At 52.2% G+C, this 57,671-nt stretch carries 44 protein-coding genes and 4 tRNA genes (2 of these 48 only partly in view); 24 read left to right on the forward strand and 24 right to left on the reverse strand.

What is annotated here, in order from left to right; translation table 11 throughout:
- Both ACFFJP_RS18170 and ACFFJP_RS18175 read left to right on the forward strand, forming a co-directional pair.
- Positions 1-942 carry the 3' portion of a DEAD/DEAH box helicase gene (locus tag ACFFJP_RS18170; protein ID WP_377247622.1) on the forward strand. Its footprint begins 477 nt before the window's first position, so only the last 942 of its 1,419 coding nucleotides appear in the window; its start codon lies beyond the left edge, outside the window; it ends in the stop codon at positions 940-942.
- Between the two features lie 6 nt (positions 943-948).
- Entirely contained in the window at positions 949-1,674 is a 726-nt protein-coding gene (locus tag ACFFJP_RS18175) for a pseudouridine synthase (RefSeq protein ID WP_377247625.1), read from the forward strand.
- Here the strand turns inward: ACFFJP_RS18175 and ACFFJP_RS18180 are convergent.
- A complete protein-coding gene (locus ACFFJP_RS18180; RefSeq protein ID WP_377247628.1) occupies positions 1,637-2,872 on the reverse strand; it encodes an MFS transporter in 1,236 nt (411 codons plus the stop codon). The two genes, ACFFJP_RS18175 and ACFFJP_RS18180, sit on opposite strands and share 38 nt — an antisense overlap.
- A gap of 122 nt (positions 2,873-2,994) precedes the next feature.
- Here ACFFJP_RS18180 and ACFFJP_RS18185 point away from each other — a divergent pair, with 122 nt between their 5' ends.
- Entirely contained in the window at positions 2,995-4,875 is a 1,881-nt protein-coding gene (locus ACFFJP_RS18185) for a DUF885 domain-containing protein (RefSeq protein ID WP_377247631.1), read from the forward strand.
- A gap of 65 nt (positions 4,876-4,940) precedes the next feature.
- Entirely contained in the window at positions 4,941-5,339 is a 399-nt protein-coding gene (locus ACFFJP_RS18190) for a hypothetical protein (RefSeq protein ID WP_377247634.1), read from the forward strand.
- Between the two features lie 37 nt (positions 5,340-5,376).
- Here the strand turns inward: ACFFJP_RS18190 and paeA are convergent, their stop codons facing one another.
- The 9 genes from paeA to ACFFJP_RS18235 form a co-directional block, all read right to left on the reverse strand.
- Positions 5,377-6,675 (reverse strand): polyamine export protein PaeA, encoded by a 1,299-nt coding sequence (gene paeA / locus ACFFJP_RS18195; protein WP_377247637.1) that lies wholly within the window; start codon positions 6,673-6,675, stop codon positions 5,377-5,379.
- A 213-nt stretch (positions 6,676-6,888) separates the two neighbouring features.
- Positions 6,889-8,859 (reverse strand): alpha/beta hydrolase family protein, encoded by a 1,971-nt coding sequence (locus ACFFJP_RS18200; protein WP_377247640.1) that lies wholly within the window; start codon positions 8,857-8,859, stop codon positions 6,889-6,891.
- A 102-nt stretch (positions 8,860-8,961) separates the two neighbouring features.
- Positions 8,962-9,693 (reverse strand): dienelactone hydrolase family protein, encoded by a 732-nt coding sequence (locus ACFFJP_RS18205; protein WP_377247643.1) that lies wholly within the window; start codon positions 9,691-9,693, stop codon positions 8,962-8,964.
- An 86-nt stretch (positions 9,694-9,779) separates the two neighbouring features.
- The gene (locus tag ACFFJP_RS18210) at positions 9,780-11,198 is read right to left on the reverse strand and encodes a sensor histidine kinase (protein ID WP_377247646.1); all 1,419 of its coding nucleotides are present in this window, start codon (positions 11,196-11,198) and stop codon (positions 9,780-9,782) included.
- On the reverse strand, positions 11,089-12,423 hold the full coding sequence (locus ACFFJP_RS18215) for a sigma-54-dependent transcriptional regulator (RefSeq protein ID WP_377247649.1): 1,335 nt from the start codon (positions 12,421-12,423) through the stop codon (positions 11,089-11,091). The genes ACFFJP_RS18210 and ACFFJP_RS18215 overlap by 110 nt, the downstream gene beginning before the upstream one ends.
- 3 nt (positions 12,424-12,426) lie before the next feature.
- Positions 12,427-13,620 carry an FtsX-like permease family protein gene (locus ACFFJP_RS18220; RefSeq protein WP_377247652.1) on the reverse strand — a complete coding sequence of 398 codons (1,194 nt, stop codon included), beginning with the start codon at positions 13,618-13,620 and terminating at the stop codon, positions 12,427-12,429.
- 4 nt (positions 13,621-13,624) lie between these two features.
- Positions 13,625-14,929, reverse strand: coding sequence for an ABC transporter permease (locus ACFFJP_RS18225; RefSeq protein ID WP_377247654.1), 1,305 nt, complete (start codon positions 14,927-14,929; stop codon positions 13,625-13,627).
- A gap of 10 nt (positions 14,930-14,939) precedes the next feature.
- Positions 14,940-15,647, reverse strand: a complete 708-nt coding sequence (locus ACFFJP_RS18230) for an ABC transporter ATP-binding protein (RefSeq protein ID WP_377247656.1) — start codon at positions 15,645-15,647, stop codon at positions 14,940-14,942.
- 19 nt (positions 15,648-15,666) lie between these two features.
- Positions 15,667-16,935, reverse strand: a complete 1,269-nt coding sequence (locus tag ACFFJP_RS18235; protein WP_377247658.1) for an efflux RND transporter periplasmic adaptor subunit — start codon at positions 16,933-16,935, stop codon at positions 15,667-15,669.
- Positions 16,936-17,158: 223 nt separating this feature from the next.
- Here ACFFJP_RS18235 and ACFFJP_RS18240 point away from each other — a divergent pair, with 223 nt between their 5' ends.
- The 3 genes from ACFFJP_RS18240 to ACFFJP_RS18250 all read left to right on the forward strand — a co-directional run bounded on the left by ACFFJP_RS18240 (position 17,159) and on the right by ACFFJP_RS18250 (position 21,304).
- The gene (locus ACFFJP_RS18240) at positions 17,159-17,488 is read left to right on the forward strand and encodes a YciI-like protein (RefSeq protein ID WP_377247661.1); all 330 of its coding nucleotides are present in this window, start codon (positions 17,159-17,161) and stop codon (positions 17,486-17,488) included.
- A gap of 120 nt (positions 17,489-17,608) precedes the next feature.
- Entirely contained in the window at positions 17,609-20,467 is a 2,859-nt protein-coding gene (locus tag ACFFJP_RS18245; protein ID WP_377247664.1) for a M16 family metallopeptidase, read from the forward strand.
- Positions 20,468-20,575: 108 nt separating this feature from the next.
- Positions 20,576-21,304 (forward strand): transporter substrate-binding domain-containing protein, encoded by a 729-nt coding sequence (locus tag ACFFJP_RS18250; protein WP_377247667.1) that lies wholly within the window; start codon positions 20,576-20,578, stop codon positions 21,302-21,304.
- Between the two features lie 103 nt (positions 21,305-21,407).
- On the opposite strand, the gene ACFFJP_RS18255 is transcribed toward ACFFJP_RS18250, so the two are convergent.
- On the reverse strand, positions 21,408-23,123 hold the full coding sequence (locus ACFFJP_RS18255; protein WP_377247670.1) for a M28 family metallopeptidase: 1,716 nt from the start codon (positions 23,121-23,123) through the stop codon (positions 21,408-21,410).
- 138 nt (positions 23,124-23,261) lie between these two features.
- Positions 23,262-23,852 carry a hypothetical protein gene (locus ACFFJP_RS18260; protein WP_377247673.1) on the reverse strand — a complete coding sequence of 197 codons (591 nt, stop codon included), beginning with the start codon at positions 23,850-23,852 and terminating at the stop codon, positions 23,262-23,264.
- A 99-nt stretch (positions 23,853-23,951) separates the two neighbouring features.
- Between ACFFJP_RS18260 and ACFFJP_RS18265 the strand changes: the two genes are divergently transcribed.
- The 4 genes from ACFFJP_RS18265 (at position 23,952) to ACFFJP_RS18280 (ending at position 27,897) form a co-directional block, all read left to right on the forward strand.
- On the forward strand, positions 23,952-24,227 hold the full coding sequence (locus ACFFJP_RS18265) for a hypothetical protein (RefSeq protein ID WP_377247676.1): 276 nt from the start codon (positions 23,952-23,954) through the stop codon (positions 24,225-24,227).
- 115 nt (positions 24,228-24,342) lie between these two features.
- Positions 24,343-26,244, forward strand: a complete 1,902-nt coding sequence (locus tag ACFFJP_RS18270; protein WP_377247679.1) for an alpha-amylase family protein — start codon at positions 24,343-24,345, stop codon at positions 26,242-26,244.
- Between the two features lie 281 nt (positions 26,245-26,525).
- Positions 26,526-27,161, forward strand: coding sequence for a hypothetical protein (locus tag ACFFJP_RS18275; protein ID WP_377247682.1), 636 nt, complete (start codon positions 26,526-26,528; stop codon positions 27,159-27,161).
- A complete protein-coding gene (locus ACFFJP_RS18280) occupies positions 27,154-27,897 on the forward strand; it encodes a DUF3307 domain-containing protein (RefSeq protein WP_377247685.1) in 744 nt (247 codons plus the stop codon). Before ACFFJP_RS18275 ends, ACFFJP_RS18280 begins: the two co-directional genes overlap by 8 nt.
- Before the next feature lie 11 nt (positions 27,898-27,908).
- On the opposite strand, the gene ACFFJP_RS18285 is transcribed toward ACFFJP_RS18280, so the two are convergent.
- Positions 27,909-29,006, reverse strand: a complete 1,098-nt coding sequence (locus ACFFJP_RS18285) for a type 1 glutamine amidotransferase domain-containing protein (protein ID WP_377247688.1) — start codon at positions 29,004-29,006, stop codon at positions 27,909-27,911.
- A gap of 83 nt (positions 29,007-29,089) precedes the next feature.
- Between ACFFJP_RS18285 and ACFFJP_RS18290 the strand changes: the two genes are divergently transcribed.
- A complete protein-coding gene (locus ACFFJP_RS18290) occupies positions 29,090-29,527 on the forward strand; it encodes a DUF3052 family protein (protein ID WP_377247691.1) in 438 nt (145 codons plus the stop codon).
- A 294-nt stretch (positions 29,528-29,821) separates the two neighbouring features.
- Positions 29,822-32,086, forward strand: a complete 2,265-nt coding sequence (locus ACFFJP_RS18295) for an Orn/Lys/Arg family decarboxylase (RefSeq protein ID WP_377247694.1) — start codon at positions 29,822-29,824, stop codon at positions 32,084-32,086.
- A 56-nt stretch (positions 32,087-32,142) separates the two neighbouring features.
- Here ACFFJP_RS18295 and ACFFJP_RS18300 read toward each other — a convergent pair whose 3' ends face one another.
- Complete coding sequence (locus tag ACFFJP_RS18300) at positions 32,143-33,489, reverse strand: diguanylate cyclase domain-containing protein (protein WP_377247697.1); 1,347 nt, start codon at positions 33,487-33,489, stop codon at positions 32,143-32,145.
- A 250-nt stretch (positions 33,490-33,739) separates the two neighbouring features.
- On the opposite strand from ACFFJP_RS18300, the gene ppnP reads away from it, so the two are divergent.
- The 6 genes from ppnP (at position 33,740) to serA (ending at position 40,980) form a co-directional block, all read left to right on the forward strand.
- Entirely contained in the window at positions 33,740-34,024 is a 285-nt protein-coding gene (gene ppnP / locus ACFFJP_RS18305; protein ID WP_377247700.1) for a pyrimidine/purine nucleoside phosphorylase, read from the forward strand.
- A gap of 152 nt (positions 34,025-34,176) precedes the next feature.
- Positions 34,177-35,991 (forward strand): ABCB family ABC transporter ATP-binding protein/permease, encoded by a 1,815-nt coding sequence (locus ACFFJP_RS18310; protein ID WP_377247703.1) that lies wholly within the window; start codon positions 34,177-34,179, stop codon positions 35,989-35,991.
- 127 nt (positions 35,992-36,118) lie between these two features.
- Positions 36,119-37,477 (forward strand): hypothetical protein, encoded by a 1,359-nt coding sequence (locus tag ACFFJP_RS18315; protein ID WP_377247706.1) that lies wholly within the window; start codon positions 36,119-36,121, stop codon positions 37,475-37,477.
- Positions 37,478-37,673: 196 nt separating this feature from the next.
- Complete coding sequence (locus tag ACFFJP_RS18320) at positions 37,674-38,753, forward strand: calcium/sodium antiporter (protein WP_377247709.1); 1,080 nt, start codon at positions 37,674-37,676, stop codon at positions 38,751-38,753.
- Between the two features lie 269 nt (positions 38,754-39,022).
- Complete coding sequence (gene rpiA / locus ACFFJP_RS18325) at positions 39,023-39,679, forward strand: ribose-5-phosphate isomerase RpiA (protein WP_377248467.1); 657 nt, start codon at positions 39,023-39,025, stop codon at positions 39,677-39,679.
- A gap of 74 nt (positions 39,680-39,753) precedes the next feature.
- Positions 39,754-40,980 carry a phosphoglycerate dehydrogenase gene (gene serA, locus ACFFJP_RS18330; RefSeq protein ID WP_377247712.1) on the forward strand — a complete coding sequence of 409 codons (1,227 nt, stop codon included), beginning with the start codon at positions 39,754-39,756 and terminating at the stop codon, positions 40,978-40,980.
- A gap of 184 nt (positions 40,981-41,164) precedes the next feature.
- Here the strand turns inward: serA and ACFFJP_RS18335 are convergent, their stop codons facing one another.
- The 3 genes from ACFFJP_RS18335 to gltX all read right to left on the reverse strand — a co-directional run bounded on the left by ACFFJP_RS18335 (position 41,165) and on the right by gltX (position 44,134).
- Entirely contained in the window at positions 41,165-41,704 is a 540-nt protein-coding gene (locus ACFFJP_RS18335) for a hypothetical protein (RefSeq protein ID WP_377247715.1), read from the reverse strand.
- Positions 41,704-42,615, reverse strand: coding sequence for a DUF481 domain-containing protein (locus ACFFJP_RS18340; RefSeq protein WP_377247718.1), 912 nt, complete (start codon positions 42,613-42,615; stop codon positions 41,704-41,706). The genes ACFFJP_RS18335 and ACFFJP_RS18340 overlap by 1 nt, the downstream gene beginning before the upstream one ends.
- Positions 42,616-42,721: 106 nt before the next feature.
- On the reverse strand, positions 42,722-44,134 hold the full coding sequence (gene gltX / locus ACFFJP_RS18345) for a glutamate--tRNA ligase (RefSeq protein ID WP_377247721.1): 1,413 nt from the start codon (positions 44,132-44,134) through the stop codon (positions 42,722-42,724).
- 252 nt (positions 44,135-44,386) lie between these two features.
- On the opposite strand from gltX, the gene ACFFJP_RS18350 reads away from it, so the two are divergent.
- The 4 genes from ACFFJP_RS18350 (at position 44,387) to ACFFJP_RS18365 (ending at position 44,756) form a co-directional block, all read left to right on the forward strand.
- Positions 44,387-44,462: transfer RNA gene (locus ACFFJP_RS18350), tRNA-Val, on the forward strand.
- Positions 44,463-44,486: 24 nt separating this feature from the next.
- Positions 44,487-44,562, forward strand: a tRNA-Val gene (locus tag ACFFJP_RS18355).
- A 22-nt stretch (positions 44,563-44,584) separates the two neighbouring features.
- Positions 44,585-44,660 (forward strand) — tRNA-Val (locus tag ACFFJP_RS18360).
- Positions 44,661-44,680: 20 nt separating this feature from the next.
- Positions 44,681-44,756 (forward strand) — tRNA-Val (locus ACFFJP_RS18365).
- Positions 44,757-45,016: 260 nt separating this feature from the next.
- Here ACFFJP_RS18365 and ACFFJP_RS18370 read toward each other — a convergent pair.
- The gene (locus ACFFJP_RS18370; protein WP_377247724.1) at positions 45,017-45,715 is read right to left on the reverse strand and encodes a hypothetical protein; all 699 of its coding nucleotides are present in this window, start codon (positions 45,713-45,715) and stop codon (positions 45,017-45,019) included.
- A 172-nt stretch (positions 45,716-45,887) separates the two neighbouring features.
- On the opposite strand from ACFFJP_RS18370, the gene ACFFJP_RS18375 reads away from it, so the two are divergent.
- The gene (locus ACFFJP_RS18375) at positions 45,888-47,507 is read left to right on the forward strand and encodes a response regulator (protein ID WP_377247727.1); all 1,620 of its coding nucleotides are present in this window, start codon (positions 45,888-45,890) and stop codon (positions 47,505-47,507) included.
- A 16-nt stretch (positions 47,508-47,523) separates the two neighbouring features.
- Here the strand turns inward: ACFFJP_RS18375 and ACFFJP_RS18380 are convergent, their stop codons facing one another.
- The 6 genes from ACFFJP_RS18380 to smc form a co-directional block, all read right to left on the reverse strand.
- The gene (locus ACFFJP_RS18380; protein ID WP_377247730.1) at positions 47,524-48,024 is read right to left on the reverse strand and encodes a DUF2919 family protein; all 501 of its coding nucleotides are present in this window, start codon (positions 48,022-48,024) and stop codon (positions 47,524-47,526) included.
- Positions 48,024-50,051 (reverse strand): NAD-dependent DNA ligase LigA, encoded by a 2,028-nt coding sequence (gene ligA, locus ACFFJP_RS18385; protein ID WP_377247733.1) that lies wholly within the window; start codon positions 50,049-50,051, stop codon positions 48,024-48,026. Before ligA ends, ACFFJP_RS18380 begins: the two co-directional genes overlap by 1 nt.
- Before the next feature lie 156 nt (positions 50,052-50,207).
- The gene (locus tag ACFFJP_RS18390; RefSeq protein ID WP_377247736.1) at positions 50,208-53,360 is read right to left on the reverse strand and encodes a TonB-dependent receptor; all 3,153 of its coding nucleotides are present in this window, start codon (positions 53,358-53,360) and stop codon (positions 50,208-50,210) included.
- A gap of 562 nt (positions 53,361-53,922) precedes the next feature.
- On the reverse strand, positions 53,923-55,440 hold the full coding sequence (locus ACFFJP_RS18395) for a M20/M25/M40 family metallo-hydrolase (RefSeq protein WP_377247739.1): 1,518 nt from the start codon (positions 55,438-55,440) through the stop codon (positions 53,923-53,925).
- 288 nt (positions 55,441-55,728) lie between these two features.
- Entirely contained in the window at positions 55,729-56,538 is an 810-nt protein-coding gene (gene zipA, locus ACFFJP_RS18400) for a cell division protein ZipA (protein WP_377247742.1), read from the reverse strand.
- Between the two features lie 21 nt (positions 56,539-56,559).
- Positions 56,560-57,671, reverse strand: the 3' end of a protein-coding gene (gene smc / locus ACFFJP_RS18405; protein ID WP_377247745.1) for a chromosome segregation protein SMC. It continues 2,344 nt past the right edge of the window; the window shows 1,112 of its 3,456 coding nt (coding positions 2,345-3,456); its start codon lies off the right edge, out of view — the gene reads right to left on this strand; the stop codon is at positions 56,560-56,562.

The raw sequence follows: 57,671 nt of genomic DNA on the forward strand, positions 1-57,671 counted from the left end.
CGCATGCTGGACATGGGTTTTATCCACGACATCAAAAAAATTCTGGCATTACTGCCAAAGCAACGGCAAAACCTGCTGTTTTCTGCCACCTTCTCTGATGACATTAAACAGTTCACCAATAAACTGCTGCACAACCCGTTGTCGATCAGTGTGGCACCGCAAAACAGCACCGCTGAAAAAGTTGAACAGCAGGTATATCAGGTCGCTAAAGGCCAAAAATCAGCCACGCTGATCCAGCTGATCGCCAAAAACGACTGGAAACAAGTGCTGGTCTTTATGGCCACCAAGCATGAAGCCAATCGTCTGACTGATAAGTTAAACGAAGCGGGCATCAGCGCTGCGGCCATTCACGGTAATAAAAGCCAAAATGCGCGGACTGCAGCCCTGGCCGGTTTTAAATCCAATGAGATCCGCGTGTTGGTTGCCTCTGATGTGGCCGCTCGTGGCATCGACATCGCCCAGTTACCGTATGTGGTGAACTTTACGTTGCCACGTAGTCCGGCTGATTATGTGCACCGCATTGGCCGGACTGGTCGTGCCGGGATGACAGGTTTAGCTGTGTCGCTGGTATATCCGGATGAAGTGAGCCAGCTGAAACAGGTCGAAAAGCTGATCGGCATGAAGATCCCGCAAGGCAGTATCACTATTGATCCGACACTGCAGTTAAATGACAAAGAACTGACCCAACGGCCACCTCGCCCGCCACGTCCACAGCCAAAAGGACCAGCCGGTGAACGGGCTGCGCCACGGCAGGGCGCACCACGTCCGGCGCGTAAACCAGCAGCAGCCACTGGCGCTGATGGCAATACCGCCTCACGTCCTGCTGGTCGTCCGGGTCAGCCACATGGTCAACGCAAACCACAAGGTGCAGGCCAGAACAGCCCACGCCCACAGCAAAACCGGCCAGCGCCGGCGCGCAAACCTCAAGGTACATCTGCCTAATCCGGCATGATGAGCCAACTTCCGCGCCAGCGTTTATGGCAACGCCTGACCGAAGCCGGTATCCCACCGGCATCGCAGCAGGCGCTCCTCGACGCCGGCCGGTTGAGTCTGGTTCCTGCTGCAACCGCACCACTCAAACTGTCTCACTGGCTGTTAAACGACAGCACCCTGCTGCTTGATAGCCGCGCTTTACCCGCCGTACCGCCGCGGCAATACTGGGCCTACCACAAACCTGTTGGTGTCGACTGTAATGTCCGGACATCAGATCCGCACAGCATCGCCACCATATTGCAGCACCTGCCTGCGGGTGTGTTCGCCATAGGCCGGCTGGATAAAGACAGTTGTGGTTTGTTATTGCTCAGCAATGACGGCGCTTTTGCGCAGCGGTTACTACATCCTACACAACAACATCAGAAAACCTATCGGGTACAGGTCGATCAAGCCGTCACCAATTCGATGTTGCAGCAACTTCAGCATGGTTTACGTTACCAGGCCGGTCCGCAGTGGATTGAGGCCCGCCCCTGCATGGCAGAGCGTCGAGGCCCTACTCAACTGGAACTGACGCTGACCGAAGGCAAAAACCGGCAAATTCGTTATATGTGCAGGCAACTTGGCTTAAAAGTATTGCAGTTACAGCGCATCAGGATTGGCGCTTTAACCCTACCAGATCTGACAGTCGGGGAACTGCAAGAGCTCAATCCGCAGCAGGTGGCAATGGCGGCGAGCTATTAACAGCAGAACTGGCATGCTCTTGTGGCAATGCAAAATCCCTTAACATAGCGCACAACCACAAAGCCACGGCATAGCCTAATAACGATCCCAGCACGACGCCCAACCAACCTTGCCACTGCCAGAACAGATGCAGATACAAGCCGCCGGTACTGGCCCCCAGATAATAGAAAACCAGGTACAGCGCACTGGCACTGGCTTTGGCGTGTGTCGCATGTTGATTCACCCAGCCGGTTGCCAGGCTATGCGTTAAGAAAAAGCCAAAAGCGCTGATAAAAAAGCCCACGACTATCCAGACAATTCCCGGCAACAGTGTAAATAGGGAACCAGCCATCATAATGATGACGCCAAGCGCCATGCCCTGCGGGATCGACATCCGTCGCGCGACTTTTCCTGAAATAGCCGAGCCCAACGTACCGGTCAGATAGGTCAGAAACAACAAACCGATCCAGCCGGAACTGAGCGAATATGGTGGTTCAGCAAGAACGAAAGCAATATAAGTGTATTGATTCAGATAGATAAAAAAATTCAGCCCACCGAGCAGAAACGTCAGCAATAAGACTTTTTGCTGCAGGTGATACCAGTTGTCTCTCAGAGCCTGGCGCGCCGAAAACTTTTTCCGGATAAAATGTTGCGACACCGGCAGATAACGCCAGAATGCCCACAACAATCCCAGTGACAGCAGGCTCCACAACCAGAATACCCACTGCCAGTGGCCAAGTTCTGCACTGAAACCAGCCAGCACCCGCCCGGAAATGCCACCTAAAGAACTGGCACTGATATAGAGGCCAACCGCGGTGAATAATGCGGGTTTCTCCAGCTCTTCTCCCATATATGCCACAGCGATGGCGGGCAACCCTCCGAGGAAAAAGCCCTGCAGTGCGCGCCCCCACAGGAGAGCGCTGAAAGATTCAACCTGCGTCAGCAATAAAGTGCTGCAGGTCATGCCGATCAGACTGAAACCGAGTAAAGCGCGCCGGCCAATAGCGTCGGACACAGCGCTGTAAAACAGCAGCGACAAGCCAAGCGTCAGCGTACCAATAGCATAACTCCAGCTGGCCTGTAGCGGCGTCAGGACAAACAACCGGCTCAGTTCAGGCAGCAGTGGCTGTAAGGCATGCAGATTGGCAAAGACCACCACAGCGGCAAAGCTAAGGACTCCGGTGATTTGCCGGTACTGCCGGCTGCCTTTGCCATACATTTGTAAATACTCCGTATCAGATCCAGTCGGACTGTGGTGTTACAGCGGCCGACCTTGCTGATGTTCCGATGAAAAGGTGTATCATAACGACTTTTGCCGAATTGATCTCTGAGGACTTTTTGATGCGTTTATCTTTACTCACCGTTGCAATTGCTGTCGGATTGCTCAGCGCTTGTCAACCAGCGGCCGACAACAGTGCCAGCCAGCCGCAACCAGCTGCAGCCATACCCGCCGTCAAAACCGCCAGTCCTTATGCCGCGGATTATTATCAGGCGGCAACGCAAGCGCTGTTTCAGGCGCGTCCGCTCAGTGCTTCGGCTTACAGTTTGTCAGAAAGTCAGGTTGGTAAACCCTTTGCCGGCGAAATGGAGTTTTATAACAGCAGCGCTGAAAATGCCCTGCGGGAAAGCATGGCCGTGAATGCTAAAGCATTGAGCGCTTTAGCGCTGCCAGAATTACCTGCCAATGCCATCAGCCAGCAAGTCATGGCCAATATTCTGGCTTTTTATGCCGGCGATCCGCGTTTTTCACAAGGTTACATCGATATCTGGATGGGCCATTCCCCATTTATTATTAATCAAATCAATGGCCCAACCATTGATATGCCTGGCGCCTTGTTAAATTCTCACCCTGTGAAAAACGCTGCTGACGCACAGAACTATCTGCAACGGCTAGAACAATTTGGTCCGGCTTTGCGTTCAGTCAGCGATAAATTTACCACTGACCAAAAATCCGGCTGGTTACCACCTCGCGTGCTGTTAGATAAATCGAGCAAAATTCTCAGTACTTATGCTCAGGCGGATGCGAAAGCCCATGCGCTATATCAGGATTTCGAGAAAAAGCTCAATTCAGCCAGTGGCATTGACGCCGCCAGCAAAGCTCAATATCTGGACCGTGCAGCTGAACTGATCAGCACTGTGGTCGCACCGGCTTATCAGCAGCTGCACGATGATGTCAAAGCCGCATTGCCCAATGCACGTGCCGAAGCCGGGATTTGGGCACAACCGAACGGCAGTGATTTTTACGCCTATGCGGTGAGCCAGCTCGGTGACACCACTCTGACGCCCGAGCAAATCCACCAGGTGGGTCTGGACGAAGTGGCGCGTATCAGTAAAGCCATGGACAAAATCCTTAAAGCCAACGGTTATAGCGAAGGCAGTGTTGGCGACCGGATGGCGGCCTTAAATGAAGAACCGCGCTTTTTATATGAAGATTCAGATGCCGGCCGCGCACAGCTGCTGGCTGATTTAAACGGCTACATCAAAGAGATGGATGGCCGCATCAGCGAACAGTTTAAAACCCGCCCGCCCTATGCTGTCGAAGTGCGCCGCATTCCGGTTGAAGTACAGGATAGCGCGGCTGGTGGTCAGTACACCTCGCCGGCCATCGACGGCAGCAAACCTGGCATCTATTGGATCAATCTGGCCGACATGAAAGCTAACGCCAAATTTGATTTAAAAACGCTGACCTACCATGAAGCGAATCCTGGCCATCACTGGCAGATCGCCTTGAATCTGGCGCAGGAGCAATTGCCATTGCTGCAGCGTATCGCACCATACAACGCTTATGCAGAAGGCTGGGGGTTATATTCCGAGCTGGTTGCGGCGGAAATGGGCATGTACAAAAATGACCCGTTCGGCGATTTAGGTCGGCTCAAAGCCGAACTGTTCCGCTCAGTACGGCTGGTCGTCGACACCGGTCTGCACGCGAAAAAATGGACCCGCGAGCAAGCGATCCAATATATGGCCGATACCACCGGTACGGCGTCTTCCGATGTGATTAGCGAAATTGAACGTTATATGGCTTGGCCTGGTCAGGCGCTGGGTTACAAACTTGGCATGCTAAAACTGGTCGAACTGCGGGAAAAAGCCCGTAAAGCGCTGGGCGAAAAGTTTGACATCCGAGCCTTCCATGACATGGTCCTGCTCGGCGGCGCGATGCCGATGCTCATCCTGGAAAAACAAACTGATCAGTGGATCCAGCAGCAGCTACAGCAGCAGTAATGGGCTTGACCAGCCTGTTTTTTTATCGCAGGCTGGTTTTTATTTCATCACAAAGGAAAGCATTCGTGCACGCGACACAACAGGAATGGCTGCAATTGCAGCAAAGTTATGATCAGATGGAGAAACACGCGTTGTGGCTGCGCTTGCTGTGCCTGAGCCTGTGGCTGGCTCTCGTTGAAAATGAAAGCAGCGTCGTGTTGCAGGCTGGCCTGATTGGTTTTTGCTGGCTGAACGAGGCCCTGTGGAAAGCGCAGCAGGACCGCGCTGGCTCGCGGTTACTGGCTTTGGAAGCAGCACTGCGCGAAGGTAAGGACATTGCTTGCCAGTGGCAAACCAGTTGGCAGGCCGAGCGGCCGGGAATTGGCGGTTTGATTGGCAGCTACCTGCAAGCGGCACTGAAACCCACGGTCGCAGTCAGCTACCTGATCCTGGCCGGCGCCAGTGTGTATCGTTATCTGTTTTAACCGCAGTTCCCGATGGTAAAACAAAGCCTGAACAGGTTCAGGCTTTATCTTCTGCTTTGATTTTGGTTACCAGCAACTGGTCGATTTTATAGCTGTCGATATCGACCACTTCAAATTTGTAGCCGCAGTAATTGACCGAGTCGGTGCGCTTGGGAATTTTGCGCAGCATATACATCATAAAACCGGCGATGGTTTCGTAGTTTTGCTGATCCGGAAAGGCGTCAATTTCCAGCGCCCGCATCACGTCGTCCAGCGGCGTTAAGCCTTCGACCAACCACGAATCATCATCCCGTTTGACGATTTGCTCTTCTTCCGAATGCACTAACTCGCCCATCACGATACTCATCACATCTTTGAGGGTGATCATGCCAACCACCATCGCGTATTCGTTCAGGATCACGGCAAAATCAACACCGCTGCTTTTGAAATGCTCCAACACTTCGTACAACGACAGAGTGTCCGGAATAATCAGTGGCGTATGAAGCATGCCCGGATGCGTGATCGAAATAGGCAGACCATTTAACACCTGTACCAGCAGTTCGCGCGATTCAATGTATCCAACTACCCGATCAAGGCTGGTGTCACAGACCAAAAACCGCGCATGCGGAGAATCCAGCAGCTTTTTGCGGATACTGTCTTCGGCTTCGCCCAGGATAAAATAGACCAGACTTTCACGCGGGGTCATTGCCGATGTGACGGTACGCTGGTCCATATCAAATACGTTTTCCAGCAGCTTATGTTCCTGCTGTTGCAACACTCCAGCTTCGGCGCCTTCATCCATCATTGAGATGATATCTTCCGGCGTAATTTGGTCTTTGCGATGGATCGGCACATTGAACAAACGAAACACCAGATTCGCGACACTGTTGAACAAAAATACCAACGGTTTTAGCACCACCAGCAGCGTCAGGATTGGCCGTACCACAACCAGAGCAACCTGCTCAGGCGCCAACATGGCAAGACGTTTCGGCATCAAATCGGCAAATAAAATAAACAAGGTTGTCACCAACAATACCGACAAGCCAAAGCTGATATTTTCCAGCCAGACGCCGTTATAGGTGTCACGCAATAAATCGGCAATATAAGGGGTGAAAGCTGCCTCACCGAGGATACCGCCGAGGATCGCCACAGCGTTGAGGCCAATCTGCACGATAGTAAAAAAATTACCGGGATGCTGCTGTAATTCAAGGACTTTGCTGGCGCGCGCTTCACCTTCAGCCACCAACTGGCGTAGCCGTAACTTGCGTGCAGCTGCCAGCGCAATTTCGGACATAGAAAAAAATGCGCTGATGGTGATCAGCAATACGATGATGAGGATATGTTCAAATAACGACATAGATCTGCCTTTTACGGTTACCGCCCGCAGCGTAGCAGGCTTGTCTGACACCTGTATTGCACGTCAATGACAAATGCCATTGGAATGTCATACAAGCCAGAGTTTCACCCTGTGCTGGCAGTATAGGCTTTTACACGTTTTATTTCAGCTGGTTATCATAAACATCAGCCCACACAATAGCGGGCTGATGCAAGAGTCGGAACTTCGCTGCCACTAGATCTTAAGCTGTTTCGCCAGAAAATCCTGCACGTTTTTCAGGTAAATCGTCTGGTTATGCTCACCGTAAAAGCCGTGAGTCTCGTCATCAAATACCAGCCATTGATAGGGCTTACCAGCTTTATCCAATGCAGCTTTTAAGCGTTTTGCATGTTCAAACGGCGCGCGCTCATCTCGCTCACCATGCATGATCAGCAATTCCGCTTTCAGTTTTGCCACCTGATATACCGGCGAAAATTGTTGCAGTTGCACCTGATTATTGCCCAGTACCTGCTCTAAATAAGCCTTGCCAAAATAGGCATCCGGAATATCACCGCTGTTTTTCATAAGTGGTAAGTCATAGACTCCGGCTACTGCAACTCCGCATTTGTACAAATCAGGCGCCAGTGTTGCAGCTTGGACGGTCGAATAAGCGCCGAAAGACGCGCCCATGATACAAACATTACCCGCCTTTGCTTGGCCCTGCGCGATAGCCCATTGGGTACCGGCAATGATGTCTTGCTGGATCAGTCCCCCCCACTGTTGGTAGCCAGCGCTTTGATGTGCTTGGCCATAGCCACCAGACCCGCGATAATTGACTTGCAGGACGTTGTAACCACTTAATGCCAGCATCTGCACTTCGCTGTTAAACTCCCACTGGTCCCTTACAAAATGCGGCCCGCCATGCACCAGCACGACCATGGGTTTATTCGCAGATTGCTGCGGAGCTTTGGTCAGATAACCATGCACTTTATAGCCGTCTGTCGACGCAAAGCTGAATGGCTCCATCGCCGCCAGTGTGACGCCATTTAAATGCGCTTTATAATCTGCCAGCTTGGCAAGGCTGACTTTTTCATGGTTGTACAAATAATAAGTGCCTGGATTCACATCAGAACTGACCAGCACTATCCAATGTTTACCATCGGCTGTACGGCTGGTAATGCTGACTTTTTCCCCGGGAAATGTTGCCAATAAGTCTTTAAAAACTTTTGCTTCATCATATTCACCGGTCAGTAGAATATAAGATGGCCGACCGTCATCGACCCGAATACCATAAACAGCCCGCTGATCTGTGGTTGAGATCACCGTACTGACATCGACATTCGGGTCGGTATAAACTTCAGTAAATTTACCGTTGCTCAGGTCCATCCGATGCACGCCAGTGCGACTGCTTTTTCTATTATCAAATACATAAACGGATTTGTTATCACTGGCTACGGCAATAGGCGCAAAAGTATCGCCGTATTGTTGTGCAGGAAATTGCTCCCAGTCATTGCTGGTGCTGTCGGCTTGCCGAATGAAGACTTCAGTCTGATTTTTGCTGTTTAGCCCAGCGACTACCCGTGGCCGGCCGTTCGGACCAGGTTCCACTTCTCCCTGTGACACCGGTAAACGGCCACGTGATGTGGTTTTACCGCTAAAAATGTCCAACGCCAGCACTTCCGGAAAGGCTTCGCCATCAAAAGTCATCGGCGTGCTTTTGATCAGGATCCGGTTGTTTTCATCCGGCACCACATCAATAAACTCCGCCCAGGCCCGGCGCGCTTCCCTTGCTTTAAAATTACTGCCAACCTGCTGCTCACCGGCGCGATACCCAAACAACAGCCCGCGTTTGCCCCCATCAATGTTAACGCCATACAGTTCACCGAAGTACTCTGGCTCTTGCTGCCAAGGGCTGACCTGGGTCAGTTTAAAAATCACCCGTTCATTGTTAACCCAGTGATATTCTCCGACCTGACCATCGCCACCCATTTTGACCGAATTGAGCATTTTCATCGTGGCACGATCAAAAAATACTAAAGCAATACGTTCTTCGTGAATAATTTTTGCGGCCAGATGCTGGCCATCGGGGGAGATTTTAAAATCAAAAATCGTTGGATCTTTGGCAAATAAAGCCGGCAGATCCGCTGCCGCGGCCAGCGCTTGCGCACTCACTAGCGCGGCGCATACAGCAAGCATGCGCCGGCGAAACAGCTTAGATAATTTCATTAACAAATCCTTTTGTGACGTGTTGATATTTATTAGGTGCTTAAACAAGCGCTATACACAAATAAATAACAAATATCCCAAAAGTTGCAAAGCAATATCTGCTTACATCTGCAAAAACAGCTCGCGGGCGCGCTGATATACCCACAGTGCTAAGGCCGGGTCATAACGTTCGCCTTCGTCCCGCATAAAAGCGTGTTCAGCATTCACTTCATGCCAGTCGAAACTGACACAGGCTTGTTGCAGCTGTTGTTGAATTTGCCGCCGGCCCGTTTCCGGCACATGCGGATCTTGCCGGCCAAAGATAAATACCAACCGGGCCTGACTTTCCCCCACCCGTGCCAGCGTCTGACCGGCATCACCAGCTGGTAATGTGTCGCTATGCAAATCAGTTGGGTATAAACATAAAGCTGCCTGCACTTCCGGTTGCAGCGCTGCTCGCAGTGCCAAATGGCCGCCGATACAAACGCCCATGGCGCCCAGCCGGCCATTCCACAGCGGCTGTTTGCCAAGAAAATGAATCATGGCGCGGTTGTCGCTGTCGTACTGACCTAAAGGTTTGGTCCATTTGTCCTGATTGCCTTTATCTTTGCCGGCATCATCGTACGCCAGCACAGTGCCTGGCGCATTCAGTTCATGGAATACTTCGGGTACCAAAACCAACAGACCCTGACCGGCCAGCATGGCCGCCATCCGTGCGATTGGCGCCGTGATCTGGAAAATTTCTGAATATAACAACACCGCCGGGCAAGGCTTGTCAGCTTTGGGCTGATAGACCGCAACCCGCATCGGGCCTGTTGGAGTGGTTAAATCAACAACAGATGTCTGAACCTGCATAAGTCCCTCTGGATGTCTCGATGGCTGAAATTGGAGGCTGGCAGTGTAATAGCTGCCAGGGCTTTTGCAAAGTAGCGCCGCTATGGCTATGACGGAGTTGTATCAGTGATGCGCGGAAAGATTAGCCGGACCAATAAACCCGGTGGCTGATTCAACAACTGCAGGCTACCGCCATGTGATTCCATAATATCGCTGCACAGGGTCAGGCCAATACCCGAGCCTTGTACCTTGGTGGTGTAAAACGGCACCAAGGCATGCTGCAGTACTTCAGCGCTGACACCGCCACCGTCATCCTGTAACTCCAACACCAGCTGCTGCGGGAATTCCTGTAGTTTCAATGTCGTGCCGCTGCCACTGGCGCCGGCTTCCTGGGCATTTTTCAGCAGATTGAGTAACAACTGGGTGAGCTGTGCACCGTCCAGATACCAGGCATGCTGTGGCAAGTCGCCCAGCAACTCAAATTCATACTGATTTTGTAATGCGTTGATAAGTTTTGGGAAATTAACTAATGAAGGCACTGGCGGCGGTAGTTTTGCAAAATTCAGGTAGCCCTGCAAAAAACCATTTAACTGCTGACAACGCTCACCGATATGGGCAAAAATCTGCACCAGCTGCTGGTTGTCTGGGGTCTCCACGACACTGGACTGGCTCAGCAAGCGGGCACCGGAAAACGCCAGCGATGACATCGGTGCCAGGCTGTTATTCAGTTCATGCCCAATCACCCGGATGAGTTTTTTCCAGGCTTTAACTTCTTCCTGCTTAAATTCCCTTGTCATCGGTTTGAGCTGATACAACCAGTGTTGACGCTGATTCAACCGGAACGGACTGACCGATAAATGCCAGACACTTTGCGCATCGCCTAAATGGATCAGGCCTTGTTGCGCACGCTGACAAGCTTGCAGTAATTCCGGCCAGTCGGCGAGCACTTTGCTGAGCAGACTGCCGTCAAACTTACGCCCCTGGCACAGCAGATGCCTTGCCGCCGGGTTGCTCAGTAGTACACGTCCGCCCTCGTCGGTCAGGATCAATGCACTGGGACTGGTTTGTAACACGGTATCGAGTAATAACTCACGTTGATACAAGGTGGCGCGCTGGCGCATCAGCTCGGCTGACATGTCGTTTAATGCGTTGGCCAGTGGTTTCAGTTCACCGAGGATCTCACTGTTTGCCGCCAGATTAAAACTCTGGTCACGCAGACTGTCAGCCTGCAGATTCAGCGCCAACACTTCGTGCTCCAGTTGCTGCAAATAGCGCCCTAATAGCAGTAGCAGCGCCAGCGTCAATCCGCCATAGCTGCCCCACAACGCATAAGACTGCGGCGCCAGTTGCCACAACAACCCTGCGAATCCAGCCAGCAACAACGTGATCAACGCGATCAGGCCACGCCGGCTCAATTTAAGGCGCATCGATACCATAAAACTCCATTCGCCGGTATAAGGCTTGCCGGGTAATGCCAAGCGCTTTGGCTGCGCGTGACACAACACCTTGATGCGTATGTAGTGCACGTTCAATATCTTGCCGGGCGATATCATCTAAGGCGCGGTTTTTATTGCTGTTTTCAGCCTCCAGCCCCAAATCGGCCGGATTGATTTGTACGCCATGACTCAATAACAACGCACGCTGACACACATTCTGCAGTTCGCGCACATTGCCGGGCCAGGGGTACTGCAACAGTGTCGTTTCAGCGTCCCGGCTCAGGGCTTTTTCACCGGCTAAGAAATGCCGCGCCAGTGACAAGATATCGTCCTGCCGCTCTTTTAACGCCGGCACGTGTAACTGTACGACATTGATGCGGTAGTACAAGTCCTGGCGGAACTGGCCAAGCGCAATGGCTTTGGTTAAATCGGCGTTGGTTGCCGACAACAGCCGCACATCGACCCGCCGCGTTACACTGGATCCTAGCCGCTCGAACTCACCGGTCTGCAGCACCCGCAGCAATTTCATCTGACCGCTTAACGACAAATTGCCAATTTCATCGAGAAACAAGGTGCCGCCATCAGCGGCCTCAAACCGGCCGATGCGGGCTTTGGTGAGGCCAGTGTAGGCGCCGGCCTCAGCGCCAAACAACTCCGCTTCCATCAAATCGGCCGGCAGCGCGCCCATATTGACCTTGATCAGTGCTTTACCTGAGCGCGGCGAGTTAGCATGCAAAATCTGCGCGATGCCTTCTTTGCCGCTGCCATTTTCACCAGTGATCAACACTGCTGCCTGCGAAGGCGCGAGCTGCAACGTCATCTGCAGTAGCCGTTCCATCGCGGTACTGGCAAACACCAGCCCACACAGATCTTTGCCGATAAATGCCTGCAACCGTTCTTGCTGTTTCCGTTCAGTGTCGCGTTGCTGATCCTGCAATTTCTTCAGTTTCAGCGCATTTTGCACTGTCATCAGCAAACGCTGGTCGTCCCAGGGTTTAGCGATGTAATCACAGGCGCCGGCTTTGACCAGCTCCACCACCATATCCAGTGCAGTCCAGGCCGTCATTAATACCACCGGGATCTGCGGATATTGGGCACGTAACAAATAAAACAGCGTTTTGCCTTGCTGCCCGGTCATTTCACCTTTGGCAAAATTCATATCCTGCAGCACCAGATCCAGCGATTGTTGTGCCAGCAACGCCAGCGCGGCGCCGGGCTCAGTTGCGGTCCAAACCTGATGACCTTCCAGCTGAAACAGCGTCAGCAAGGCGGTCAGCACCGCCTCGTTATCATCAATAACCAGTATTTTTGCCATAAATTACAGTGTCTTCGTTGCAGTTGCTGGTGAAACCCGGGTGGCGATTCTGGCAGGATACCATGTGGCCAGAGTGACACACAGCATTAACACACTGATCGACAACAGCGGCAACCACAGTGGGATCGCCGGGATCACAATGACGGTCGCCAGCAGTTTATTCAACAACAATGCTACAAACACACCTGCGCCGGTACCGAGTAAAGTACAAAGCCACCCTTCGGCCAACAGTTCAACGAAGATAGCCTGCCGGCTCGCGCCGAGGGCACGCTTGATCCCGATGTCCTGCTGCGATTTCAGGGCATGGAAATGCGCATTGCTGTAACTGGAAATCATTGTCACCAGCAGCATCAGCCCGGCAAGAATGGTTAACAATACGGCCAAACCAAACTCGGTGCGGTAAAGGCGGTGGTGTTGTTCCGCCAGTGAGCGGACGTAGAAGATTTCAATGTTAGTGTCGACGTTACGCAATACCTGATCCAGCTGCTGGCGGACAGCATCTGCACTGCCTGCCTCCACTCGCAGCAGCAACGAGTAACCCCAGTCTACCCCGTACAAAGGCGCCACCTGCACCGAGTTATTAAACACATGCTCAGCCGAGCGCTGGCCATAAAAGTTGCTGACCACTGCCGCCACAGGCCCGCGATTAACGGCCTGACCGACCGGGTTTTCCTCTGCAAACAGATGCTCTGCCAACTGCTGTGTCAGCACCACCGGCGACTGCACCTTACCATCCAATGGGGTTGGGCTGACCGGCAACTCACCGTTTTGCACGGTCAGGCCCAGCACCTGGAAAAAATCAGCGGAGACAAAATACATCGGGATTGACGCCAAATTGGTGCGCTCTTGCGCACCGACTTTAAAAACATTGCCGTTGTTGCCCCCCTGCAACAATGGGCCCTGATTACTATAAGCCACCGCGATTACACCCGGCACCGCGCGCACCCCTGCAAGCTGGCGTTCGAGCAAGTCGCTGAGCGCCGGATATTTGCGCAGCTCCGGCGTCGTCGGTTTTAACTGGACCTGCAGGATATTCTCCATATCAAGACCTGTCGGTTCATTCAGACTGGCATGGGTTTGACTGGCCAGCATCACAGCATTGAGCAGCAACGCCAGCGTCATTGCCAGTTGTAGTAACAACAACCCTGTGACGACTTTTCTGCGTTTTAACGATTTCAACATCAGATGCAAAGACATAGGGTTACTCCTTCAACTGCTGGTTCAAGGCACCAAATGATGCGCGTAAGGATGGATATAAAGTCACAAGATAACTAGCACTCAGTGCTAACAGCAGTAAGCCCAGTAACAGCTGCCAATCCCAGGTCGAGAATAAGCGGTTCACCGGCCACAGATAGTTCATCAGCTGAACGCCACCGAGTCCAATCAACAAGGCGCCAGCCAGACAACATAGCGTCAGCAATAACACATCGGCCAACATCTGTTGTTGTAACTGCCAGCGGCTGGCACCGAGCGCCCGGCGCAGACTAAACTCGTATTGATTGCTCAGGTAGCGGTTCAGTGATAAATGACTGGCGTTGAGCAGACACACCAGCAAAAACAGTAGAGTGACCAGAGCAAAAGCTTTGATGTCACCAGACTCACCGCCAAAATAGGCCACAATATTGCGCATCGAAGTTAACTGATTATTGATGATGGAAGGATGGCGGCCCGCGGCTTTTTCGGTGCTGGCCAGATTTTGCATAAAGTCGCGATACGCCTGTTGCTGGGCAGGCGTATCGAGCTGCACCCAGTACTGCAGCTGGTGTAAAGCACCGGTACGGCCCTGCGAAGACAGCTGCCGATAGTCGGTATCGTCAAAAGTACTGGATTGACTGTTCGACATGTAATTCATGTCATAACCGGTTTCCAACGGCAGGTAGATTTGTTCAACCGGCTCAACATGGTTGCCACTATTGGCATCATACAGCCGCGGCAGCATTTGCCAGTTGTCGAGCACAGCGCTGACCGTGAGCGGTTTATCGTCTAGTAACAGCGTTTTTCCGACCACATCACTTTGGCCAAACAATTTTTCCGCCAGGGCTTTGGTCAGGATGATTTCGTTGCGCGCGCTATCATCCGGCCAAATACTGCCATGCAGCACTGGCACGTCAAACATGCGGAAAAAGTCACGCTGCGTGATACGGACGCTGACCGGCAGCGGCGGCTGTTTGGTATCCAGACGCAAGTAGGCATCGGAGCTGTACATCGCAGCCTTGGCGGTTGGGATGTCCGTATTACTGAGTTTTTGCACATTGGCGTAACTCAGCACCGGCGGCGGCTTACAGGTGTTGTCATCACATTCCCAGGGCACCAGCAACATCATTGGGAAAAACAGCTTGTCGCTCTTAAGTGGTAACGGATCGGCGTTTAAGCGGTAATAAAAGGTCGCATTGGCGAAAAACACACCAAGCCCCAACGCCATAATCAGCACGGTCAGCACATAAGGCAAAGGCGCACGGCGAATGCTCTTTACGCTGACTTTGAGGTAGTACAGGAACTGTTCCATCGCACGCTCCTTATGCCACAGCCGTTGTGCCGGACTGCAACGGGTCATACATCGACGCATCGCTTAAATGCCCGTCAATAATCTGCACTTGCCGGCCGGCACGGCGTGCCTGGTCCGGATCGTGCGTCACCATCAGAATGGTGCAACCGTCGCGGTTAATTTGTTCCAGCAATTCCATCACCTGACGCGCCATCAGCGAGTCCAGGTTACCAGTGGGTTCGTCGGCCAACAGAATGCGCGGCTGACCGGCAATAGCGCGAGCGATCGCGACCCGTTGCTGCTGACCACCGGATAACTGACTCGGATGATAGTCACGACGCGCCGCGAGCCCCACTTGCTCCAGCGCATGTTCCACCCGGCGTTTGCGTTCGGCGGCAGCAAAGCCCCGATAACGCAGTGGCAATTCAATATTGTCAAACAGGCTGTAATCTTTAATCAGGTTAAAGCCCTGAAAAATAAAGCCAATCTTCTCATTGCGCAGTGCAGACAATGCCTTGTCCGACAAGCCTTTAACCGAATGCCCATCCAGCAGATAATCACCGCCATCAAAACTTTCCAGTGTGCCAAGCACATTGAGCAACGTTGATTTGCCGGAACCTGATGGACCAGTTAATGCAACAAACTCACCTTCAGTCACATGCAGCTGAATGTTTTTCAGCGCCTGAGTTTCAATCAGCTCTGTCCGGAACGATTTACTTAAATCATTAATTTTAATCATTTTATTCTCCTTTTCTGGATTAGTTCAGCCGGACCCGCTCGGCATCTTTAAATTCACTGAGGCTTGAGATCACCAGCTGCTCACCTTCTTTTGCCCCCGCTAAAATCTCGACCCACTGCACAGATAACGCGCCCAGTTCAATCGGGGTGCGCACCGCAATATCCTGCTCCAGCCGGTAGCCAATGCGGCCGCCGCCGCTGGCGACAAATTCACCACGGGCTACACGCAGTACATCTTTGCGTTCGTCAAACACAATCCGGCCCGAGACACGCTGGTTTTGCCGCAGCGCTTTGGCATCCTGATCGGCAAACCGGACGCGGGCTGTGACGTTGCTGTCTTTCACTTCAGCCGCCACGTGTGACAGCTGACCACTGAGTTTCTGGCCATTTAGGGTGACTTCAACCGGCAGGCCTGGTGACAACTCCGCCGCATAGTTTTCTGGTACGCTGAGCTCTGCTTCGTATTGGCTGAGGTCAATCACGGTTAGCAGGCCTTGGCCGGTTAACACCTGGGTTTGTTGCGTGGCCAGCCAGTTACCGACCTGACCAGTGACCGGCGCTTTGATTTGCAGTGCGGCCAATTTACGTTCCAGCTCAGCTACGACTAAGGCCTGCCGTGCCAGCCCCTGCTCACCGGATTTCTGCTCAAAACTGAGTTTGTCAGCCGCCAGTGCCACTTTGGCTTTGGCGTGGTTGTATTCCAGTTCCGTCTGCGCCAGTTTGTCGCGGGCGATATCCAAATCAATCTGGCGCATCACACCGAGCTGCATTGACTGCTCAGCACGGGCCAGTTCACGTTTGGCCGCCTGCAGATTGACCCGGGCACTGCTTTCGATCTGGCGCATATCCAGTTGTTGCTCGCGGGCCAGCAGCTTGGCGCGTTCATGCTCAGACTGCATCGACAGTAACAGCGCCTGCTGTTGTTTCACTTCATTTTCTAAACTCGGGCTTTCCACCACCGCCAGCAAATCGCCGATCGTCACCGCTTCGCCCGGTTGTTTGATAAAACGCACCAGCCCATCCTGTTGACTGACCAGCGTTGGCGCATTGGCCGCCACTACTTTGCCCTGTACCGCCAAGTCACGGACAAAATCGCCCCGGCTGACTGTTGCTAACTGCACTTCACTGCGTGCCAACACCAGCGCCGCGTTGGCGCTAGTGGAAAAAATCAGCTGATAACTGCCCCACAACAAGCTGCTGATAGCGCCAAATGCCACGACCAGTTTTAGTACCGGCGTTTTGTGTGCTTTTTCAATCCGCACGTCCTGTTGCTCTGTACCTTTGATCATAAATCGTCTTATCCTCTGTCCATCTGCAGCTCAAACTGCGTTTTCTGCTGTTGATTGACACAAGCTTTGCAGTTGGCGTGCCAGATATTTAATTGATTATTTTCAGTAACTTATAGTTAATCATATTGTTTTCAGACTGTCCGCGGACACTTTTTCTGTCCGCGATACCAGCTGTTGCAATACAGCGGACAGCCGCATCATTCACAGAGGACCGGAGGTCTTGATGGCGCATTATTTATTGCTATATCAACTGAGCGCGGATTACCTGCAAAGACGCGCCGAATTTCGCGATGCGCATTTACAACTGGCCTGGCAGGTGGCTGATCAGGGTTTACTACTGGTTGGTGGCGCCGTTGGTGACCCGATTGAAAGCGCCATGCTGTTGTTTCAGACCGACGAGCCGGATCGGATCGCGGCCTTTGCCTGCGCCGATCCTTATGTGCAGCAAGGGCTGGTGACCAGCTGGCGCATTGTGCCCTGGCTGACTGTCGCCGGCCCGTTGGCCGCAACCCCACTGAAAAGCGTCGCAATCCCGGCAACGGACGCCAGTTAATTGTTGCCTTTTTGTTTCAAACTTTTACAGTAGCCATAGGCTGGCCTGCAAAGGCCGGTGTTCACCGATTTCATTGCATTGTTGACGCTGCCCTGGTCGCAGCCCTGCTTCGGAGCCTTCATGAAACGATTTACCTTTTCTGTGCTGAGTCTGAGCCTGTTGCTGGCTGGTTGTCAGCAAGCCGCGCTATCCCCGCAACCGACCGTCAGCCAACTCCCTGCCGGTATTGAATTAATCAAAGACGCCAGCGTAAGCAGCAGTAGTGTTGCTATCCCGTATAAAAAGTATCGCCTGGCCAATGGTCTGACCGTCGTGGTACATGAAGATCAGTCCGATCCGCTGGTGCATGTCGATGTGACTTATCACGTCGGCTCGGCGCGGGAAGAACCAGGCAAATCCGGTTTCGCGCATTTCTTTGAACATATGATGTTTCAGGGCTCTGAGCATGTCGCGGACGAGCAGCATTTTAAAATCATCACTGAAGCCGGTGGTGAGATGAACGGCTCGACCAACAGCGATCGCACCAATTATTACCAGACAGTGCCCGTCAATCAGCTGGAAAAAGTGTTGTGGCTGGAATCGGACCGGATGGGCTTTTTACTCGATGCCGTCACGGAAAAGAAATTTGAAGTGCAGCGTGAAACAGTGAAAAACGAGCGCGGCCAAAGCGTCGATAACAGGCCTTATGGCCGTTTGTCCGAACGGGTTGCGCAGGCATTTTATCCGGATGGTCATCCATATTCCTGGCCAGTGATTGGTCATATGGCTGATTTAAACCGCGCCAACGTCAATGACGTAAAAGCCTTTTTTCTGCGCTGGTACGGCCCGAATAACGCCACATTGACCATCGGCGGAGCGGTCAAAGCTGAAGATATTTTACCGTTGGTGCAACAGTATTTTGCCGCCATTCCACGCGGGCCTGAAGTGACGCCGACCGCCAAAACGGCAGTCAGTTTAACGGCTGACCGTTATGTATCGATGGAAGATAATGTGCACCTGCCGCTTTTATACATGGCCTTTCCGACGGTTTATGCCCGCCATGAAGATGAAGCGGCGCTGGATATCCTCGCCGAGATCTTAGGCGGCGGCAACAACTCGCTGCTGTACAAAAATCTGGTGAAAACACAAAAAGCAGTGCAGGCGCAAACCGGACATGGCTGTCAGGAACTGGCTTGTGAATTCACACTGCTGGCCCTGCCGGCGCCAGGCGCGGTGAAATCGCTGGCTGAAACCGAACAACAGATCCGCCAAAGTCTGGCGGAGTTTGAACAACGTGGTGTCACCGACGACGACTTGAATAAAGTCAAAGCCAAAATGGAAGCTGCCAGTATTTTTGCGCTGCAAAGTGTCGAAGGCAAAGTCAGCCGGCTGGCCGCCAATGAAACCTTTTTTGGTGAGCCAGATCTGGCGGCAGCTGACTTAGCGCGTTATCAGCGTGTGACCAAAGCTGATGTAGAGCGGGTCTATCAGCAATATCTCAAAGGCAAAGCGGCCGTGGTGATGAGTGTGGTACCCAAAGGCCAGCGTCAGCTGATTGCCAGGGCTGATAACTTCACACCGGTCACTCATGATTTTGGCGGCCCTTCCACCACCAAAGCGGAAGATTTGCAGCTGCGCCGCACGCAAGACTCGCTGGATCGCAGCAAGATCCCAGGCGCCGGTGCCAATCCGGCCGTCAGCTTACCGGCAACCTGGCAACAGCAGCTCAGTAATGGCATTCGCGTCCTTGGCGCACAAAGCCATGAAACGCCAACCACGTCATTACTGCTGCGGGTGCCGCTGGGCCTGTACGATGAAACGCCGCCGCAGGCCGGCATCAGTCAGTTGTTAGCAGCGATGCTCGATGAAAGCACCATGCTCAAAACAACGGAGCAGATGAGTCTGGCGCTGGAAAAACTCGGCGCTAGCATCAGTTTTTCCGCCGGTGACGAGTATCTGGAAGTGTCAGTACAAAGCCTCAGCAAATATCTGCCGCAAACGCTGGAGCTGCTGATGGAAAAACTGTTGTTGCCAGCCTTTAACGCGGATGACTTCAGCCGGGCTCAGCAACAGACCCTGCAGTTTATTCAGCATTCCGAGAAAGACGCCGGTGTCCTCGCTTCGCGCGCGGTACAGCAACTGATGTATGGCAACCATATCAGCGCCTATCCGAATCAGGGCACATTACAGTCGGTCAGCGCGCTGAAGATAAGTGATGTTAAAGCTTATGCGCAGCGGCTGTTAAAGCCGGCGCATGCTGAACTGATCCTGGTGTCTGATTTACCGCAGGCACAAGTATTGGCCGAACTCCAGCCACGTTTGCGGCGCTGGTTGGGTGATGCGCCGACTCGCAACGTACAAATTCCGGACGCAGTGGCTAAAACCGGCACTATTTATCTGATTGATAAACCGGACGCGCCGCAGTCAGAGATCCGTATTGTGAAACGCAGTCTCAACCGTGATTTTACCGGTGAATATTTCCGCTCAGGACTGATGAACTTTGTCCTTGGCGGCAATTTTAACAGCCGGATCAACCTGAATCTGCGTGAGGAAAAAGGTTATACCTATGGCGCCACCAGCTATTTCAGCGCCGATCGCTATGCCGGGATTTATCAGGCTGCAGCTGCAGTGCGGGCTGATGTTACCGGTGCATCAGTGCAGGAGTTTTTTAAGGAATTAAGTCGTTATCAGCAACAGGGCATGACGCCACAAGAGCTGGATTTTATGCGCAAAGCCATTAACCAGGCCGACGCGCTGGCTTACGAGACCCCGGGGGCTAAACTGGGCTTCATGGCTGCCATTCTGCAATATGGACTGGCCAGTGACTTCACCACGCAGCGGAATCAAATCGTCCGGGACATCACGCTGGATGAACTGAATCAACTGGCAAAACGCCATCTGGATCCGGCCAGCTTCAGCGTAGTGATTGTCGGACCGGCGGCACAGCTTCGGCCTCAACTGGAAAAACTGGGGATGCCGGTAGAAAACTATAAGTTCTGAACAGCTTGAATTGTAAAGCCCGCTCACGCGGGCTTTATTCAGCACCTGCTGTCAGAATGGCGTTAGATCGTTATAGTCATCTCATCAGCACGTTCATAAGGAGACTGGATGCTGCAACTTGCACGCGGGTTGATTCTGGGACTGACGTTGAGCATGCCGCTGCATGCTGCAGACGTAGCGCCCCACACGCTGCAGATAGCAACCAGTCTCAGTCAGTCGGCATTATCCAACCAAATCGAACAACAACTACAACGGGCTTACGGCAGACTCGGTTACCAGATGCAAGTGGTGCGGTTACCGGCCGGCCGCTCGTTACAGATGACCGATCGCGGCTTGTATGACGGCGAACTATTCCGCATCGATGGTTTGCAGCATGAATTTTCGCAGTTACGCCAGGTGCCGGTGCAGCTCGCTACTATTGAATTGCTGGCATTTGTTCGTACCGAACAGAAAGACGAGTTACGCGACTGGGTATTGATGAAACAGGTCCGGGTTGGATTTGTCCGTGGTTTTCGTTTGGCCAGTCAGCTGCAGTATGCCGGCCATCCCGTTCCGGTGACGACACTCGAACAGGCGGTAGGTATGTTAGTGCAGGGCAAAATCGACGTGTTACTGGAAGATCAGCAATCGGTGCTGAGTGTCCTGCCCGCTAAAACTGAGCAGGCAGGCATCTCAATGCTGCCAGGAACGCTGGCGCGCGCCGGTTTGTATCATTATTTGCATCAGCGTCATAGCGACTTATTGCAACCGCTGGCGACTGTGTTGGAAAAAACTGTCGCCGGCGCCAAAGATAAACGACCGTTGCCCAAGCCGGTTCAACCCGCTTTGGATGACTGATCCTGCGTTCAGGCTGCGCGGTGCAGGCCGCGCTGAGCTGAGCTGAGCTGTGCCCAGAATAAAAAAATCCCTGCCAGGCAGGGATTTTTTTTATCAGCACCAGTTATTGCGCTAAAGACGCATCGCGGGCAGCTTTAAACTCTTTGCCTTCATACCAGTTTGGCCAGGCGCTGGTGTCATCTGCCAACTCACGGCCCACGCGGTAATACAAGAACATGTCTTGCTGCGCACCACGCAAGTCCCAGCTGTCTTTGTACTCGTCTTCCACTTTGTGGTAACAGCACTTATTAAACTCTTCACGCTGTTTGATGCCCCACTCTTTGCCGTGGTCCACACTGTCTACCCCACCTTTGGCGTACAACATCGGTACGCCTTTTTTCGCCAGATTAAAGTGATCTGAGCGATAGTAGGAACCGGCAGCCGGGTTATTTTCCGGCGCGATGTAGCGGCCTTGTTGTTCAGTGTATTTTTTCAGCAGCACTTCCAGCTCTGAGTTGCCAAAGCCAACTACCGTCATGTCTTTCATCGGGCCATCGACGTTGATCACGTCCATGTTAATGCCGGCAACAGTTTTGTTCAGCGGGAACACCGGATGTTTGGCATACCAGGCAGAACCCAGCAAACCACGCTCTTCGGCCGTCACGGCAACAAAAGCAATCGAGCGTTTTGGTTTCGGCTGCGCCGCATAATATTCCGCCATAGCGATTAACGCGCCGGTGCCGGAAGCATTGTCTTGTGCGCCGTTAAACACTTTGTTGTTCGGATTGGCGAAATCAAGGCCGAGATGATCCCAGTGCGCCATATATAAAATGGCTTCATCCGGTTTTTCACTGCCTTCGATGATGCCAACGACGTTGCCGGAAGTCAGCTCACGCACATTGCTTTTCACCGACACCGACGCTTTGATGCCAAGTGGAACTGGTGCAAAGTCTTTGCTCAGCGCTTTTTTGCGCATCGACTCGATGTTTTCACCAATCACACCAAACAAAGTATTGGCCGATTCGGTCGTGACCCAACCTTCAATGGCAGTGCGATCGGCATTTTTGTTTGGATTAATCAGGTCAAACTTGGTGGCAGAACCACCAGCGACCACATGCCAGCCGTAAGAGGCAGCATCGGTTTCGTGCACAATCAACGCGCCGGCTGCACCCTGGCGGGCCGCTTCTTCAAATTTGTAGGTCCAGCGACCGTAATAGGTCATCGCATTGCCGGTGAACAGTTTTGGATCTTGGGTCGCAAAACCCGGATCGTTGACAAACATCACCACGGTTTTGCCTTTGACATCCAGACCTTCATAGTCATTCCAGTCGTATTCCGGTGCGACAATGCCGTAACCAACAAACACCAGTTCCGAGTCTTTGATCTCGCTGAATTCAGTGACACGGGTCGTCCAGGTAAACATCTGGTCACGATATTTAAACGGCGCCGGCGCTTTATCGCCACTGAAGCTCATCGCCGACACTTCTTTCGGATCGATTTGCACCAGCTGTACCGGCTGAATGTAAGTGCCGTCCGGCTGTGGTTTTAAGCCAATCCGTTTGAACTGTTCAGACAAATAAGCCAGGGTCTTTTCTTCGCCTTTGGTGGCTGGCGCACGGCCCTGGAAATCGTCAGACGATAGGGTTTTGATGTATTCAGCAAGCTTAGGGTTGAACTCGGTGTCCGGTAGCGCCGCAGGGGCTGTGGTTGCTGTCGCGACTGCCGCTTCAGCCGGGGCTGCTGTCGCTGCCGCCGGTTCCGGCTGCTTTTGACAGGCAGCCAGGCCAAGGCAGGCGCTGAGCGCTAACCATGTTCCTGAAAACCAGAATTGTGGTTTCATAAAATCTCCATCACCTGGGGTGATTGTTGTCGTTATGGGTTGCCATCGGGCTGACGGCGTCTTGATGTTACTAAAGCAGGCGCTGAAGTACCAGAGTGACCGATCTCAGACCGGTCACAGTTAATCGCATCCGCGCTTTTAAAGTACGCGGTCTGCAGCGCCCCAGGCTGGCGGCGGCAGTGCAACTGGCCGGGTTAAATCAAAGGCGACGGCAAATTCGCGGCCGGGCCGGCTCAAGCGGTAAATCAGGGTTTTTCCCGGTTCCAGCGTGAATGACCAGACATTCGCCGGCGCCGCGGTTCTGCCAAGTGCCTGAAACATCAGCTTGCTGTAAGCATCGGCAGGAAAATGCTGCGCCAACCCAGTCGCGGGATCAGCAGAGATGCCACCATACATCGTCAACTCGTCATGGCTGCCATCCTGATGCCGGTGATCATGTTTGAGCTGTAAACCTTGCGGCAACGCGCGCAACACCCAGGTACGGGAACGGTCTTCTCCGACATGGAACGGCATCCGCACTTCCCCATTGCGACAGTCCGCGACATGCACAATCAAAGCCTGCCCCGCCATCGTCGCATCTTCTGGAGCCTGGGTGACTAACTTGCCGGCAAAGGCTTTACCGCAATAAGGCTGTAAGGCCTCGAGTAGAGTTTGCTCAGCGGCTGCAGCAGTCATGCTGTAACCGCCAGCAAACAGCGTGGCCACTAAAAACAACGGTGTAAATTTCATCTTGAATGTTCCGGTTTGTACTAAAGACGCAGGTTAAAATCAGCTGAACTATGCTAGGGTCAGTGATCATGATCAAGGTTCAGGCTCAGGTTAGCCCGTATGTCCACTTTACCATCCAGCCAAAAATTATTGCGGGTTTTTGCCACGACGGAACACTTTGGTGTGGTGGCAGACACGCCTTTTGGTTGTGGATATCGTTTGCAGGGGCTGGAAGTGGCAGTGAGTTTTTTTGGCCATCATGTCTATTTTACCAGCGGCGATGCCGTGCTGGTCTTAACTGAAACCGGAAGCTGCAAACTGGAGCGGCCAGACGCGGTGGATAATCTGTATCTGATGCAGCTGATTGAAACAGTGGACCAGCGCTACAATCCATAACGCTGCCAGCGACAAATAGTGCGGTCGGCTCATGCAAACGTATGCACAACGGTGCGATGCCACCGCCCCACGTGATAGCATGCCCTAATCGAATTTAAAGACAAAATGAAAAAATATGATGAAATTCAATTTGTTAGCTACTTTGTGTGGTACTGCCATGCTGCTCAGTGCCTGTAACCCCGCCCCTTCTGCATCGGTGCCGGCTGCTATGCCGGCATCTGTGGTGAAACCGACATCTGCTATCGCAGATCCTGTCGGTAAAGTAGTTGTTTATCAGGCATTTACCCGGCTGTTTGGCAACAGTAATCCAAGCAATATCCCCTGGGGCAGCGCCGCGCAAAATGGCGTCGGCAAATTCAATGACATCAACGACGCAGCGCTGCTGGCGTTAAAACAAATGGGTGTATCGCACTTGTGGCTGACCGGCGTGCCGCATCATGCCCTGATCGCCGATTACAGTGCTTATGGCATTAGTGCCGATGATCCCGATGTGGTCAAAGGCCGCGCCGGCTCACCCTATGCAGTGAAAGACTACTACAGCGTCAATCCTGACTTAGCGGTAGATCCGGCCCGGCGCATGGAGGAGTTCACTGCTTTGCTCAGCCGGGCGCACCAACATGGCATCAAAGTCGTGATCGATATAGTGCCGAACCACGTGGCGAGGCATTATCAGTCTTTAGGTAAACCTGCCGGAGTGCGTGATTTTGGTGCCGACGACGATACCTCCGTTGAATACGCCAAAAACAATAACTTCTACTACGTGCCAGGTCAGCCTTTTGTGCTGCCGACACTACCGGCCGGCTTTAAGCCACTCGGTGGTGAAGCGCATCCATTGGCAGACGGCAAATTTGACGAGAATCCAGCGAAATGGACCGGCAATGGCGCGCGTGCCGCACAACCGGATTTTAATGACTGGTATGAAACGGTCAAAATTAACTATGGCGTTAAACCGGACGGCAGTTACGATTTTGACCGTCTGCCGGCTGATTTTGCCGGCCGCAGCAGCAGCGAACACGTTGCATTCTGGCAAGGCAAATCGGTGCCGGATTCCTGGTTAAAATTCCGTGATATCACGCAGTTTTGGCTGGCGCTGGGGGTCGACGGCTTCCGCTATGACATGGCCGAAATGGTACCGGTCGAATTCTGGAGCTATTTAAACAGTCAGATCAAACAACAAAGACCTGATGCCTTGTTACTGGCCGAGGTGTATCAGCCACAGTTGTACCGGGATTATATCCAGTTAGGCAAAATGGATTATCTGTACGACAAAGTTGGTTTTTACGACAGTCTGAAGCTGCTGATGCAAGGTAAAGGCACCGCATCTGAGGTGCTAAACAGGCAACTCGAAGTGGCCGATATCGACGGCAACATGCTGAAATTTCTGGAGAACCATGATGAGCAACGCATTGCCAGCCCGGAATTTGCCGGCAACGCGGAAAAAGGCAAACCGGCCATGGTCGTTTCTGCGTTGATTGGAACCGCACCGACCATGTTATATTTTGGCCAGGAAGTTGGCGAAGCCGGCGCTTTAGCCAGTGGCTTTGGCCAGCCGAGCCGCACCACTATTTTTGACTATGCCGGCGTACCGGCACACCAGGGCTGGCTCAATGGGGGCCGTTTTGACGGTGCTAATCTGACGCCGGCACAACGCGATCTGCGTGAGTTTTACGTGAAGCTGCTGCACTTCAGCGCCACAGCGCCTGCCCTACGCGGCCAGTTATTCCCGCTACATCAGCAACATTTACAAACGCCTGGTTATAGTGAACAAATGCTGGTTTTTGCCCGCAGCGACTCGCAGCAGCGGCTAATTGTGGTGGCTAATTTCGCCGACTCAGCGTCCCGCTTCAAACTGCAACTACCAGCAGATTTAGTACAACAATGGCAATTGACTCGTGGCACCGTCCCGCTCACTGAGCTGTTCAGTGGTCATGCGCATTCGCTGCAGGTGGACTCTGGTGTTGCGGTAGTTCCGCTGACCGTGAAAGCCAACAGTGCGCTGGTGTTGCTACTGCCTTAAAACGCAACCAGAGCAGCGATTAGTTTCAAAAAGCGACAGCAGCGAAACACAGAATGGCCGCATGCGGCCATTCTGATTTCGACCGGACGGAAGCGCCTGACTCCTCACAGCAAACGACCAGCATTGCCGGTGAACACCGGCAATTTCATACCACCAAGTAATCAAATTTAATTACACTAATAAATGTAATTGAATTTGATTACTTTCGTAAAATTGCTATGCTCAGATTGGTACACCGCCTGCGGTGTTAACACCCTGATTGGCTGCTCCCGGAATAAAAGATGAACTTATATGCGATCCTGACCGGCGACCTGGTACGGTCTTCAACAGTCGATGCCGACCGTTACCCGCTACTGATGCAGGCACTGCAGCAGTGCCTGGCGAAGTTTTGTCCTGCTGGTATCGCCACGCCTGTTGTATACCGCGGTGATGGTTTTCAGCTTGCGACGCTGCCAGAACAGGCGTTTAACGCCGCTTTGCAAACCAGACTTACCCTGATCAGTCTGCAATCCGATGCCCGTATCGCTATTGCGGTGGCGCCAGCTGAACAACTGCGGGCTGATTTAAATCAGTCTACCGGTCAGGCATTTACTTTATCCGGCCAATTGCTCGACGATTTGCAGCAGACCCGCTGGGAGTGGCTGGATCCGCAACAGCCGTTCAGTACTGCCGAACAGCTGCTGTTGCAGCTGGTGTCGGTACAGCTGCAACAACTGACCGCACGGCAAGCTGCCGTGTTGTTGGCGTATCTGCAACAGCAACGCCCGCAACACCAGCAACTGGCACTTTTTTTCAAAACATCCAGAGTGAACATCACCCATTTGCTCAATCAGGCGCAATACGGTTTAATTTGTCAGGTTGTTGATTATTTCAGCAAGCGTTATCAGCCATCCGCTGGAGTGCCACGCGATGAGTGAACTGGATTTGTTATTGTTGCTAGTACTGGCGCATGTGCTGGGCGATTTTTATCTGCAACCACTGAGCTGGGTGAAAGACCGGCTGCAATGGCACTTTAAATCGCCCAAATTGCAGTTGCATGTCTCGGTGCATATGGGGCTGAGCCTCGCGGTTATCTTGGTCTGGCAGTGGAGCTATGGCTGGAGCCACGACAGCCTGATGGCGGTCGCACTGGCGTTGACGATCGGCCTTAGCCATTATCTGATTGATGTCGCCAAGTCCTACAGCAGCAATGGCCTGATGGCATTTTTACTCGATCAACTGGCACATCTGGTTGTACTGCTGTTGCTCTGGTCTGCCTATACCGCAAACTGGTTTTGGTGGCCACCAACGATGCCGGAACACACGGCAGTCTTGCTGATGGCTTATCTGCTGGTGCTGACCCCAACGTCAGTGCTGATCGGACAATTGCTGCGCAGTTGGCGGCCCGAACTGCTCAATATGCCAATGCAGGGCTTGCTCTCTGGTGGCCACTATATCGGGATGCTGGAACGCGGCCTGATCCTGACTTTTGTACTGCTCGATCAATTTGGCGCCATCGGCTTTATGCTGGCCGCCAAATCGGTATTCCGCTTTGGCGATCTGTCGCGGGCGCAGGACATGAAGCTGACAGAGTATGTGTTGCTCGGCACTTTACTCAGCGTCAGCATCAGTCTGGGCATCGGCCTGGCTGCCAGACAATGGTTAACAGGTTGACCCCAAACACCTCAGTTGTTCAGTTCTTGCTGCTGTTTTAACGTGACGGTCAATTGCAGACGCTGCCAGGCTTCAGTCCAGTCCCCCGCCAGCGCAGACACCAGCGCCATCATCAGTAACAAATCACGTTGCAGTCCGCCTTGTTGCAGCAATGTCGGGATCTGTGCCGTTGCCGCCTGTTCGCCTTGATGTGCCAGAGTGTGCAGCAGTTGCATCGTTTGTTCTTCGGCACTGACCGGCCGTGGCACCGGTGCGACGCCAAGCGCAGTCACGGTTGCTTCGGCCAGCGCCCAGACTGACCAGGGATTCTGGCCGGTGATCAAGCGACCATCCACCACCAGATTTGGCAGATATCGGTGCCCTGCGCTGAATGCCGCGCCTTGTTGCTGCAATGCACTTTGTAATAGGAAGCCAAACCGCTGTTCCGCTTCGGGCATCAGCAATAATTCTTCTGCATTAGTAAAGGACGTCAGTTTTTTGCCGGCCAGCCAGGATGGTCCGGTCGTACGCTGCGTCTGCAGCAGCGCTGCCGGACCGTGACAGACAGCCAGCACCAGTTTGTCAGCATCCAGCATGGCCTGCAGCAGCCGGGCGATATCGGGATTGTCCGGGAAGTCGTACATCGCACCTTTGCCACCGACGAAATAAACCGCCTGATACTGTGCCGGGTCGACATCAGTCAGCCGCAGTGTCGCGCGCGCTTTGCCCATCGCTTCGGCATCATTTAAAAAGGCATAGTCATATTCGCCCATGTCATCGCCATCCAGCACGCGCGGCGCGTCCCCCCCTTGCGGACTGGCAATATCAACGGCAAAACCGTTGGCGCGTAGCACCCAATAAAACCGCGCCAACTCGGTCAGTTCATAACCAGTCTTTTTCACCTTGCCTTCGACCACAGCGGCCGGATAAAAAGCCGTACTGCTGACCACCGCCAGCACTTTGCCGCGCGTGGCTGCGGGCTGCTGCTGTAAATATGGCACCTGCGCGACTGTCGTTCGCTGTAGCAGAGTGTTGTCCGTTTCACTGTCAAACAGAGTAAACAGCCAAACACCGGCCCCGGTCCCTGCCAACAACAGCAACGCCATTGCGCTGAGTATTTTCTTCCACATCGTGCACCTCCAGCATCAAGTGGCGCTACAGTGACAGTTCGAATGTGAAAAATTAGTCAAATTCCCGCCAGGAGCGCTCAGCAATGGACCTCAACCAAGCCAACGGCTATTCGGCGACACCGCTGCTGAAAAAGCTCGGCATTAAACCCGGCATGCAGTTGCTGTTTTTACAGCCGCCTGCCGATTACTGCGCCGCACTTGCCGCACAGCAGATGGCCTTGTATCAGGACCCCACCCTGCATTGTCAAAACGTAGCGGACGGCAGTACCGAATTGGTACAACTTTTTGTCACAGAGCGAACGCAGCTAAGCAGTCTGCTGCTTCAGCTGCGCACCAGCCTGAAACCAAACGCGGTAATTTGGGTCAGCTGGCCAAAACAAGCGGCCAAACAGCACACCGATATCCGAGAAAATGATATCCGCAACATCGCCTTGCCACTGGGGTTGGTTGACATCAAGGTCTGCGCCGTCGACGCGACCTGGTCCGGATTAAAACTGATGTTACGGCGCGAACTGCGCTGACACTGACTTTGCATGTACAAGCACGAATTGCGCATATCTATCCGTCACTAAAATCTGGATACATTCGACTGAGTCGTACAGCAACCAATTTGGCGATTTTGCCGCATTCATCAGATTTTCACTGGAAAAAAACCAGATTTCAGGTATCTTGTGCAGGTTTTCCAACCCGGCTTAATGTCGGACCCAAGTCGGATCAGCCGAAGCAAATTTCAAACCCATTTTGCCAGCCAAAACTGCATATCTGTGCAGTCAGGTGCCGCTCCTATTGTTGGAGTCCCTGTAGAGGAACCGCCCATGCGTTTTTATTTTCCTATTGTGATCATCGATGAAGATTTCCGCTCTGAAAATACCAGCGGATCTGGTATTCGCGAACTGGCCAGTGCCATCGAAACGGCCGGCATGGATGTGGTTGGTTACACCAGCTATGGCGATTTAACTTCATTCGCCCAGCAGCAAAGCCGCGCTGCCGGTTTTATTCTGTCGATCGACGATGAAGAATTCGGCGGCGGCAGTGCCGAAGAAGCCCAATCCGTGCTGGCGCAACTGCGCAGCTTTGTCGAACAGATCCGCCACCGCAACCCGGATATCCCGATTTACCTGTACGGCGAAACCCGCACCGCCCGCCATATTCCAAACGACATTCTGCGCGAACTGCATGGCTTTATTCACATGCATGAAGACACGCCGGAATTCGTGGCGCGCCACATCATCCGCGAAGCAAAAAGTTATCTCGATGGCCTGGCGCCACCGTTTTTCCGCGCCCTGACCCATTATGCGCAAGACGGCTCTTACTCCTGGCACTGCCCGGGTCACTCCGGCGGCGTGGCATTTTTAAAATCGCCGGTCGGCCGGATGTTCCACCAGTTCTTTGGTGAAAACATGCTGCGCGCAGACGTCTGTAATGCGGTAGATGAGCTTGGCCAACTGTTGGACCACACCGGTCCGGTGGCTGCATCCGAGCGCAACGCAGCGCGGATTTTTAACTGCGACCATCTGTTTTTTGTCACCAACGGCACTTCCACGTCCAACAAAATCGTCTGGAACAGCACTGTGGCACCGGGTGATATCGTTGTCGTTGACCGCAATTGTCATAAGTCGATTCTGCACGCGATCATGATGACCGGCGCAGTACCGGTGTTCCTGATGCCGACGCGTAACCACTACGGCATCATCGGCCCGATTCCGCGCAGCGAATTTGAACCTGCGACCATTCGCCGCAAGATGGAAGCCAACCCGTTTATCCGCGAAATCCTGGCGAAAGACCCAGACGTCAAACCGCGCGTGCTGACCATCACGCAAAGTACCTATGACGGTATTTTGTATAACGTCGAAGAAATTAAAACGCTGCTCGACGGCGAAATCGAAACGTTACACTTCGACGAAGCCTGGTTACCGCACGCCGCATTCCACGACTTCTATGGCGACTACCACGCCATCGGTGAAGGCCGTCCACGTTGTGATACCTCGATGGTATTCGCTACGCAGTCCACTCACAAATTGCTGGCAGGTATTTCACAAGCCTCGCAAATCCTGGTGCAGGACGCTAATCAGAATAAGCTCGATACCCATCTGTTTAACGAAGCGTACCTGATGCACACATCAACCAGCCCGCAATACGCCATTATTGCCTCCTGTGACGTGGCCGCCGCCATGATGGAAGCGCCAGGCGGTACGGCGCTGGTGGAAGAATCGTTAGACGAAGCGCTGGAATTCCGTCGTGCGATGCGCAAAGTCGACCAGGAATACGGCGACGACTGGTGGTTCCGTGTCTGGGGCCCGGACGATTTAACCGACGAAGGCCTCGATGAACGCGCCTCCTGGATGCTGCATGCCGACGAAAACTGGCATGGCTTTGGCGATATCGCCGAAGGCTTTAACCTGCTTGACCCAATTAAAGCCACTATCCTAACGCCGGGCTTAAACGTCGACGGTAACTTCTCTGACAGTGGTATTCCGGCTGCGATTGTGGCCAAGTACCTGGCTGAACACGGTGTTGTGATTGAAAAAACCGGTTTGTACTCGTTCTTTATCATGTTCACCATCGGCATTACCAAAGGCCGCTGGAATACCATGGTCACCGCGCTGCAGCAGTTCAAAGATGATTACGACAAAAATGCGCCACTTTGGCGTGTATTGCCGGAGTTTATCGCCAAGTTCCCGCAGTATGAGCGGATCGGCTTAAAAGACCTGTGTGACCAAATCCACGAGATCTATAAAGCCAATAACATCGCCAAACTGACCACTGAAATGTATCTGTCTGAGATGGTACCGGCAATGAAACCGGCCGATGCTTTTGCCCGCATGGCGCACAAACGTATTGAACGGGTGCCGCTGGATGAACTGACTGGCCGAATTACTGCCGTGATGTTAACGCCATATCCACCAGGCATTCCACTGCTGGTACCAGGCGAAGTCTTTAACGAGACCATCGTCAGCTATCTGAAGTTCGCCCGCGAGTTCAACCACAAGTTCCCGGGGTTTGAGACCTACATCCATGGCCTCAGCACCATGCAACAAGATGGCAAACTGGTGTATTACGTCGACTGCGTGAAAGTCTGAGTGATAGACCTTTCCTGAAAAAAAACGCCGGCAACAGCCGGCGTTTTTTTTCGATGTCAGCTCTGTTCCGCGAGCACCACCCGATCACCGCCAAGACGCTTCGCGCTATACATGGCACCATCGGCACGCAGCAGTAGCTGTCGGCTGTCTGATCCATGCTGTGGAAAGAGGGCAACACCAATACTGGGCGCAATCTGCAATTGCTGACCGGCCAGCAAAAATGGGGGCGTCAGCGCCAAACGGATTTTTTCTGCTACTTTTGCCGCCGTATCCTGCTGATGCAGGTGCTCCAGCAAGATGACAAATTCGTCACCGCCAAACCGGGCGACCGTATCAGTTTGCCGAACCGCGTGCACAATACGCTGCGCAGTTTGTTGCAACAGCAGATCACCGACCGGATGACCAAAGTTGTCATTGACCTGTTTAAAACCGTCTAAATCCAAATATAACAGTGCAAGAGGCTGCTCATCCCGGCTGGCGCGTTGCAATGCGGCCTGTAACCGATCGAGCAACAAAGTCCGGTTGGCAAGCCCGGTCAGACTGTCATACAGTGCCAGTTGCAGCAGGCGCAGCAGCATCGTCTTGCGTGAAATCGCGGCCGCGATTTGCACTGTGACATAACTGAGTAATTCCAGATCGGCAGCACTGTAATGCACGTCCTCCCCCGGATGTAACAACAATACCCCGAGCAGATCGTTACCGTCTTTCAGCGGCAAGCCTAACCAGCCATAACCAATACCTTCTGCCAGTTGACTCGGCGAGGACTTTTGTCCAACAGTGAGACATAACGCATCGAGATCCGGTAATTCCGCCGTGTTTTGCTGCCCGTCTTGTGGCCAATTTTGTTGATAACACAGGTGCCAGCGACTGCCATCTGCTTCTGGCAAGGCGATGAAAAAATGCCGCACCGGTAACAGTGCTGTGACGATAACCGCAACATGCTGATAGAGATCGGACAGATCTGCGCTGAGCTGTGCCGCTTCGGCAATCGCATAGACAGCGCGTTGACGCGCCTGAGCCTGACGGATATCGCTGATATCCCGTGCCACGGCAACCCGAACTTGTTCAGTTTCGGACCAGCGGGCTGACCAGGACAAATGAACTGCATGACCATCTTTGTGGCGATAACGGTTTTCGAAATGCATGCCGGCCTCGCCCGACATTACTTTTGCCGCCTGCGCCAGCGTACGTTCACGGTCGGCCGGCCAGACATAATCCAGCATCGGTTGACCCAGCAACTCTGCGTTGCTGTAGCCGAGGATCCGGCTGACGCTGGCACTGACATAAACAAAACGCCCGCTCGCATCGACAACACAAATCAGATCCAATAACAAATCAATATAACTGCCGAGCGCCTGGTACGAAGGTGCTACAGGTAAGTCGGTTGGCAGTGGGTCTTGCATATCCAATTGAATTCCGTTCAGTCTGCATGTGGGGATTCGTCAGCCTGCTCCGGCAGCCTGGCCCTTGATTCTACTGATAGTAGCACAGCTGTATTTCTGCTGAGAGTCACTACAACGGCGCTGATCAGGTATCTGTCGCGCTGAAAGCAATACCAAAACATTTCAGCCATCCAAACATCTATATTTCCCTTTTCAGCAGGACACTTTTCAGGTTTACTGCTCACAGTTGTAATAAAATTCAGAGGACTTCATGTTTAAAGTAAATCAATATTTTGATGGCAAAGTGACATCAATCGCTTTTGCCGGCGAAGAATTACCTGCCACTGTCGGCGTGATGGCGCCTGGCGAATATGAATTTGGCACCAGTCAGCATGAAGTGCTGACCATTGTCAGCGGCGCGCTGACGGTGCTGCTGCCGGGTGAAAGCCAGTGGCAAACCTTTAGCCGTGGTCAATCATTCGCAGTGGCGGCCGGACAAAAATTCCAGCTGCAGGTAGCCACGGACACCGCTTATCTTTGCACTTACGCTGACTGATAGCACGCAGCTGCCAGCGCTTAAAATCCCGGTGTTGCCGGGATTTTGTTTTTCAGCTGTCCGATATCCCTGGCAAATCGGCCCCTTCTGCTTTGCTGCTGTTGCGTGCACAATACTACGCTGACTCTTACTTTCCGTCTTAAGGACTTCGCATGCGCGGTATGCGCTCTACAGCCAAACAACCTGAACCCAGTCGCCGGCAAGAAGCCGCCAGCCTCAGTGAAACAATCCGCTACATGCGCCCTTACTTCGCAGCTTTTCCCTGGCATGTCATCGGGGCCATCCTGGCGCTGATCGCTGCGAAGGCCGCGACACTGGCGCTGCCTTATGGCCTGAAACTGATTATTGATGCGCTGGACCCCAGCCTGAATTCACTGGCGCTGCTGCCACTGTGGTTGATCCTCGGTTACGGCTTATTGCGCTTTGGTTCCGTACTATTTGGTGAAGTGCGCGATGCATTGTTTGGCCGGGTGACTGAACATGCGATGCGGGCATTGGGCCTCAAAGTCTTTATCCATTTACACCGACTGGAACTGGGCTTTCATCTGGACCGCCAGACTGGCGGTATCAGCCGCGATATTGAACGCGGCACTAATGGCCTGTCGTTTTTGATGCGCTTTTTGATGTTTAACATTGTGCCGACGGTGCTCGAAATCGTGCTGGTTGCGCTGATTTTCTGGAACCTGTTTTCCGTTTGGTATGCCGTGATCACCGCCGTCGCAGTAGCGGTCTATATCCTGTTCACGGTACGGGTAACCGAATGGCGGAGTCAGTTTATCCGTGCCGCCAATCAGGCCGATTCCAGCACCAATACTCAGGCTGTGGATAGCCTGCTTAACTACGAAACGGTGAAATACTTTAATAACGAGCAATATGAAGCCAGCCGCTATGACCAGTCGTTGGCAGGATGGGAAAAAGCCCGGTTACAAAACCGTATGTCGTTGTTTTTTCTAAACTCTGGCCAGGCCCTCATCATTGCGCTGGCGATGACACTGATGATGCTATTAGCCGCACAGGGCGTTGCCGGCAAACAGTTGACGCTCGGTGATCTGGCGATGGTCAATGCTTATATGTTGCAGCTGTTTATGCCACTGAACTTCCTGGGCTTTGTTTACCGCGAGATCCGCCGCGCCTTAACAGATCTGGAAAACATGCTGGGATTACTGAAACGGGCGCCTGTCATTGCCGATGAACCTGACGCGCCCCCCCTGCAACTGCAACAAGCCCGGGTCGAATTCCGTGATGTCGCGTTTGCCTATCAGGCAGAGCGGCCAATCCTAAACGGTCTGAGTTTCACGATTGAGCCCGGGCAGCGAGTCGCCATTGTTGGTAGCTCCGGTGCCGGCAAAAGCACACTGGCGCGGCTGTTATACCGTTTTTACGATTTGCAGAGCGGGCAAATCCTGTTAGATGGCGTGGATATTCGCACTGTCACGCTCGACAGTCTGCGCCGCAACATCGCCATAGTGCCGCAGGATACCGTGTTATTTAACCAGAGTATCCGCGCCAATATCGCCTATGGCCGGCCTGATGCCACGGACGCCGACATCGATGCAGTGATTGACGCCGCCCATCTGCGCGATTTTATCAGTCAGCTGCCGCAGGGTGATGCCACACTGGTCGGCGAACGCGGTCTCAAAGTCTCGGGCGGGGAAAAACAGCGGATCGCTATTGCCCGGGCTTTGCTTAAACGTAGCCCTTTGCTGATTTTTGATGAAGCCACCTCAGCCCTCGATAGTCACAGTGAGCAGGCCGTGATGGCAGCGATCCGCGCCGCCTCGCGTGAACATACCGCTCTGGTCATTGCGCACCGTTTATCGACTGTGGTGGATTGCGACCGCATTTTGGTGCTGGAACAAGGCCAGCTGGTGGAAAGCGGCAGCCATGCTGAATTACTGGCGCAACAAGGTCGGTATGCCGCCCTATGGGCGCTGCAGCAACATGAAGAAGATGTCACGCTAGATTAAGCTACCGGCGCTTTATGTTAACTTAGATTAAGCGCAGTAAAGCTCGGTAAAATCAGAAACTTAAGTATAAAAATCTGCTCCTATTGGCGCGTTTAAACCCAGGTTTTCCTGTCAATAGAGAGCAGTTATGTCGACATTACGTATTCTGGCGCTGGCCATCAGCAGCCTCACTCTGACCGCATGTGGCGGCAGTTCAGACAGCAGTGGTTCTGATACCTACCCTGATTCTTACATCCAGTTTTATAACGGCTCTGCCAACAGCGCCAACACCACTTTACAATTGATAGAAGCAGATGACGATGAAATCGCCATCGGTTCTGCCACATTTGCCGATGCCACTAGTCTGGTGACAATGGAAGGTGGCAGTTATGATCTGGAATTAAACTGGACACCCGCCAGTGGCGAAACGGCCACAGTGCGTACTGACAAAGTGACACTCGCAGATGGCGAAAAAACTTTTTTAGCGATGCTCGGTGATTTCAACAGCCCGGAATTACTGACCTTTAAATTCAGCCGGGATGACGAATTGGATGACCAATTCAAAGTAGCCATGCTGGATCTGGTCAATAACAGCAACAGCTACGATTTATATATTTCTGAAGACGATCAAGCGTTTTCCGATGCCAAGCTGGTCAACAGCGCCAGCTACAAAGGCCTGACTCAGTTCCAGACCTATGACACCGGCAGCTACATTTTTTATGTCACCAAAGGCGGCGACAAAACAGTGCTGTTTAAATCAGACGCAGTGACGCTCAGTTATGAAACCGAATATCTGTTGGTGCTGCGCAGCGCAACCGGACCATCAGCTGGCAATAAACTGGCGCTGGACCTGATTGGCAATACAACTTCAGTGACGACGCTGGAAGATATCACCAGCAACGCCCAATTCCGCATCTATAACTCGATGAACAACACAGGCACCGGCAGTGTGTTTCTGGGCGATCTGACTGCAACACCAGCCATTGCTAAACTGCCCATCGATACATTAAGTGCGTATACCGAAGTGGTTGCAGGCGATTATCGCGTCAGTCTGACCGATGATAAAGGTGCACTGGTTATGCGCAACGGCCTGATGACGTTAAGTCAGGGCGCCGTCAAATCTGTGGTGTTTTATCAGGACGCGAATGACAAAGCAGCAGCTATTACTGTGACCGATTCAAAAACGCCGCAGGTCTATGACTTTGTGTTCAACGCTGTGAATACCATCCCGGATTACGATCAGGTCAGCCTGTATTTCGTCAAACCGGGCTACACTATGGAAAATACCGCCTACTACGTCACCACGCTGAACTATGCCTCACAAACCAGCGTGACCCTGCCAGCTGGCGAATATACGATGTACGTGGTTCACAAAGACAATAACAACAATAAGATCCTGCTTGCGCAAACCGAGCTGACCAAGCTGGTTAGTGGCAGCAACTATCTGTTGTTGGCGGAAAAAGAGCAGAACAGTTTAAGCGGCTTTAAACTGACACTGGCGAAGTAATGCCGCCACTTGTCTGTTAGCATGTTAAACGGCACCTTAGGGTGCCGTTTTTGTTCTGTGGAACCGGCTATGCTGTGTTTAGGCAAACTTCGAACAAAACTGTGGCGCACTCAGGTTAATCTTGATTGAGTTTCAGCGCACATCCCCGTAGTCTTGCCGCATTTGTTTCTAAACATTTCAAACAGGTAGATACAACATGATGACGTGGTTATTTCTAGGCATTGGCCTGATCTTATTAGTGGCGGGAGCAGACCTGCTGGTTAAAGGCGCTGCGCGACTGGCAGGCGCTTTTGGTGTCCCCAGTCTGGTGATTGGTTTAACCGTCGTTGCTTTTGGCACCAGCGCGCCAGAACTAGCGGTGAGCGTGAAAGCCGCATATGCCGGTCAGGCAGAACTGGCCATTGCGAACGTCGTCGGTAGTAATATCTTCAACGTGTTATTTATCCTCGGTGTTGCCGCGCTGATTATGCCGCTGGTGATTTCCAAACAGCTGATCCGTCAAGACGTTCCGATCATGGTTGGCGTGTCATTTCTGGTGATGTGGATGGTCCGCGACCTGCAACTGGATAAAATTGAATGCGCCGTGTTATTTGCCGGTCTGCTTTCATATACCTTCTTCCTGTTTAAACAAGGCAAAGCACAGGGTGCTGAAGGCGGCGACGAGGAAGTTGAAGCCATGCTGAAAGAGCCACAACCGATGTGGCAAAATCTGTTGTTTGTGATCGGTGGTCTGGCGTTACTGGTATTAGGTGCACGCTGGCTAGTCGAAAGTGCCATCGCATTGGCTACCGCCTGGGGCGTCAATGAAGCGGTTATCGGCCTGACAATTGTTGCAGCCGGCACCTCTTTACCAGAAGTAGTCACTTCAATTGTGGCGACCATTCGCGGTGAACGCGATATCGCAGTCGGCAACGTGGTGGGTAGTAATATCTTTAACGTACTGTGTGTATTGGGTCTGTCCGGATTGGTGTCACCAATTCCACTGGTCGCCGGTGAACAAATGTCACAACTGGATATTCCGGTGATGCTGGCCGTCGCGCTGTTGTGCGTACCGTTCTTCTTCGCCGGTGCTATCCTGAACCGCATTGAAGGCGCATTATTCCTGACCGCATACGTCGCTTACACCTGGTATCTGGTTGCACTGACGCTGAAAATGGATTACCTGCCACAACTGCAGAATTACATCGTCTACGGCTTAATTCCGGTGATCGGTGTCTATGTGGTACTGTCGCTACTCAACGATTTCCGCCAGCGCCGTAAACAGGTCGCCAGCTAATCTCCCTAGCCAACGCTTAAACCAAAACGCCGCAAATAGTTGCGGCGTTTTTATTGGCAACGTTTTGTCGATAGTTCAGCCACGGCAACCGCCTGACCGAAACTTTGCAGATAGCACCAACAAAACCACCGCCATACCCAGTATTCAGCGAATTTATCAGCAGGAACTAAAATTGCCCTTTTGCCCGCCCCTGCTTTCGATATAATATCCGTCTGTATGGCTAAACGTGAAAGAGCAGTCCGATGTCTACCCCAAGCACTCAATCGACAATCACTCAAGATGAAATGAAAAAACGCGCCGCCTGGGCCGCACTGGAATTTGTCCCGCGCCACAGCATTGTCGGTGTCGGTACCGGCTCCACGGTCAATCACTTTATCGACGCTTTAGCCAGCATCAAAGAACAGATCAAAGGCGCAGTATCGAGCTCTATTGCCAGCACTGAAAAAATGCAGGCGCTTGGCATTGCGGTATTTGACCTCAATGACATCGACAGCTTCAGCGTGTATGTCGATGGCGCTGATGAAATCAATCCGGCCCGCCATATGATCAAAGGCGGCGGTGCTGCATTGACCCGGGAAAAAATTGTGGCTGCTGTCGCAGAGCAGTTTGTCTGTATTGTCGATGCCAGCAAAGAAGTGGCGGTGCTGGGTAAATTCCCATTACCGGTTGAAGTGATCCCGATGGCGCGCAATTATGTCGCGCGCGAGCTACAAAAACTCGGTGGTCGTCCAGTCTGGCGCGAAGCCGTGGTGACTGACAACGGCAATATCATTTTGGATGTGCACGATTTACACATCACAGATGCGTTGACGCTGGAGCAACAGATCAATCAAATCACCGGTGTGGTCTGCAACGGCCTGTTCGCTGCGCGCGCTGCAGATGTCGTGCTGGTTGGTGGCCCTGATGGCACCCGCGTGATCAAATAATCAAAAACTAATAAAAAAATAAATATAACAACCAAAGCCCTAGCCAGAATTTTGCAACATTAAGAGAAATGAAGATGGAAAAGTACTCGTTACCCAAAGACAAGATCAAAATCCTGTTGCTGGAAGGCTTACACCAAAGTGCTGTGCAAACCTTTAAAAATCAGGGTTACAGCAATATTGAATATTTAAAGACCTCGCTGGACGAAGCGGAATTGATTGAAAAAATCCGCGACGTGCATTTTATCGGCATTCGCTCACGCACTCAGCTGACCGATAAAGTGCTGGCTGAAGCGCAGAAACTGGCGGCTATTGGTTGTTTCTGTATCGGTACCAATCAGGTTGATTTAGACGCAGCATTACGCCGCGCCATTCCGGTATTTAACGCGCCATTTTCCAATACCCGTTCGGTAGCAGAACTGGTGCTGGGCGAAATCATCATGTTACTGCGCGGCATTCCACAGCGTAACGCTGCTGCCCATCGTGGCGAGTGGCAGAAAACCGCCAATCAATCCTTTGAAGCCCGTGGTAAAACGCTCGGGATCATCGGTTACGGCCATATCGGTACTCAGTTGTCGATCATGGCGGAAAACATCGGCATGCGCGTGCAATTTTACGATATCGAAGACAAGCTGGTGTTGGGCAATGCCACTCAGGTCGACTTCTCAACCCTGCTGAAAACATCAGACATCGTGACTTTGCATGTACCGGAAACGCCACAAACCAAAAATATGATTGGCGAAGCGGAACTGGACCTGATGAAAGCCGGATCGATCCTGATCAATGCCTCACGTGGTACTGTGGTTGATATCGATGCGTTAGCGGCAGCACTTGCCAGCAAAAAATTGGCGGGCGCAGCAATTGATGTGTTTCCGGTGGAACCAACCGGCAACGACGAAGAATTTGTCTCGCCACTGCGTGCTTTTGACAACGTGATCCTGACACCACATATCGGTGGTTCTACCCAGGAAGCGCAGGAAAACATCGGTTATGAAGTGGCCGGGAAACTGGTGAAATACTCGGACAATGGTTCAACCTTGTCTGCGGTCAATTTCCCGGAAGTGTCGCTGCCGGAGCACAAAGGCCGCTCGCGCCTGCTGCACATCCACAAAAACCAGCCGGGCATGCTGACCAAAATCAACGAAGCTTTTGCCCGTCACGGCATCAACATCTCAGGTCAGTATCTGCAAACCAACGCCGAAATCGGTTATGTGGTCATTGATATCGACAGTGATGACCAGGAACAGGCTTTAAACGAACTGAAAGCCATTCCGGGCACGTTAAAAGCCCGGGTATTGCACTGATACATCGATTTTTATCGGTGCAATTCGCACGCTCATTGCCCCCTACACTTTGCTCCGGCAGGTGTGGGGGGCTCGGGCAAAGCGACAATCAGCTATTTCAACCTGCCAACTCAATCCAAGATTCTAGGGTGGGTCGAGCGCAGCGACACCCACCGCAAATAATCGTTTAAGGATCTGTTCTCGGCTAAGGCTGGCTATCACGCAAAGTGACCAGCGCATCCCAATCCAAACTTAAACTCGATAATGCCAGCTGATAGTCCTCCGCCGCAGCCTTGGCTTGTGCCGCTGGGCTGTTCAGACTGACGACGACTCGAAGAGCTTGCTGCGCCAGCACACAAATCCGGCCAATCTGCTTACTGCCTTTTTTAAGACCTGGCCCCTGCCAGTCCTGGCAGTAGAAATCCCGCGCCGGAATTTGGTGTTTTCCCAGCGTTTGCGCCGGTAACTTCAGCACAAAACGCCGACCGGATTTCACACCAGGTACCGCCAGTAAGCCATCGATAAACTCAGCACGCATCGTTTCGGCAGGCACGTCACGCCATTCATCGTCGACGTGAAAAGTCAGATTCAGCAGCACCTGCTGCGGATTTTTAAAGTTGATGCTCAGCACAGAATCGGTTGGCTGTGGCAAATAACTATCTGGCAGTACCCAATGATAAGCATCCGCTGCTGCGCTACAGGCAGCGCTCATCATCAGACTAAAACCCAGCAGCAGCGCGCGCATCAGAATGAATACACCAGCGTTGCAGAGGTTTCAGTATCAGTCTTCTGGCGGAATTGCCCAGGGTTTGAATCGTATTTAACGGTGAAATTCAACCGCATCGACAGCCGGCCATTGACCTGTGAAGTCAGGCTGGAACGACTTTGCCAGCTGGAGTTTTTGCCATCGAGCGATACCGACCATTCCAGCGCCTGACGAAAACTGTTGCTTTCGGTTAAGTGGTAGTCGAGGTTGGCCGCAACCCACCAAATCATACCGCTGCTGGTGTTTTTATCGCTGGTCTGTTGATAAGCGATACCTGGCCCCGTTTCCAAATCAAGATAATCATCCCCTTTTTGGTAAGCCCGCATTGCATAACCGGCCGCCAGCGAGCCCTGCTCTTCAAAAGCACCAAAGCGGTCGTTTAAATAAGATGCCCGGCCGAAGATACTATGTTCACTCTGGTAAAACTTATAGTTACTCTGCGCGACCAGGTTAACCCGCTGTGCGGTGGTGTAACGGGTTTTGTCACCGGTGGCTTCGTCAAACTGACTATTGCGTTGGATCAGCGTCTGGATCAGGTATTTATTCCGGAAATCAGTCAGTTCGTGCATCAACTCAGCGTTGGTGCGGATCGCTGTCGATTGGGTGTTACCGCTGCTGAGCACTAAGCCCAGTTCAATATCACCACCCCAGACTTTGTCTGGATCTATGGTCTGGACCTTGTCACCGCCAAAGGCAGACTCAGTAGAGAATGCGTTTTCCTTCAGTTGCTGATAGGTCTGGCCGGAGCGCAGCTTTTCCTGTGGCAACGCGGATTGCCCGAGCGGGATGGCCTGCACACTGCTCTCATCATCTGCGTCACTACCGATGGCTTGCGCCGGTGAAAAATAAAGACTACCAGTCAAAACAACAAGGGATAAAAACTGCTTCACAACACACTCTTTTTAAAAACTGTGACAGCCTATGCTGTCAGAAAAAATAGGAAAGCCAGTCACTGACTGGCTTTAATCGAACTGGTTTTAGCCGGCAAACAGACCCTTACGCCGCTTCTCCACGCTCAGCGATAAAAGCCAGCGCCAGATCAATGCGCGCCAGACAACGGTCTTTACCAATCAGCGCTAAAGTAACATCCAGTGATGGCGAATTGCCGCCACCAGTTACAGCAACGCGCAGTGGCATGCCGACTTTGCCCATGCCTAAGCCTAAGCTTTCAGCAGCGCCATTGATAGCTGCATGCACCGCTTCTGCAGTCCATTCAGTCAACGCAGCCAGGTGTGCCTGCACAGCTTTTAATGGCTCAGCAGCGACCGGACGCAGATGTTTTTTCGCTGCGTTTTCTTCAAAAGCACTGAAGTCTTCATAGAAATAACGGCTGACTTCAATCATTTCTTTTAATGTTTTAACCCGCTCGCCCTGCACTGCAATCAGTTGTTCCAGGCTTGGGCCATTGCTGATCTCAAGCTTCTGATCTTCGACATGCCACTGCAGGTGTTTCGCCACATGGGCCACCGGCGATGTGCGGATATAGTGTTGGTTCAACCACAGCAGCTTTTCAGTGTTAAAAGCAGAAGGTGCGCGGTTACAGGCTGATAAATCAAACAGTTCCACCAACTCGTCACGGCTGAAGATCTCCTGGTCGCCATGTGACCAACCAAGACGAACCAGATAATTCAGCAGCGCTTCCGGCAGGAAACCGTTATCGCGGTATTGCATCACGCCGACAGCGCCATGGCGCTTCGACAGACGTTTACCGTCGTCACCGAGGATCATTGGCACATGGGCATACTTCGGTAAGGTCGCACCCAAAGCTGCCAGAATATTCATTTGACGCGGGGTGTTATTGACATGGTCGTCACCGCGAATGACATGAGTCACGCCCATTTTCCAGTCATCAACAACGACAGTCAGGTTATAAGTTGGCGTGCCGTCACTGCGTGCGATCACCAGATCGTCCAGTTCCGCATTAGCAACTTCAATCCGGCCTTTGATCATGTCGTCGATTACGACTACGCCATCCAGCGGATTTTTGAAACGGATACAAAATGGCTTGTCGGCCGGATGGTCAGTGCGCTCCCGCCACATGCCGTTATATTTTGGTTTTTCGCCGGCGGCCATTTGCGCTTCACGCATCGCGTCGACTTCTTCCGGTGTGCAGAAGCATTTATAGGCTTTGCCTTCCGCCAGCAGCTGGGCCACTACTTCTTTATACAGATCAAAGCGTTTAGTCTGATAAAACGGGCCTTCATCCCAGTCCAGTTCCAGCCAGTTCATCCCATCCATAATGGCATCTACAGAGGCCTGAGTGGAACGTTCCAGATCAGTATCTTCAATCCGCAGAATAAACTTACCGCCAGTTTTTTTGGCGTATAACCAGCTGTATAACGCAGTACGGGCACCGCCGACATGCAGGTAACCGGTAGGACTTGGGGCGAAACGGGTCACAGTAGACATAAGGCTTCCAGAAGGTCTGTCGAAAAATGGGCGCTATTGTAGCAATATTGACAGTGTTTTGTCTGCCATTCTGACCGCGGCCTATCTGCTGGACGCTGTGACCCGCGGCTTGGCGGTTCTCATCACAGGCTTTGAGCAAATGCTGCGCAATCGCCGGCAAAACGGCTACTTTTGCAGCATCCGGCTGTAATATCACAAAATATTATTGACACAAAAAGCCCGGCCCCTATAATGACCGCCGACCGTTAGGACGGATGCTTAGCTCAGCTGGGAGAGCATCGCCCTTACAAGGCGAGGGTCACTGGTTCGATCCCAGTAGCATCCACCATAACGTTGTCATGTGATATTCCCGGGATGCTTAGCTCAGCTGGGAGAGCATCGCCCTTACAAGGCGAGGGTCACTGGTTCGATCCCAGTAGCATCCACCATATCCATGACAGTATTACCCCAGGATGCTTAGCTCAGCTGGGAGAGCATCGCCCTTACAAGGCGAGGGTCACTGGTTCGATCCCAGTAGCATCCACCAATTCTTCTGTAGTATTCCCGGGATGCTTAGCTCAGCTGGGAGAGCATCGCCCTTACAAGGCGAGGGTCACTGGTTCGATCCCAGTAGCATCCACCAAATCTTCGTTTAAATAACTACACAATTATCTGAATCTTTCTTTGCGATGCTGCGCATCACCCGCTCCTCATCACCACACGAGGATCACTGGTTCGATCCCAGTAGCATCCACCAAATCTTCGTTTAAATAACTACATAATTATCTGAATCTTTCTTTGCGATGCTGCGCATCACCCGCTCCTCATCACCTTGCTCTCTAACTCCCATAAAAAAGCCCGGCAGCGGGACTGACTACCAGGCAAAAGCACCACATCTGAAACTTATTTCGGGGTAAAACGCACTTCGATATTCTGGTAATACAACGTTGTTTTGCCTTCAAATCCCGAATCTGTGCCAACAAACAACCAGACCGAACCGTCGGCATTCGTGGTGATATCTAGCGTTTTTTCGCTGTTTTTCAGCGTCTTGGCTTTGTAAACCGAGCCATCACATTTAGCATCTGCCACTGCAACATCTCCCTGCACTTTGGCTTGGGCTCCATCCTGTGATTGATCGCCTTTGGGGACATTTAGCGTGAAGCCATCTTGTTTGGGTTCTTTGTCGGCATAACCAAATTTCAGCCAGACAGATTCACCAGGTGCTCCGCCAATCCCCATACAACCTACCCCGGCATTGCTGAGGAATGTGACTTTTAACTGTGCTTTGTATTTGCTGGAAGGTGATAAACCGCTGATTTTCCGTTTTAGAAACATAAACAAATCGTCGCTGCGGTTATGGCCACTGAGCATAAAACCGCTGCCCTGAAAACCGGTTGGCAGGTTTCGCAGACCACTGGCGAGTTCATAAGTCGCGGCATCATTGCTTGGATAATCGGCAAAGCCTGCAGTCCAGTTTTGTGCGCCGTGCTGGAAGCTGTAACTGACAACGTCCGCATCAGCACCGAGTTTAAATTCATTGTCACAACCGGTCAGCGCCAGCAATGAACAGACAGTTAACGGGATTAAACGGCTCAGGTACATCAGGGTTCTCCATTGATTTGCAATGGCGTCCAGCCTAAAGAATACCGTAGGCACCAGCTGTAACCTTCTGTAAACACTCTGTAAAAGCTCAGCCCAAAGCTGTGATTTGTATTGTTGCGATTTCAGCGCCTGCTATAGTAGGCACATTGCAGTAACTGACTGACGGGCATTGATGGAACAGGCATTCAGCCGGGATATTCGGATTCTGGTGATCGATGAGCAGGCCTTAGCGCAGAATTATCTGAAATTTGCGCTGGAAAAACTCGGCTATAGCAGCGTTCAACTGACTGACCGCGCCAGCTGGGCTTTACAGTTGTGTCAGCAACAGCAATTCGATTTGATCATCCTGTCATTTAATTTGCAGCAAGGCAAAGATGGTTTTCAATTGTACGAAGAACTGAAAACCCGCCAGCTGCAAAGTCACAATACCGGTTTTATTTTTATCAGTGCAGAAACCGATCCGTCGCTGGTACATTCAGTGATTGAACTGCAACCTGATGAATTTCTGGCCAAACCCTACACGATCGGCGACTTGCAGCAACGCATTGAACGGGTATTAAAACGCAAACAGGAACTCCGCCCGCTCCACCAATATCTCGATGCGAACCGACCGGAAAAAGCGCTGCAAGAGCTTGACCAGTTGTTGGCTAATGCACCCTCACCGAAACTGATACCGACCTTGTTGAAACTTAAAGGTGATTTGTTGCTGCAATCTGGCCGTGCTGCCGATGCAGTGAAATTTTATCAGTCGGTGCAGGCGGTACAGCCGTTTAGCTGGGCTCAAATCGGTTTAGTCCGCGCATTGTTTGCTTGTGAGGATTTTGATGCCGTCGGCATGATGCTGGAACGGATGTCGACAAGAAGTGATACTAAGTTGGTCGCGTTGGAATATCAGTCCGAGCTGGAGTTTCGCAACAAGAGTTTCGACCAGGCGCAACAACATCTGGAGCAAGCGGTGGATCTGGCGCCCCGCAACCTGTTCCGCCAGCAAAAATTACAGCAGCTGTCTCGCTTAAATCATGACTACGAGCGTCAATATAAATCGGCCCGTGATCTACTGAAGTTCGCTCGCCATTCCATGTATGAACAACCGGATCTGTACCTGAACCTGGCGCGGGCCTGCATTGATTATGCGGTATCGATGGATGAAGACGGTGAAACCAATAAACTGAGCAAACAGGCCACCGAGGCGCTGAATCAGCTACGCAATGCCTTTCCGCAGTCAGATACCCACGAGCAGCAAACCGTGTTACAGGCGCGGTTGCATTACCTGCGTGCACAGAAAGATAAAGCGCTGAAAATTCTGGAAACGATGGACGAAGTGCCGCTACAGATCACCGCGCTGGAAGATGCATTGGACAGAGCCAAAGCCTTGCATGAAGTCGGTCTGACCCAGGCCTCCAAACGCTGGTTTGAAAAAATTGGCGAATTCTGCCAGCAACAGCCGACAGATCCGTATCTGCAAACCTACCTGCAACAAGAGCAGCAGGAACGCGCCGAACTGACAACAGCACCACGCGAACTGAACAACATCGCCGTTATGCATTATCAACATGGCAACTGGCAGGCTGCATTAGGCGCCTTTGAACATGCCTTTCGTTTGTTACCACGTAACGCCGGCATCGCACTGAACTTATTACAAAGCATGCTGACGGCGCCAACCGGCGCGATAGATCCGGTCAAACGCAGCCGGCTGCAGCAAGCCTGTTTACGCGCCATCGATCAAGGTAAACTGAATCCGGAACAACAACGCCGTTTTGAACAGCTGAAACAAAAACAACTTGCCAGCTAAATCTAAACTTGTGTAGTTACTTTTTATCTTCCGGCCATTCAGTGAAAATCAACCGCAATTGTTTACTGCGCAGCAAGTACAACACGCTTAACCCTAACGCCGCCACAATCAGCAATAATCCTGGCGCATTCAGCGCTACATAAGGCGGTAAATGACTGATAGTCCAGTATAAATCTACAGATGCCACCGCAAGTAATAACCAACGACCGTAACGCCACAGCGCAAACCAGAATTTTTTCGCCCGGCCCCGCCGTTGCTGTTTGTCGTAAGGCACACGCTGACTGATCGCCGCCAACACCAGCAATGCCGGGATCGCGATCAGCACTGCACGGACAAAATCATCCGCCAGCGGATAGAAGAAGCTCAGTACTGCTTTGCGCTCCGCCTCCGGCATCACCAGCGTCACCAGCCAACATAGATAAGGCCGCAACAACAGCAATAACACCGCATAAAAACGCAAGGGCACCCGATGCAGACCATCCTGGTCCAGCAGCGGAATATCCGGGTACTGTTTCATCAGCGCAATCCATGTTCGCTAAATAAGTCCAGCATCTGTTGTTCAGTCCAGACTGCAACCCCTAACTCTTCCGCTTTGGCCAGCTTGGAACCGGCATTATCACCAGCGATCACAGCACTGGTTTTTGCCGAGACCGAGCCTGCAACTTTCGCCCCGAGTTGCTGCAATTTTTCTTTCGCTTCATCGCGGCCCATCGCAATTAAAGTGCCGGTCAGCACCAACGTCTGCCCCGCCAGTGGCTGCGCCGTCTGGGCTTTTTCGGCAATATCCGGCCATTGCACGCCCACAGTGATCAGGCCATCAATGACGGTCTGATTATGTGACTCAGCCAGAAAATGCAGAATTTGCCCGGCGACCACGGAACCGACATCGGCCACCGCCAGCAACTCTTCCAGTGACGCCGCCCGCAGCGCGTCCAGGCGACGAAAGTGCTGCGCCAGATTCAGTGCTGTGGCCTCGCCCACTTCGCGAATGCCAAGCGCATAAATAAAACGCGGCAAGCTGCTTTGTTTTGATTGTTCAATCGCCGCCAGCAACTTCATCGCCGACTTCTCGCCCATCCGCTCCAGCCCGACCAGCGCGGGCATATCCAAGCGGTAAATATCCACCGGGCTTTGCACCAGCTTTTCATCGACTAACTGCTCAATCAGCTTGTCGCCTAAGCCTTCGATATCCATCGCCTTGCGCGCAACAAAATGCTTCAGCGCTTCTTTACGCTGCGCACCACAAAATAAACCTCCGGTGCAGCGTGTCACTGCTTCGCCTTCAACCCGTTCTGTCGTGCTGCCACAGACCGGGCACTCTGTTGGAAACACTATGTCACGCGCATCCTGTGGCCGTTCCGCCAGCACCACAGCGACAATTTGCGGGATCACATCTCCGGCCCGGCGAATAATGACGTTATCACCAATTTTGATACCAAGCCGGTTAATCTCGTCCTGATTGTGCAAAGTCGCATTTGATACCGTCACACCACCAACACTGACCGGCTCCAGTCTTGCAACCGGCGTCACCGAACCGGTGCGGCCCACCTGAAACTCGACATCAAGTAAGCGGGTGGTTTTTTCCTGCGCCGGGAATTTAAAAGCAATGGCCCAACGCGGAGCACGGGAGACAAACCCGAGATTTTGTTGTTGCAGTAAATCATCGACCTTGAGCACCACACCGTCGATTTCATAAGCAAGACTGGCGCGTCGCTGCAAAATATCCGCGTGATAAGCCAATGCAGCTTCCGCACCTGCCACTAAGCGGATCTCCGGGCAGACCGGCAGACCCCAGCTTTTTAATTGCTGCAGGCGAGCATAGTGGCTTTTGCTATTGAGTAATAACGCCGGATCGGTCACGGCGCCGACGGCATAGGCATAAAAACTCAAAGGCCGATTGGCGGTAATACGCGGGTCCAGCTGGCGTAAACTGCCGGCGGCCGCATTGCGTGGATTGGCAAAAACTTTGTCACCGGCCAGCCGGGCTTTGTCATTCATTTTCTCAAAGCCATCCAGCGGCATAAAGACTTCGCCCCGCACTTCCAGTACCGGCGGATAATCACCTTGTAACTTCAGCGGGATAGCCCGGATAGTTTTGATATTGCTGGTGATATCTTCGCCGGTATAGCCGTCGCCGCGAGTGGCGGCCTGCACCAGCAGGCCGTCTTCATAACGGATACTGACGGCCAGGCCATCCAGTTTGGGCTCGGCACAAAAACTGAATTCAACCTGCTGATCGAGCCGGTCAGCCATGCGCTGATAAAACGCCTGAAAATCAGCCGCATCAAAGGCGTTATCCAACGACAGCATCGCAATTTGATGGGTGACCTGACCAAATTTGTCTAAAGGCGCAGCCCCAACACGCTGCGTCGGTGAATCTGCGGTGATGAGGTCTGGATGCTGTTGTTCGAGTACCTGCAACTCGCGATACAAAGCGTCATAATCCGCATCCGGAATGCTGGGGTTGTCGAGCACATAATATTGGTAACTATGCTGGTTCAGCGTTTGACGCAGGGTATCAATGCGGCTTTGCAGATCGGACATCGGGTCTGGCTCAGTGGTCAATAATGGATGGGCTATAGCATGGGGATTTGTCTGCCGGCTTGCAAGCTCCAAGCATGTAAGAACAGACCGGGCCTGTGTTATCTGGCGAAAAAACAGCCCCGTCGATAGCCGGGGCTGTGACTTAAAGAGATTACGTTAGAACACAGCCCGCACGCTTAACGCGTAACGACGATCGGTGGTGAAGCTGAGTGCCTGGGTCCGGTCACCGGCCTGATTCATCTGATACTCAGTTTTCGTCTCAGTATTGAGCAAGTTACTGCCCTCAATCCCGACTTTCCAATGCTCGTTAATGCTGTAATAGAAGCTGGCGTCCAACATGCCGGCAGCTTTCGCATACGCTGGTACAAATTCTTCTGATTCACGTAACGTCAACAGGTACTCTGATCGCCAGGTGTAGGCCAATCGGAACGACAACGCCTCTAACTCGTACATCCCGACAATATTCAGATTCTGGTCGGAATATCCCTGTAAAGGTAAACCACTGAATACCCTGAAGGTGTTGCGATTGTCGTCCACTCGGCTGCCATCTTCTTTGAAACCCAGGGTTCCTTTGGATATTTCATTCGGGTCTTCAAGGCCACTTTGATCGATAAAGGTGTAGTTAAACTGTAAGCCTAAACCACGCCATAACCCCGGTAACGTGTCGTAAAACTGTGAATAAGAGAATTCCGCGCCCCGGATGGTCCCCGAGCCGGTATTGGCAGGTCCGTATGCCGATACGTCGTAATTCACACCTTTGTAGCTGATATCTAAATCGAACTGGCGATTACGGATGATGTTGTCGAGCTTTTTGTGAAACAAACCAACATTCACAAAACCAGCTTTGGCAAAATACCATTCGGTGGTTAAATCCAGATTGATGGACTCTTCCGGTTCCAGATACGGGTTGCCTGCCAGCGCGGTGACTTCGAGATCATCAAGCCCTACCACTGGGTTATTCACTTCATCCTGATCTTGTCCCGGTGTTTTCAGCCGGCGGGTATAGTCCAAATCAAGCAGGCTGATGTTGCGTGCTTCGACCAGGCTCGGGTAATACAAACCTTGTGAAGCGCCGACGCGCATGACCAAATCGTCAGCCAATTCAAAGCTCAGGTTCAGACTTGGCAACACCGCATTGTAATCAGTGCCGTCGACTGTACTTAACTGCGATTCACCTGACGCCAAATCATAGTACTTCTTGTATTCCGGTTTTTGCATCACGGTGTTCAGCGACGTGCCTGGATTGCCTCGTTTTACAGTCGTCGGTTGGACAAAGGCACCGGTGGACTCCAGTTGATAATTAACAAAACGCAGACCCAGATTACCCTTCACCGGAATGTCCTGCTCCGGCAGATCAAAATCGCCGCGCAGATAGAACTCGGTGCGTTGTTCATTGGACGAACTGATGTTGTGAGCAGCAAAAGGTCCTTCTACGCGGTTGGGTTTGTCCGTGTAAGGAACATAAGTGCCGGTACAAACGCCTTTATTGGCTTTACTGAGCGTCGCGTTGTGCCAACCCTCTTTACAGCCCTGACGCAAAGATTCGGCATAGTTTTTCACCAGGCTCATTTTGGGAAACAAGAAATTATTGACGTTGCCCATCAACACCTTTCCATTGTAATAATTGGAAAAGTCCACCCGTTCAAACAACTCCGGCCGGTTAACCGCTGCGGCCGCGTTACGGTCGTTCATGTCCCACGGTGTCCCAATGGCTGACCAGCCTTCATACGCCGTATCCCGCACGGTCAAATCTTTGTCGGTGTAAAAACCACCAAATTTGACACTGGTAAACACCCCATCGAGCTCGTAGGTCGCATTCAATTTAAAGCTGTCGGCTTTGGCGGTATTGTGTTCTTCCTGTTCCATGCCGCTGCCCAAAAACAGATTGGGGACGGGGCCGTTCCAATCTTTGTTTGGCGACCAGCCCGGTGTCAGAATGTTATCGCTGAGAAACTCAACCGTTGGCCGCTCGCCGCGCATATCGAGGAAATAAGGCGACACCACATGCACATGGTTGCCGCGGGTCTGACCCGACATGCTGTAGTTATGCACTACTTTTTCCGAATCAATGCGCTGGTAATCCAGCTCCAGTTTTAATCGTTCTGTGGCTTTAATTTTCAGATTCAGCGACGTATCTTCCACTGAGTTTTCGTTGTAATTCCAGCGACTACGATAGAAAAATGGCGTTTCCGGGCTAACACCCAGTGCTACGCCTGAGGTGACATAACCATTATCTACCGTCAGCGGGCGACCTTTCGCCTTATCATCACGCCAGTTTTGGGACGAGCCCATAAAACCCCGGAAGCCCTGCGCCGCCTGACCAATCTGACGCTCATTCCATTCCAGCGAAGCATCAGAATTGATATGTTCCAGCGTGGCAACGATAGTGTCGTCCTTATTGGCCCATTGTAGCGATGAGGTAAAACCAGTACGTTTACGATCGTTATCTGCAGTGCTCAGGTGAATGGCGACAGGGACATGCCAGACTGAACCGGCTGGCTGGCCGGGCAACGCCGGACCATCAACCGGTGAGCGCGGATCAACACCGGTGATCCCGCCCCATTGATCTGTAGTCGGCATAAATGAACTGCCGCGCGAGTGGAAATTCCCAAGGCCGACACCGTCACCGCGCGATTGATATTCAGATGTTGACGCGGCCACCAGGAAACCAAATTTACCGGCGTTGGTATCCCAAGTATCAGAAAATAAACCAGAAAACGATGGAGTCACTTCTTTGCGGTAATCGCCGTAGTTTGCTTTGGTGTTAAACGCGAACATTTGTTTATCGGAATCAAAAGGTTTGCGGGTAACCAGGTTCACTGTGCCGGCAATCCCCCCCGAAATTAAATCTGCGGTCTGGTTTTTAACGACTTCAACCGAGCCGAGCAATTCAGCAGGAAAGTCTTCATAACTTAAGCCGCCAGCCGGATTAGCACTAAAAGCACTGCGGCCATTCACTTCGGAACGCACCCGGTCCAGACCGCGAACCAACACACCTGTCCCCTCGTCCGCGTAATGTTTTGGGTCATCTGAAGAAGCAAACCGTTCAATCGTGACGCCAGGGACACGCTGTAGCGCTTCGGTCACGGATTTATCCGGCAATGCGCCGATATCCGTCGCCGTGATGACATCTTTCACAGTATCGGCAAAACGCTTCAGATCCTGCGCCGACATAATGCTGCCGCGAATGCCTTTAATCTCAATCACTTCAACCTGAGCAGAATCTGATTTTGGCTGTTCTTTAGCTATGACAGCGCTGTCATTTTTGGGTAATTCTTGTGCAATCAGCCATGCGGGGTTCAACCCCAATAAAGCTGCTGATATGGCCAGACTAAGTTTGGCCCGTTGATTATGGTTTCGACGATTGTGACTGTTGTGAAAATCTGGCATAGGTTTTATCTCTTGTGTGCTTGTTTTATTTAACGTATCCGGCAGTGACATTCGTCTTGCTAAACTGCCAGATATTAGCCTGTGCTTCCTGTACAAGGCTTACATTACAACTCCACATGCTCAGCCTTGATGTTACTTTTTACCATGAAAAATATAAAAATCCCACTTTTTGCTAGATTTTTGTGCGTTTGCGTTAGTTTTTGCAAATTTCAGAAAAATAAAATCGAATAAAACGTGTTAGTATATAACATGTCAATTGCCAAAAAAGTACACCGAAATAGCAACTTCCGTTGATTTATGCAGGAAAAAGCCAGACAACAGTGCCCAGAATTAAAGGAAGAGGCAACTGCACCCTCACAAAGATTTGGACTAATTTGTCATTCAACCCTGTGCAGACTGGCGTGTGACGCCGTGACATCAACACGCCTGAACGCTGACGGAGCAAGTCAGCAGCCTTTATTGTCGAGTCGAAACTTCTGGCTTAGTTCTGTTGCCAGTTCACCGTGACACCACTAAAACTGCTGTAAGCACGGACCCCCACTATCCAGTTACCAGCTTGTGGATTCGCAATACTGCAACTTTCCGTATTGCCAGTTTTATAGGGCCGGCATTGGTAACTACTGGTGGTCGGGTTTACACCAAGACGCAGGTAGAGGTCCGCATCGCCGCTACCGCCGCTCATACTGACATTCAGCTGAGTTTTACCAGGTGGTACGACAATGGTTTTATACAACCAGCTACCGGTGGTGGCGGCAAGATTAGGGAAACTACCGCTAGTGCCGTCCGGTAAAGAGCTACCGGCATTGCCAAGTTCCAACACAAACGACAAGCCGAGCCTGGCAAATTTCAGCGCATGCATCGCCGTTGGATCAGAATTCGCCAGCGTATCGTTGGCGGTGTGGATTTTCTTGTTGCTACCGGCAAAGCGAGCTTCAAACGGCATCGACGCGGCAAAGCCGGCATTGTGCCAGGAGGCATGGTCAGAACAACCATAGCCACAGATATCAGTGCTGTGACGCAGTGCCGGCTGATAGGTGCTGATCAATTTCTGCAGATAGCCATTGAGGTTAGCATTGGTATAGTCAGTCATCAGCACGATATCTTCGGCCGAGCCTTTAAAGTTGGTCATATCCAGTTGCATCACTGCAATAATGTTCTGCGCTGAACCTGAAGCTGCCGTGGCGATGTCTTTACTACCGCGCAGTCCGACTTCTTCAGCGGCATAGCCATAAAAACGGATGGTGCGTTTGGGTCTGAGCCCTGCACTACTCAGTACACGAATAATCTCTGTCAGCGTCGCGATGCCGGACGCATCATCATCGGCGCCGGGTGCGCGGGTGGTTTCGCTGGTACCACCGCTGACAATCGAATCCAAATGGCCCCCCAATACAACGATTTCGTCTGGTTTTTCACTGCCGGTGATTTCCAGTAGCACTGAGCGCTGCGGGTAGCCACTATGGCTGACCCGACTCACTTTCATCCAGGTCTTGCCATTAGCCAGAACTTGCCACTGACTGGCGATCCAATCCGCCGACTGGGTGCCACTGCTGGTGGTGTAGTAGCGGTTGGTGTACTGGCTTAAATCACTGATAAATTGTGCGATGCCCGCCTGATTCAGCTGTGGCAAATGGGTATTGACCAACGTCGCCTGCGATAGCGGCGGCGCAGTGAAACTAGCGGCCAGTAAAGGCTTGGTCAGCGCGGTTATCGCCTGCTCCAGACTGTCATAAGCAATATAACCGCCACAGCGATGTTGCTCCTCGTGAATATAGGCCGACAACTGCACTAAATCGGCGTCATCGACCTGCACCAATACAGGCTGCTGGTGGCCAGCCTGCAATACCGACAACGCCGGTGTGATCGGCTGTCGCTGCAGCACCTCGATCTCTGGCAAGGCCTGCAACACCTTGGGCTCAATGCTGATCCAGACCGGTTCAGCCTGCAATGCAAAACAAAAAAGCGCGCCGGACAGCGCGCCACATATTGGCAATTTTTTCATTTCATGTTCCTGATATTTTTTTATACATTTGGTTGTAGTTGCAGTCGCCTGTCAGCTGCTGCGCAACAACCATGGACGGTAGGAACAGATCTGCCGGATATCAGCGTGACATTTTTGTGATATTTGTCTGATAGACCTCGGGTGAACGATGGTCGGCAAACGCAAGGTGAGCGCCACGGATGGCGCGAATCACCGACAATTGCTCCTGCATTGTCGGTGTACCGTCCATCCCTGGACATAAAAAAAAACCGACACTAGGCCGGTTTTTTGGGGGTTACTCAATGAACGTCAGTTGCGGATCAGCTGCTGACGCTGGAATTCGCGGATTTTCTCCACATAATGCCGGGTGGTTTGTACGGTCAGCACGCTACGGGTGTTGTCCAACACCTGGCCACCGAATTCATCCGACAGTTTGCGGGCGGCACTGTGCATCAGGTTAAAACTCTGCAGCGCTTCACCGGGTCCTGGTAAAGTCATAAACAGACTCAGGCCGCGGGTTTGCAGTTTATCCATTTCTTCCAGATCAAAAGTACCCGGATTAAACATGTTGGCAAGGCTAAATAAAATGCCACCAGAGCCGGCACTGTCCTGATGACGATGGAAAATATTCATCTCACCATACTTAAAGCCCAGCGTCAGCAGGCTTGGCAGCAACATCGCGCCATTGATTTCCTGTCCTTCCGGCAATAACACATAAAGGATCAGCACTTCACTTGGGCCTTCGTCGGCTACCTGAGTGTCATGACGGACGTCTGCATCATCATCGGCACTAAATGACAACGACGGCTCGTCATGGACTTCAGTTGTCTTTTCGCGCTCTTCACGGAATTTCTTCGCAGGCTCGCGCAGACGGTCACTACGCGGAGCCACGCTCGGTGCCGGTTTTGGCTGCGGTTTTTCGCCGGGAGCCAGTTTACGTTTCTTCCCGACACCGTATTCATCAAACCCTTCAGGCGCACCTGTGGATTTATCTTCCGGCATATAGCGGCTCTGTGCTTGCTGCGACGCCTTGCGCGCTGACCACCAGCCATGCAATGCCAGACCAGCCATTGCCAAAACACCTAATACAATTAACGCATAACGAAATTCTTCAGCCATTGTTTTTTAACCTTTTAGTTATCAGGCCTGTGCCATTTTGACGGCATCTTCCACATCCACAGCAACTACACGTGACACGCCGGGTTCCTGCATTGTCACGCCCATCAGTTGAGCGGCCATCTCCATCGCAATTTTGTTGTGACTGATATAAATAAACTGCACGCTTTCCGACATCTCCCGGACTAAGTTACAAAAACGCCCGACATTGGCGTCGTCCAGCGGAGCATCGACTTCATCCAGCATACAAAAGGGGGCCGGATTGAGCCGAAAAATAGAAAACACCAATGATAAAGCGGTAAGCGCTTTTTCTCCACCGGATAATAAATGAATAGTACTGTTTTTTTTACCAGGGGGTCGCGCCATGATGCTGACCCCAGTTTCCAATAAATCGTCATCGGTCAGGTCTAAATAGGCGCTACCGCCACCAAATACTTTCGGGAATAAGGTCTGTAAACCCTCATTGACCGCATCAAAAGTCGCCTTAAACTTCTGCCGGGTTTCCCGATCGATTTTTTTGATCGCCGTTTCCAGCGTTTCGAGCGCCGCGGTTAAATCATCATGTTGTAAATCCAGATATTTTTTCCGCTCGTCCTGCTGGTTGAATTCGTCAATCGCCGCAAGGTTAATAGGCCCGAGCCGACTTAATGCTTCCGTAGTTTTTTCCAGATTATTCTGCCAGGCCTGCTCCTGCGCGTCCGCCGGTAAAGTTTGCAGTAACTCTTTGAGCTGAACCTGCTGCTCTGCCAGCAAATCGAGCATATTGTTAGCGCGCACGCGAAAGCCTTCGGCGTCTAGCCGTAGATGTTCCATTTGTTTTTGCCGGGCCGCTAATTGCTGCTGTACGCCGTGTTGCCCCTGTTCAAGGCTGCGAATTTGCTCATCGGTTTGCTGTAACTGCTGTTCCAGCTGCAATTTCTCGGCGCCAGCATCATCGCGGCTTAAAATCAGTGCCTGCAGCTCTTCCTGCGCGGCCAGGTCCGGTTCATCCAGCAATTCCAGTTGATCAGTCAGTAAACTCAGGCGTTCACGCAGTTTTTGCTGCTGACTGTTGCTGCGTACCAGATGCAGCCGCGCAGCTTCTAGTTGCCGCTCCAGACTGACCTGTTGCAGACGTTGCGCGGTCAGCTGCTGAT

This window comes from Rheinheimera tilapiae, from assembly GCF_042432165.1.
GTDB lineage: Bacteria > Pseudomonadota > Gammaproteobacteria > Enterobacterales > Alteromonadaceae > Pararheinheimera > Pararheinheimera tilapiae.

Bases quoted from the DNA above. Each gene is read 5' to 3' on its own strand.
- ACFFJP_RS18175 (WP_377247625.1), top strand. From the start codon at position 949: ATGATGAGCCAACTTCCGCGCCAGCGTTTATGGCAACGCCTGACCGAA.
- ACFFJP_RS18180 (WP_377247628.1), bottom strand. From the start codon at position 2,872: ATGTATGGCAAAGGCAGCCGGCAGTACCGGCAAATCACCGGAGTCCTT.
- ACFFJP_RS18185 (WP_377247631.1), top strand. From the start codon at position 2,995: ATGCGTTTATCTTTACTCACCGTTGCAATTGCTGTCGGATTGCTCAGC.
- paeA (WP_377247637.1), bottom strand. From the start codon at position 6,675: ATGTCGTTATTTGAACATATCCTCATCATCGTATTGCTGATCACCATC.
- ACFFJP_RS18200 (WP_377247640.1), bottom strand. From the start codon at position 8,859: ATGAAATTATCTAAGCTGTTTCGCCGGCGCATGCTTGCTGTATGCGCC.
- ACFFJP_RS18205 (WP_377247643.1), bottom strand. From the start codon at position 9,693: ATGCAGGTTCAGACATCTGTTGTTGATTTAACCACTCCAACAGGCCCG.
- ACFFJP_RS18215 (WP_377247649.1), bottom strand. From the start codon at position 12,423: ATGGCAAAAATACTGGTTATTGATGATAACGAGGCGGTGCTGACCGCC.
- ACFFJP_RS18220 (WP_377247652.1), bottom strand. From the start codon at position 13,620: ATGTCTTTGCATCTGATGTTGAAATCGTTAAAACGCAGAAAAGTCGTC.
- ACFFJP_RS18225 (WP_377247654.1), bottom strand. From the start codon at position 14,929: ATGGAACAGTTCCTGTACTACCTCAAAGTCAGCGTAAAGAGCATTCGC.
- ACFFJP_RS18230 (WP_377247656.1), bottom strand. From the start codon at position 15,647: ATGATTAAAATTAATGATTTAAGTAAATCGTTCCGGACAGAGCTGATT.
- ACFFJP_RS18235 (WP_377247658.1), bottom strand. From the start codon at position 16,935: ATGATCAAAGGTACAGAGCAACAGGACGTGCGGATTGAAAAAGCACAC.
- ACFFJP_RS18240 (WP_377247661.1), top strand. From the start codon at position 17,159: ATGGCGCATTATTTATTGCTATATCAACTGAGCGCGGATTACCTGCAA.
- ACFFJP_RS18245 (WP_377247664.1), top strand. From the start codon at position 17,609: ATGAAACGATTTACCTTTTCTGTGCTGAGTCTGAGCCTGTTGCTGGCT.
- ACFFJP_RS18250 (WP_377247667.1), top strand. From the start codon at position 20,576: ATGCTGCAACTTGCACGCGGGTTGATTCTGGGACTGACGTTGAGCATG.
- ACFFJP_RS18255 (WP_377247670.1), bottom strand. From the start codon at position 23,123: ATGAAACCACAATTCTGGTTTTCAGGAACATGGTTAGCGCTCAGCGCC.
- ACFFJP_RS18260 (WP_377247673.1), bottom strand. From the start codon at position 23,852: ATGAAATTTACACCGTTGTTTTTAGTGGCCACGCTGTTTGCTGGCGGT.
- ACFFJP_RS18265 (WP_377247676.1), top strand. From the start codon at position 23,952: ATGTCCACTTTACCATCCAGCCAAAAATTATTGCGGGTTTTTGCCACG.
- ACFFJP_RS18270 (WP_377247679.1), top strand. From the start codon at position 24,343: ATGATGAAATTCAATTTGTTAGCTACTTTGTGTGGTACTGCCATGCTG.
- ACFFJP_RS18275 (WP_377247682.1), top strand. From the start codon at position 26,526: ATGAACTTATATGCGATCCTGACCGGCGACCTGGTACGGTCTTCAACA.
- ACFFJP_RS18280 (WP_377247685.1), top strand. From the start codon at position 27,154: ATGAGTGAACTGGATTTGTTATTGTTGCTAGTACTGGCGCATGTGCTG.
- ACFFJP_RS18285 (WP_377247688.1), bottom strand. From the start codon at position 29,006: ATGTGGAAGAAAATACTCAGCGCAATGGCGTTGCTGTTGTTGGCAGGG.
- ACFFJP_RS18290 (WP_377247691.1), top strand. From the start codon at position 29,090: ATGGACCTCAACCAAGCCAACGGCTATTCGGCGACACCGCTGCTGAAA.
- ACFFJP_RS18295 (WP_377247694.1), top strand. From the start codon at position 29,822: ATGCGTTTTTATTTTCCTATTGTGATCATCGATGAAGATTTCCGCTCT.
- ACFFJP_RS18300 (WP_377247697.1), bottom strand. From the start codon at position 33,489: ATGCAAGACCCACTGCCAACCGACTTACCTGTAGCACCTTCGTACCAG.
- ppnP (WP_377247700.1), top strand. From the start codon at position 33,740: ATGTTTAAAGTAAATCAATATTTTGATGGCAAAGTGACATCAATCGCT.
- ACFFJP_RS18310 (WP_377247703.1), top strand. From the start codon at position 34,177: ATGCGCGGTATGCGCTCTACAGCCAAACAACCTGAACCCAGTCGCCGG.
- ACFFJP_RS18315 (WP_377247706.1), top strand. From the start codon at position 36,119: ATGTCGACATTACGTATTCTGGCGCTGGCCATCAGCAGCCTCACTCTG.
- ACFFJP_RS18320 (WP_377247709.1), top strand. From the start codon at position 37,674: ATGATGACGTGGTTATTTCTAGGCATTGGCCTGATCTTATTAGTGGCG.
- serA (WP_377247712.1), top strand. From the start codon at position 39,754: ATGGAAAAGTACTCGTTACCCAAAGACAAGATCAAAATCCTGTTGCTG.
- ACFFJP_RS18335 (WP_377247715.1), bottom strand. From the start codon at position 41,704: ATGCGCGCGCTGCTGCTGGGTTTTAGTCTGATGATGAGCGCTGCCTGT.
- gltX (WP_377247721.1), bottom strand. From the start codon at position 44,134: ATGTCTACTGTGACCCGTTTCGCCCCAAGTCCTACCGGTTACCTGCAT.
- ACFFJP_RS18370 (WP_377247724.1), bottom strand. From the start codon at position 45,715: ATGTACCTGAGCCGTTTAATCCCGTTAACTGTCTGTTCATTGCTGGCG.
- ACFFJP_RS18375 (WP_377247727.1), top strand. From the start codon at position 45,888: ATGGAACAGGCATTCAGCCGGGATATTCGGATTCTGGTGATCGATGAG.
- ACFFJP_RS18380 (WP_377247730.1), bottom strand. From the start codon at position 48,024: ATGAAACAGTACCCGGATATTCCGCTGCTGGACCAGGATGGTCTGCAT.
- ligA (WP_377247733.1), bottom strand. From the start codon at position 50,051: ATGTCCGATCTGCAAAGCCGCATTGATACCCTGCGTCAAACGCTGAAC.
- ACFFJP_RS18395 (WP_377247739.1), bottom strand. From the start codon at position 55,440: ATGAAAAAATTGCCAATATGTGGCGCGCTGTCCGGCGCGCTTTTTTGT.
- zipA (WP_377247742.1), bottom strand. From the start codon at position 56,538: ATGGCTGAAGAATTTCGTTATGCGTTAATTGTATTAGGTGTTTTGGCA.